Origin of the sequence: Chitinophaga barathri, from assembly GCF_003807585.1 — a bacterium.
In the GTDB taxonomy this organism is placed as follows: Bacteria; Bacteroidota; Bacteroidia; order Chitinophagales; family Chitinophagaceae; genus Chitinophaga; species Chitinophaga barathri.
In genome coordinates, this window is sequence record NZ_RMBX01000011.1 from 230,687 (window position 1) to 288,357 (window position 57,671).

At 51.5% G+C, this 57,671-nt stretch carries 38 protein-coding genes (1 of these 38 cut by a window edge); 16 read left to right on the forward strand and 22 right to left on the reverse strand.

All coding sequences use genetic code 11. The features are described from left to right. From EG028_RS20095 to EG028_RS20115, 5 genes are all read left to right on the forward strand, one after another. Positions 1–1,310: the end of a T9SS type B sorting domain-containing protein gene (locus EG028_RS20095; protein ID WP_120518116.1), read on the forward strand. It extends 10,627 nt beyond the left edge of the window; only the last 1,310 of its 11,937 coding nucleotides appear in the window; the start codon falls outside the window, past its left edge; the stop codon is at positions 1,308–1,310. Between the two features lie 84 nt (positions 1,311–1,394). Continuing rightward, complete coding sequence (locus tag EG028_RS20100) at positions 1,395–2,375, forward strand: PorP/SprF family type IX secretion system membrane protein (RefSeq protein ID WP_120518117.1); 981 nt, start codon at positions 1,395–1,397, stop codon at positions 2,373–2,375. A gap of 54 nt (positions 2,376–2,429) precedes the next feature. Beyond that, a complete protein-coding gene (locus EG028_RS20105) occupies positions 2,430–4,394 on the forward strand; it encodes an OmpA family protein (RefSeq protein WP_162946583.1) in 1,965 nt (654 codons plus the stop codon). A gap of 774 nt (positions 4,395–5,168) precedes the next feature. After that, on the forward strand, positions 5,169–8,435 hold the full coding sequence (locus EG028_RS20110; RefSeq protein WP_120518119.1) for a SusC/RagA family TonB-linked outer membrane protein: 3,267 nt from the start codon (positions 5,169–5,171) through the stop codon (positions 8,433–8,435). 3 nt (positions 8,436–8,438) lie between these two features. Beyond that, a complete protein-coding gene (locus EG028_RS20115; RefSeq protein ID WP_120518120.1) occupies positions 8,439–10,211 on the forward strand; it encodes a RagB/SusD family nutrient uptake outer membrane protein in 1,773 nt (590 codons plus the stop codon). Between the two features lie 98 nt (positions 10,212–10,309). On the opposite strand, the gene EG028_RS20120 is transcribed toward EG028_RS20115, so the two are convergent. Continuing rightward, entirely contained in the window at positions 10,310–10,876 is a 567-nt protein-coding gene (locus tag EG028_RS20120) for a hypothetical protein (RefSeq protein ID WP_123864731.1), read from the reverse strand. A gap of 44 nt (positions 10,877–10,920) precedes the next feature. After that, positions 10,921–11,679, reverse strand: a complete 759-nt coding sequence (locus EG028_RS20125) for a helix-turn-helix transcriptional regulator (RefSeq protein WP_120518122.1) — start codon at positions 11,677–11,679, stop codon at positions 10,921–10,923. A gap of 88 nt (positions 11,680–11,767) precedes the next feature. On the opposite strand from EG028_RS20125, the gene EG028_RS20130 reads away from it, so the two are divergent. Together EG028_RS20130 and EG028_RS20135 are read left to right on the forward strand one after the other, a co-directional pair. After that, complete coding sequence (locus EG028_RS20130; RefSeq protein WP_120518123.1) at positions 11,768–11,998, forward strand: hypothetical protein; 231 nt, start codon at positions 11,768–11,770, stop codon at positions 11,996–11,998. Then, positions 11,995–12,711, forward strand: a complete 717-nt coding sequence (locus EG028_RS20135) for a DUF3667 domain-containing protein (protein ID WP_120518124.1) — start codon at positions 11,995–11,997, stop codon at positions 12,709–12,711. The genes EG028_RS20130 and EG028_RS20135 overlap by 4 nt, the downstream gene beginning before the upstream one ends. Before the next feature lie 22 nt (positions 12,712–12,733). Here the strand turns inward: EG028_RS20135 and EG028_RS20140 are convergent, their stop codons facing one another. The 5 genes from EG028_RS20140 to EG028_RS20160 form a co-directional block, all read right to left on the reverse strand. Further along, positions 12,734–13,030, reverse strand: coding sequence for a hypothetical protein (locus tag EG028_RS20140; RefSeq protein ID WP_120518125.1), 297 nt, complete (start codon positions 13,028–13,030; stop codon positions 12,734–12,736). A gap of 10 nt (positions 13,031–13,040) precedes the next feature. Next, positions 13,041–13,310, reverse strand: coding sequence for a hypothetical protein (locus tag EG028_RS20145; protein ID WP_120518126.1), 270 nt, complete (start codon positions 13,308–13,310; stop codon positions 13,041–13,043). A gap of 306 nt (positions 13,311–13,616) precedes the next feature. Further along, a complete protein-coding gene (locus tag EG028_RS20150; protein WP_123864732.1) occupies positions 13,617–14,516 on the reverse strand; it encodes a hypothetical protein in 900 nt (299 codons plus the stop codon). Between the two features lie 5 nt (positions 14,517–14,521). After that, positions 14,522–15,502 (reverse strand): hypothetical protein, encoded by a 981-nt coding sequence (locus tag EG028_RS20155; RefSeq protein ID WP_120518128.1) that lies wholly within the window; start codon positions 15,500–15,502, stop codon positions 14,522–14,524. Beyond that, entirely contained in the window at positions 15,499–16,272 is a 774-nt protein-coding gene (locus tag EG028_RS20160) for an HmuY family protein (RefSeq protein WP_120518129.1), read from the reverse strand. Before EG028_RS20160 ends, EG028_RS20155 begins: the two co-directional genes overlap by 4 nt. A 179-nt stretch (positions 16,273–16,451) precedes the next feature. On the opposite strand from EG028_RS20160, the gene EG028_RS20165 reads away from it, so the two are divergent. Further along, complete coding sequence (locus tag EG028_RS20165; RefSeq protein ID WP_120518130.1) at positions 16,452–16,967, forward strand: SRPBCC family protein; 516 nt, start codon at positions 16,452–16,454, stop codon at positions 16,965–16,967. A gap of 74 nt (positions 16,968–17,041) precedes the next feature. Here the strand turns inward: EG028_RS20165 and EG028_RS20170 are convergent, their stop codons facing one another. Further along, the gene (locus EG028_RS20170) at positions 17,042–20,437 is read right to left on the reverse strand and encodes an RHS repeat domain-containing protein (protein WP_120518131.1); all 3,396 of its coding nucleotides are present in this window, start codon (positions 20,435–20,437) and stop codon (positions 17,042–17,044) included. A gap of 411 nt (positions 20,438–20,848) precedes the next feature. On the opposite strand from EG028_RS20170, the gene EG028_RS20175 reads away from it, so the two are divergent. The 5 genes from EG028_RS20175 (at position 20,849) to EG028_RS20195 (ending at position 31,127) form a co-directional block, all read left to right on the forward strand. Next, positions 20,849–25,285, forward strand: coding sequence for a DUF6443 domain-containing protein (locus EG028_RS20175; protein WP_123864733.1), 4,437 nt, complete (start codon positions 20,849–20,851; stop codon positions 25,283–25,285). Next, the gene (locus EG028_RS20180; protein WP_120518134.1) at positions 25,282–25,872 is read left to right on the forward strand and encodes a hypothetical protein; all 591 of its coding nucleotides are present in this window, start codon (positions 25,282–25,284) and stop codon (positions 25,870–25,872) included. Before EG028_RS20175 ends, EG028_RS20180 begins: the two co-directional genes overlap by 4 nt. Before the next feature lie 45 nt (positions 25,873–25,917). Beyond that, the gene (locus EG028_RS20185) at positions 25,918–26,529 is read left to right on the forward strand and encodes a hypothetical protein (protein WP_123864734.1); all 612 of its coding nucleotides are present in this window, start codon (positions 25,918–25,920) and stop codon (positions 26,527–26,529) included. A gap of 109 nt (positions 26,530–26,638) precedes the next feature. After that, on the forward strand, positions 26,639–27,136 hold the full coding sequence (locus EG028_RS20190) for an SRPBCC family protein (RefSeq protein ID WP_241559179.1): 498 nt from the start codon (positions 26,639–26,641) through the stop codon (positions 27,134–27,136). 352 nt (positions 27,137–27,488) lie between these two features. Further along, entirely contained in the window at positions 27,489–31,127 is a 3,639-nt protein-coding gene (locus EG028_RS20195; RefSeq protein WP_120518137.1) for a metallophosphoesterase, read from the forward strand. A gap of 22 nt (positions 31,128–31,149) precedes the next feature. Here EG028_RS20195 and msrA read toward each other — a convergent pair whose 3' ends face one another. From msrA to EG028_RS20245, 10 genes are all read right to left on the reverse strand, one after another. Next, entirely contained in the window at positions 31,150–31,641 is a 492-nt protein-coding gene (msrA, locus tag EG028_RS20200; RefSeq protein WP_120518138.1) for a peptide-methionine (S)-S-oxide reductase MsrA, read from the reverse strand. 186 nt (positions 31,642–31,827) lie between these two features. Beyond that, positions 31,828–34,101, reverse strand: coding sequence for a catalase/peroxidase HPI (gene katG / locus EG028_RS20205; protein ID WP_120518139.1), 2,274 nt, complete (start codon positions 34,099–34,101; stop codon positions 31,828–31,830). 873 nt (positions 34,102–34,974) lie between these two features. Next, positions 34,975–35,997: a terpene synthase family protein gene (locus EG028_RS20210; protein ID WP_120518141.1), complete on the reverse strand. Its 1,023-nt coding sequence runs from the start codon at positions 35,995–35,997 to the stop codon at positions 34,975–34,977. A gap of 187 nt (positions 35,998–36,184) precedes the next feature. Further along, positions 36,185–37,957, reverse strand: a complete 1,773-nt coding sequence (locus tag EG028_RS20215) for an ATP-binding response regulator (protein WP_162946584.1) — start codon at positions 37,955–37,957, stop codon at positions 36,185–36,187. 284 nt (positions 37,958–38,241) lie between these two features. Then, on the reverse strand, positions 38,242–38,823 hold the full coding sequence (locus tag EG028_RS20220) for a hypothetical protein (RefSeq protein WP_120518143.1): 582 nt from the start codon (positions 38,821–38,823) through the stop codon (positions 38,242–38,244). 122 nt (positions 38,824–38,945) lie between these two features. After that, entirely contained in the window at positions 38,946–39,800 is an 855-nt protein-coding gene (locus tag EG028_RS20225) for a helix-turn-helix domain-containing protein (RefSeq protein WP_241559180.1), read from the reverse strand. 158 nt (positions 39,801–39,958) lie between these two features. Beyond that, entirely contained in the window at positions 39,959–40,954 is a 996-nt protein-coding gene (locus EG028_RS20230; protein ID WP_120518145.1) for an SDR family NAD(P)-dependent oxidoreductase, read from the reverse strand. Between the two features lie 103 nt (positions 40,955–41,057). Further along, positions 41,058–41,405, reverse strand: coding sequence for a hypothetical protein (locus EG028_RS20235; RefSeq protein WP_123864735.1), 348 nt, complete (start codon positions 41,403–41,405; stop codon positions 41,058–41,060). Positions 41,406–41,545: 140 nt separating this feature from the next. Further along, positions 41,546–43,309, reverse strand: a complete 1,764-nt coding sequence (locus tag EG028_RS20240; RefSeq protein WP_120518190.1) for a RagB/SusD family nutrient uptake outer membrane protein — start codon at positions 43,307–43,309, stop codon at positions 41,546–41,548. A gap of 11 nt (positions 43,310–43,320) precedes the next feature. Then, entirely contained in the window at positions 43,321–46,599 is a 3,279-nt protein-coding gene (locus EG028_RS20245; RefSeq protein WP_120518147.1) for a SusC/RagA family TonB-linked outer membrane protein, read from the reverse strand. 629 nt (positions 46,600–47,228) lie between these two features. Between EG028_RS20245 and EG028_RS20250 the strand changes: the two genes are divergently transcribed. After that, on the forward strand, positions 47,229–48,032 hold the full coding sequence (locus EG028_RS20250) for a helix-turn-helix domain-containing protein (protein ID WP_120518148.1): 804 nt from the start codon (positions 47,229–47,231) through the stop codon (positions 48,030–48,032). Between the two features lie 59 nt (positions 48,033–48,091). Then, a complete protein-coding gene (locus tag EG028_RS20255) occupies positions 48,092–49,057 on the forward strand; it encodes a S41 family peptidase (protein ID WP_120518149.1) in 966 nt (321 codons plus the stop codon). Positions 49,058–49,125: 68 nt separating this feature from the next. Here the strand turns inward: EG028_RS20255 and EG028_RS20260 are convergent, their stop codons facing one another. From EG028_RS20260 to EG028_RS20275, 4 genes are all read right to left on the reverse strand, one after another. Beyond that, on the reverse strand, positions 49,126–50,772 hold the full coding sequence (locus tag EG028_RS20260) for a sialidase family protein (RefSeq protein WP_120518150.1): 1,647 nt from the start codon (positions 50,770–50,772) through the stop codon (positions 49,126–49,128). Between the two features lies 1 nt (position 50,773). Further along, positions 50,774–52,609, reverse strand: a complete 1,836-nt coding sequence (locus tag EG028_RS20265; protein ID WP_120518151.1) for a RagB/SusD family nutrient uptake outer membrane protein — start codon at positions 52,607–52,609, stop codon at positions 50,774–50,776. Positions 52,610–52,627: 18 nt separating this feature from the next. Continuing rightward, positions 52,628–55,750: a SusC/RagA family TonB-linked outer membrane protein gene (locus tag EG028_RS20270; RefSeq protein ID WP_120518152.1), complete on the reverse strand. Its 3,123-nt coding sequence runs from the start codon at positions 55,748–55,750 to the stop codon at positions 52,628–52,630. Between the two features lie 412 nt (positions 55,751–56,162). Further along, complete coding sequence (locus tag EG028_RS20275) at positions 56,163–56,798, reverse strand: hypothetical protein (protein ID WP_120518153.1); 636 nt, start codon at positions 56,796–56,798, stop codon at positions 56,163–56,165. A 106-nt stretch (positions 56,799–56,904) separates the two neighbouring features. Here EG028_RS20275 and EG028_RS20280 point away from each other — a divergent pair, with 106 nt between their 5' ends. Continuing rightward, entirely contained in the window at positions 56,905–57,540 is a 636-nt protein-coding gene (locus tag EG028_RS20280; protein ID WP_120518154.1) for a histidine phosphatase family protein, read from the forward strand. Positions 57,541–57,671: the final 131 nt, after the last annotated feature.

Consider the following 57,671-nt stretch of genomic DNA (forward strand, 5'->3'; position numbering starts at 1 on the left):
TCACGGCGGGAACTTATACTGCTACCATCACGGATGCCAATGGCTGCGATACCCTGGCAACGATCACGCTCACCGAAACCGCCCCCATCCTGATCACCACCACGCAAACCAATGCGGATTGCAGCGGCAGTAACACCGGTTCAGCATCTGTAGCAGTGAGCGGAGGTACGGCGCCTTATACCTATTTGTGGAGTAATGGAGCAACCACATCTGCTATAAGCAATCTGTCTGCGGGCACCTATTCAGTCAGGGTAACCGATGCAACTGGTTGCAGTGCTGAAGCCAGCGTAGTGATATTGTTCGGTAGTTTCGATGCGACCATGACGGTGGCCGATGAAAATGGCAATGGCGCTGCTGAAGAAAATGAACTGCTGACGTATACCATCCGCGTGAGAAATACGGGCACAGCCCCGATTGCCAATGTGATCGTCACGGATCCTGTACCGGTGAATACCGCCTTTGTGAATTCAACGAATGGCTCTGTGAATAATAATGTGGTCAGCTTCACAGATACTAACCTGGGCGCGGGGGAAACAAGGGATTATACTTTCACCGTAAGGGCAAACTCAAACCTCCAGGGAGTAAGCGGGATCGATAATACCGCTACGGTGAAAACGGGCGCCGATGCTCCGGCGGGTTGTACCAGGAACCCGGATGTATCCATACCGGTACAGGACCGGAGGGTAGACCTCAGCATCCTGAAACAGACAGATACCAAACCGATCACGGTACCGGACCGGTATGAATATACCATCACCGTAACCAATGTGGGCGCGACAGCTTACCCTGTAACCATAACGGATGTTTTACCGGCCCAGATCAGCTACCTCAGCAATACCGCCAGCAGGGGCGTGGCAGAATATGATGTAAATACCCGGACGCTTACCTGGAGACTGGATTCATTGCACGACGGCGAAAACGAAACGCTTACGCTGCGCGTACAGGCAGAAGCCATGGGCACTGTTGTGAACACGGCCAGGGTATCCAGCCCGCAGGTGGATATAGATGCGGCTAACAACACATCTACCGTTGAAAGGGAAGTGATACCGTTCAAGATCCCGAATGTATTTACACCCAATGGCAACGGGCGGAATGATAAGTTCGTGATCAGGGGGCTTGAACTGTATGTCGAAAACGAATTGCTGGTATTCAACCGGTGGAATGCGAATGTGTACCACAAGAAAAATTACCAGAACGACTGGGATGGCAGTGGCCTGAACGAAGGCACGTACTTCTATATATTGAAGGTGAAAGACAGCGATAACGTATGGCATACCTATAAAGGGAATGTATTGATATTAAGGCACTGATGACGGCAGGCTTGTGGCGTGTGCAGGATGAAAGGATGTAATGACGGTGTTGTACTATTTGTTGACAATGAATAAATACAAGCTATGACAAAGAAATTGATGACGCTGTTGGTTTGTTTTACAGCCTTTACATCTGCGAGGGCCCAGCAGGATGCGCAATTTAGCCAGTATATTTTCAGTGGCCTGTATATCAACCCGGCTTATGCCGGCTACAGGGAAGTGTGGAACATCAATGCATTCTACCGAAACCAATGGGCGGGGTTTCCCGGTGCGCCAAAATCCATATCGCTTGCGGTAGATGGAGTGGCAAGGGAAAAACGTTATGGCCTCGGACTCAATATCGCAAACGATGAAATCGGCTTGCAGGGCACTTCCTCGATGTATGCGAGTTATGCTTTCCGTATTCCCATACAGGATGCGGAAAGCGGCAAAACGTTCGCTATCGGCGTCAGCGCAGGCGTCATTCAGAACAGGATAAAAGTAAGTGACTATGATCCTACCGAACCTGTGAGTGACGACGATCTCCTGTATAATTCGCTGAGGACAAAATTTACCCCCGACGCAAGGATAGGCGTGTATTACAGTACGAACACATTCTTTGCCGGGCTTTCCGCCGATAACCTTATCGCATCGGCATATACCGGGGGCAAAGACCCGGAGAATATTTTTACGGAACGGAAAATACACCTGTATGCCACGGTAGGCGCATTGATCCCGCTTTCTGAAGCCATACAGCTGAAGCCCACGCTCCTGGTAAAGGAAGATTTCGCAGGCCCGACCAGTCTTGATATCAATGCTTTTGTACTGATAAATAAGATAATATGGGTGGGTGGCGGTTATAGAACGGCCGTATTGAATAAACCGCTGATACAGGACGATCTGAGGAAAGCGGGCGCTTTTGTAGGGATGGCCGAGGTTTTTATAGGGCAGAAGTTACGGATCGGGTATGCGTATGAGTACACCACCAATGTGGTCGGAATGAGCGGATACCCGACCAATGAACTGTCCATCAGTTATTTCTTTATCAATCCAAAAGCCAAAATGTTGTCACCAAGATACTTTTAACGCAAACAGCAGACAAAAAAACAGATGTGTCATTATTCTAAAATACGGTGCATAATGGTAAGGCCAAAGCATATTTTTATCGCCGGAATGATCTTTATTTTCCCGCTATTGTTTCTTGGCGCCCGTGCCCAGTATGCACTGGGAGAAGCGAAAGAGCAAAGCAACCTGTACAATTATGCCAAAGCTATTCCCTTATACGAAAGGGCATACAAAAAAAAGAAAACAGCGGAAGCGGCGAGAGGATTGGCGGAGGCTCACTATAAACAGCTGGATTTTGCCGCCGCTGAAACCTGGTATGCCACACTCGTTACCCTGCCGGACCATACCGCGCAGGATGAATTTAATTATGCGGAGGTGCTGGTCAGAAACGCAAAATATGCGGAGGCAAAGTCATGGCTTGTAAAATTGGATACTGCTAAGATAACATCCAATACGGCGCTGGTTTCTACTTTGATCAGCAGCTGCGATTCCGCAGCGAATTGGATAAACCGTCCCCGGCGGGGCGATCTGGGGAATCTTTACCAGCTCAATTCGGCAAACGCCGATTGGGCGCCTGTGAAACAATCGGATCAGATTATTTTTACTTCAAACAGGCCTACGGCTTTAAAACAAAGGCAACCCTTTTTCCGCAATTCGAATATCCGGTCGGCCACTTACGGTTGGACAGGCGCCGGTTACCAGCATCTTTATTCCTCCCGGAACACAGACAGCACCAGCATTGCTATGCTGGATACAGCCCTGGTACATGGGTATTATCATACAGCGGGTGCGAGTTTTACAGCAGACGGAAAGGAGATGTTTTTTTGTGGTACAAGGTATATAAAAAAGAAAGCGAAGTTTCTTGGCAAGGAGCCTGATTATGAAATCAACATCGAAATGTTCCACGCCAGGTGGGATGCTGAAAAGAACAAATGGGGCCAGCCTGTAAGGTTCCCTTATAATGATATACTTAATAATTCTGTAGGAGACCCCTTTATCTCACCGGACGGTCAGACGCTTTATTTGATATCAGACGCTCCTGCAAACGGTTTGGGCGGAACGGATATCTATTACTGCAAAAGGTTGAACGATACCGGGTGGTCGCAGCCGGTAAATATGGGCGGCGATATTAATACACCGGGTAATGAACGCACCCCGCACATGGACGGCCAGGGAAACCTGTATTTTGCCAGTGACGGCCGCGTGGGTTTGGGAGGGCTGGATATTTATAAAGCATTTCCCCAGGCGGACGGCCGCTGGGAAGTCATTAATGTGGGGGCACCGATTAATAGCTCACAGGACGATTTTTCACCCTTTTTTAATAAAGGATATCATGGGTACTTTGCATCCAACCGGCCGTCGGGAAAGGGGAGCGATGACCTGTACCAGTTCAACGCAATATTGATACTGGAAGGAGAGGTGCTTCATGTAAAAACCGGGGCGCCGGTGAACAGCGCGGCAGTTACATTAAATAATAATACTAAAAGCACGCCTGTGGCCGTTACCACCGGGGCGGACGGGAAATTTACCTTTATCCTTGATACAGCTGCTGATTATAGCCTGAATGCAATTAAAACAGGCCTTATAGGTTCAGGTACGGAGAATTTTTCAACGTTGTACATGGAGGACTCTACTATTATTCACAGGACATTGTACCTTGACGATATCCCCCTGGTTCCGGTAATTCCGGTTGCCATAGAGAATATTTATTACAACTTTGACCGGTCGAACATCCGGAAGGACGCCATTAATCCACTGGACCACATTGTGGTTTTAATGAAGGAAAATCCTACATGGCATCTCGATATTACTTCCCATACGGATTCCAGGGGTTCGGACAGGTATAATATGAGGCTGTCTGACCGCCGTGCAAGGGCAGCGATGCAATATCTTACATCGCATGGTATTGATGCCAGCCGCTTAAGTGCGACAGGATATGGGGAAACCAGGCTGGTGAACAAGTGCAGCAATGGTGTACGGTGCTCCGCAGCGGCGCATCAGTTGAACAGGAGGAGTGAATTTAAGATTATCAATGAATGACCATCTTCCGTTTGAAACTGTATGAATAAAGAGCTTCACGAGGGTGAGGCTTTTTTATTTAGTGAACACTGTGCGTGAAACGCGTAAGAAAGACTGCGGGAACACTTCAGCAGATAGTATTAATATGCTTTATGGAAACTCAAGCTGGCGGTGACTTTATTTAGGGCGTCGTAGTAAAACGGTCGTCATTGCGAGGAGCAGCGGGGATTTGTGCAGGAGCCGCGACGAAGCAATCTCCAGATCCTGGCGTACATCCATCCGATGCAGGAGATTGCTTCGTCGCCCCACCCACTTTAGCGCTGCTGCTCCTCGCAATGACGGGATTGCCCCACCCACTTTAGCGCTGCTGTTCCTCGCAATGACGGGTTTTTGCGCCAGCGGTGCCCAGGCAGACTACGACTATTTGTATGAATAAGAATCGCAAATAAGAGCACTTTTTTAATGCTGTTTCTTTGAAAAGATCTAAATCGGAAAAGAAGAAGTATGATAATGCCTAAAGCTCGCCATTAGTGTTCCACTTTTCTGTACCGCACATTCCATATATGCCGGTTCTTGACAAGATTATGAATTTGTTAATTGCTTCTCTCATGAATGAACTTTTAATTGAATTTGACCAATTTTGCCCCGCTGACATGAGGTAGCAATTCAGGTAACATCATTATAATCGCTGGCAGCAAGGCTTCCGGCGAATGGCTTTTCTATGTAAACTCTTTCCATCATCTACCAGTATAACTGTTCTCGTCACATATTCTGCTCATCATCTAAATCTATTCTATGCATCTCAGAAAAATAACATTGGCCTGCATGGCATTGCTCCTTTTGGGGAGCGGAACAGGCCGGGCGAATGCTGCGTTTAAGCTGCCGCCCGCGACTGCCACGGTATCATCAGCCGATCAGCGGGTGACCGGCAGGGTGACCAATGGCGCTACCGGTGAAGGTTTACCGGGTGTAAGCGTCGTGATAAAAGGCACCCAGACCGGCACGCTCACAGATGCCACCGGGAATTTCGCCATGAACATACCCGATGAAAGCACCGTACTGGTGTTTTCCTACATCGGTTTCCTCAGCCAGGAGATCAAACCCGGTAAAACAGCCACACTCAACGTGCAGCTGGTAACCGATGCCAAATCGCTCAACCAGATAGTGGTGGTAGGTTACGGTACACAAAAGAAAGTAAACCTTACCGGTGCGGTGGACCAGGTAGGCCCGGAAGTATTTAAGAACCGGCCTATCACCAACACGGCGCAAGGCCTTGTAGGCGTGGTGCCCAACCTGAACCTGAAGATGCTGGATGGCAAGCCTACGCAATCGCCTTCGTTTAACATCCGAGGTACTACTTCCATCGGGCAGGGTGGCAGCGCACTGGTGCTGATAGACGGTGTGGAAGGCGATCCCCGGATGCTTAACCCAAACGACATCGAGAGCATTTCTGTGTTGAAAGACGCCGCATCGGCATCGATCTACGGCGCCCGCGCGGCGTTTGGCGTAGTGCTTATCACGACGAAGGTAGCCAGGGCGGGAAAAACAAACATTTCCTATTCAGCTAACTACGCTATCAAGTCACCCACTGAAGTACCGGACAACATTACCGATTCCTACCCATGGGCAAAGGCATTCAGCGACGCCTGGTCCAGGTGGAACGACAACGGCAGCACACCCACGGCCATCAACAAGACCATTACCTTTACTCCCGCTTACCTCGCGGAGATCAAAAGAAGATGGGAAGATCCTTCGCTGCCCAGGGTGGAAGTGACCCCCGGTGGTGAATATCAATACTTCTACAGCACCGACTGGTACGATGAGTTGTATAAAAAGAATTTCGGCGCGCAGGACCATAACCTGTCCGTGTCCGGTGGCAGCGACAAAGCTACTTTTTACCTGAGCGGCCGGTACAATGGCCAGGATGGTTTGTTCCGCTACAACAGCGACACCTATAACATGTACAATCTTCGCGCGAAAGGAAGTATACAGGTAACGCCCTGGCTCACGATTGACAACAACACAGAATACTCCATCCAAAAATATCACCAGCCGCTGAACGTAGGCGAAGGCAGCGGGATATACCGGAACATTGCCGATGAAGGCCATCCGCTGGCGCCGTTATTGAACCCGGACGGCACGCTGTCGTTTTCCGCTGCCTATACGGTAGGCGATTACTACATCGGCCGGAATGGTGTGGACAACACCCAGCGTTTTCTTAAAAACAAGATCAGCGCCAGGTCGCAGTTTTTCGATAATAAACTGACCGTGCGCGCGGACCTGACCTTCCAGAGCAATGACATCGGTTCGCAGCAGAACCGTGTGCAGGTGCCCTACAGCCGCGCCAAAGGCGTAATGGGTGCTACCGGCACGAATACAAATGATCTGCAGGAGAGAAAAAGGACCACGAATTACCTTGCTACGAACGTTTACGCGGATTATGTAAAATCTTTTAACGGTGGTCATAACTTTACCTTCCTGGCTGGTTTTAACTACGAACAGTCTGCTTACAGCAACCTGACCACGCAGCGGAACGGTATTGTGTATGCTGACGCGGATGATATCAACCTGGCCCTGGGCCAGAGCATTACCACCACCGGCGGTAACCAGAAATGGGCGATCGCGGGCGGTTTTGGCCGTATCAACTACAACTTCCGCGAACGTTACCTGCTGGAAGTGAACGGGCGTTACGACGGTTCTTCCAAGTTCCCGACCAGCCAGCAATGGGCGTTTTTCCCCTCGGTATCCGCAGGGTGGAGGGTGTCTGAAGAATCGTTTTGGACGATGAGCCCCAAAGTATTGTCCAATGTAAAACTGAGGGCTTCATATGGTTCGCTGGGCAATGGTAACATCGATCCGTATTCCTTTTATGAAAGATTCGATATTGTGCAGTCCGGCCGTGTTATCAACGGCATCCGGCCGCAAACCACCAAACAGCCTACCGTGCTGCCTGACGGGCTCACCTGGGAAACTTCCACCACGGCGAACGTGGGCCTGGACTTCTCCAGCCTGAACAACCGCCTGACATTTGTAGGCGACGTGTACCGCCGCTGGACGAAAGACATGTTCACCAAAGGCCCCACCGTACCGGAAGTATTTGGTACCAAAGTACCTTTTGGCAACTATGCGGACCTGGAAACCACCGGCTGGGAACTGTCTGTGAACTGGTCCGACCAGTTCTCCATGGCGTCCAAACCCTTCCACTATGGCGTACGGTTCACCTTAGCCGATTCAAGGGCGATCATCACCAAATACAACAACCCGGACAAAGACCTGACCGACTTCTACGAAGGCCAGCGTGTAGGTGAGATCTGGGGATACAGGGTAGAAGGCCTGTTCAGATCAGCCGATGAAATTGCCAAATCGCCTTCACAGTCCAATGTTCCCAACACGAACACCCGTAAGAACTATGTGGGCGATCTCAAGTTCAGGAACCTGGATGGTGACAACGTGATCTTCCACGGCCTGAACCGCGTGGGCAACTCCGGCGACAAAACCATTATCGGCAATTCCGAGCCGCGTTATACTTACGGGCTGAACCTTTCCGGCGACTGGAACGGGATCTTCCTGTCTACATTCTTCCAGGGTGTAATGAAACAGGATTGGTACCCTTCATCCGAAGCACGTTTCTGGGGGATGTATAACCGCCCGTACAACGCATACCCGCGTTGGCAGGAGGATAATATGTTCCGCGAGGAGCTGGGCAATTTTGACGCCTACCTGCCCCGCCTGGTGGGTTATGTAGCCCAGGGCGCCGGCCGTGCGTTACAGGTGGCCAATGACCGTTACCTGCAGAATGCGGCCTATATCAGGCTGAGAAATATACAGATAGGGTATACGCTTCCGCAGCGCCTCGTATCCAAAATACATGCCCGCGATATGAAAGTTTATATCTCCGGTGAGAACCTCTGGACCTGGTCGCCCATGTACAAGTACACGCGCGATACGGACGTGACCAACATTTATGGCTCCGACAGGGACCTGAGCGGTGGCACCAGCGGGGACGGTTATAACTATCCTATGCTGAAAGCGGTATCAATTGGTTTGACCCTCAATTTTTAAATCATGAACAAAGGAAAAATATTCAATTACACACTGGCGCTGGCGCTGCTGCTCTCCGCCAGCTCCTGCAGCCTGGATGAGGCGCCGGTAGATACTGCTACCAACGAAGCTGTATTCGGGTCCGAAAGCGGCCTGGAACTATATTCGAACTCATTCTACGACCTCCTTCCGAACCCGGACGTAGGCGTATTCCAGGATGACGATAACTCCGACCTGGTGGCGCGCAACGGGGTGGACAACTACCTGGCGCCGAACGCCCTTTCACCCATCACCAGCACCGGCTGGGTATGGACGGACCTCCGGAACATCAACTACTTTATTGAAAACGCAGAGAAGAGCACCGTAGCGACCAAAGGGCATTACCTGGGTTTAGCACACTTCTTCCGCGCCCTGTTTTATTTTGAAAAAGTAAAGCGGTTTGGTGACGTGCCCTGGATCGAAAAAACGATCGATATAACCGATGACGCCACGCTGTATGCGGCGCGCAACGACCGGTTTGAAGTGATGGACAAAGTGCTGGCGGACCTGAACTATGCGATCGAGAACATCACGCTGACCAATGACCCGAGCTGCACGCGCATCACCAAAAACGTTGCCCGCGCTTACAAAACAAGGATCTGCCTGTTTGAAGCCTCGTTCCGTAAATATCATACGGACTACGAAAAGCAGGCTACCGCTGCTGCCTGGTACGATGAAGTGATCGCGGAAGCGAACAATATAAAAGGTTATGTACTGCACAGGGGCGCCGCGCCTGACAGGGGATACCGGGAACTGTTCATTGCAAAATCCGCCTTCACGGATGAGACGATCCTTTCCGTGGCCCTGAGCAGCAACCTCCAGGTGTTCAGCTCGGCGAACCGCAGGTTCATCAGTCCCACCTACGGCAACCGCCCCAGCCTGACGCGCCGCTTTGTCAATACTTATCTCAACCTGGACGGTACGCCTTTTACCAGCAATGCCGGGTACCAGACCACACCGTTCGTGGACGAGGTAAAGAACCGTGACCTCCGCCTTAAACAGACGATCCGCCTGGGCGATTACCGCAGGACAGAAAACGGCCTCCCCGTTGTTGCACCGCCGAATTTCAGCCAGACTTACACCGGGTACCAGCCCATCAAATGGTGTTATGACGAGCGGTTCCCCTTCGATGATGAAAGCCGCAACGACAATGCCCATATCATCATGCGCTGGGCGGAAGTGCTGCTGAACAAAGCGGAAGCCCTTGCTGAGCAGAACAAAATGACCCCCGCGGACTGGACCGCTACCATCGGCGCGCTGCGCGAGAGAGCCGGCATCACAGGCCCCACGCTTACGACCCTGCCTACCGTGGCAGATCCTTATATGATCAATTTCTTTGCCGGTAAATTCACCAATGCCGTATTGCTGGAAGTGCTTCGTGAAAGAGGTGTGGAGCTGATCTTTGAAGGCCTCCGCCCGGACGATCTGAGGCGCTGGAAGCTCGGCGGCCTGTTCCAGACCGCTCCTATGAACGGGATGTATGTACCCGCGCTGGGCGAGTATGACCTGAATGAGGACGGCATCAAGGATGTATGTTTCTACCAGGGCGCCAAACCGCCTTCCACCACACCCACTATCGCTTTTGTGGATGTAAGCCCTTCCACCGCGGTGGGACGCATACAGCTGTCAAACGGCACGTCAGGTGAAGTGATGTGGAACGCCGGGGCACGCCAGTGGATCGATGCCAAATACCTGTATCCTATTCCTGAGGCTGTAAAGACCAGGAACCCCGCACTGGGGCAGAACCCGGGTTGGTAAGAGACGAGTGGATTACGATTGTTTCAGCATAAACAGGAGAGGCGTATCATTTGTATTGATACGCCTCTCCTGTTTATATTGAGCTACTGCTTTTTGTGTTATACCACACTTTCGCGGTCCATACCGGAAGTTAAGGCGCCGCCCTGAGCTTTGTAATGCCCGGCCAGCTGCAATCTTCCTTCCATGCCGTTTTCCAGGCAAAAGACCAGTTCTTCCGGGCGCATCAGTTTTACATTCAATGCTTTCCCGTTTGGCAGAAGAGCGCTTACGGAACTATCGTCCGGGGTCAGGAATAACCCGATATTACCATCTTCATGCGGTAACGACCATTCGTCCGGAGCGCCATCCATATGCACCTGGAGGGTGAGGAATTTATTTTCCTCCAGCCGCTCTTTAAGGCCGGGAACATTCGGAATGATCCGGCCGGTCTCATATATGAGATTGGCCTGCCAGCTGCTGCCGAAATCATCCGGTTCAATTTCATCTGCAGAATCCAGGAACAATTCGTATGGATATTCATTCCCGTCGGACAAGCCGCTGGTAAGTACCGTCCAGGATGCGCCGGACCTGTAAAGATGCAGCCAGGGCCCGCCTCCCGGCCATGCGGGATACCCGTGATGCAACGGAGACAATCCTTCGATCTCGAATTTGCTTAATAATTCCATGTTATTTGATTTTAAATGACCGCTGCAAGCAGCTCATATTATCCTTAAATAAGTTTACTGTTCACCGCGTGAGACAACGCATCCATGATATTGTTTACCTCCAGCCGCTCGAATATCCGCCGCCGGTAATATTTAACGGTGTCGGGCGCAACAAAGATCTTTTCCGCGATCTGTTGAATGGAGAACCCTTGTGCGTGCAGGCGCAGGACTTCTATTTCCCTTTCGGTGAGTACGGGTTTTGCTGACTTATGCCATGTTCTTTTCCCGGGGGGCAGCTCCCATATTTCGCCGGAGCCCTGTTTGTAGATACGGGCATTGCCGGCTGCCTGGTGGTGGGAGAGGGATACGATACACATGGATTTCCACATCCTGCCGTCCCGGGTGAGGAAAAGCGGTGTCAGTTTGTGATTGATAAGGAGTTGTTTACCGTCTTTGTCGGCCAGGTGGAAGTCGTAGGTGATGCTGTACAGTTTTTTTTCTTCTTCAGGCAGATTGGCATAAAAATCAAACCCTGCTTCGTTGATGAGCGCCAGCAGCTCCAGGTCCTGTTCCGGAACGTGCCGGAGGTAAAAATCATAGCCCATTTGCAGTACTGCTTCAGCGGAATGGCCGCACAGGAACAGCGGGTTTTCCGAGACGTACTCAAAAGACATATTCGTATAATCGATCAGGTAGACGCTTTCGTAGGTCAGCCGGGCAAATGCCTTTACTACTTCCAGGTAATGCTGGTCTTGCCGGTCTGTCTCCGGGATTTCTCCTAATTTGTTCTTTGTGAGCAGGCCTGAAAGGGATTCTTTTTTCATTGTAGCATGTAAGGGGATATAAATTTACACCCGGGTGTAGGGTTTTACAAATAATTTGTTCTAATTTTTGTGGAAATACCTTTTATCTATGGATCTGTCAAAAGAAAGCACCGAAAAGCTGGGCAAAGACCAGGCAAAATTTCAAAATGTGTTAATAGCCTTTGTTGTAGTGGGATTAATACTGGCCGGCGTGCTGATCATGCTGAAGGCGAAGTTTATCCATTTTGTACCGCTCCTGGTATTACCCGCCACCTTTTTACCCCTGGTGGCGAAGCTGAAGGCTATAAAAACTGAGTTAAAATCCCGCGCCAAGGTATGAATTGCAGGAATTGCCAGCAGGCCGCAGGTGGAAATTATTGTGTCCATTGCGGCACGCCGGCTGTTTTGAAAAGGGTGGACGGGCATTATATCGTCCATGAGATCCAGCATATCCTGCACTTTGAAAAGGGTATCCTGTATACGGTCAGGGCGCTGTTGCTGCGGCCGGGGCAGAATATCCGGGCATTTCTCACGGAAAACAGGAGCAGGCTGGTGAAGCCGGTCATTTTTCTCATTATCACATCTTTGCTGTATACGGCCGTCGCTCATTTTTTTCATACCGGCGCAGGCCATGCCGCCGCTGGCGGGCAGGGGCATTCCGCTACGCTGGCCATTAAGTCCTGGATGGCGGGCCATTATGGTTATGCGAACATCATTATGGGGATCTTTATCGCCCTTTGGCTGAGATTATTCGGCTGGAAAAGCGGGTACAATTTCTTTGAGATACTGATCATGCTGTGTTTCGTGATGGGGACGGGTATGCTCATCTTCGCCGTGTTCACCCTGGTGGAGGGGCTGACGGGGATGCACCTGTCGGGTGTGACCGCGGCCGTTTCGCTTATTTATTGCGTATGGGCTATCGGCCAGTTTTTAGGGGGAAGGAAGTGGATGAGTTATTTGATTGCCGGTGTGGCGTATTTGCTGGGGATGGGGACGTTTATGGCGGGGGTTAATCTCGCGGGGTTTTTGGTGGATGTGGTTAAGCGTGCTTAGATAGGGTTTGTGGGTATATCAGTCATCCCTGTTGATTCGAGTCGGGAACAGGCAGTTTAATAATTGCTTCTGGTTCGCTGAGAGGTACATTTTCAATAACTTTTATCCGGATCTTATCGCCCGCTTTTAGTTTCTGTTCAAGCCATCTTAAGTTTTCAGTTCCATTATAGAGCTGTCCGCCAACATTGATGCCTACGGATTCGCCCATCACCGGATGATTGAGGGCGGTCACCACCATTGATACACCGTGAAATCCTTCCAGGAACCCTGCAACAATAGGTTTTTCTTCATTGATTGATATTTCTAACAGGAATGACATCTGGAATAATTTAAAGTTTTTTTATCTCCTTTGGTTCGCTGATTAACCCATCCTTTAATACTTTTATCTGAATTTCATCACCAATCTTAAGATTTTCTGAAAGCCACTTTAATCTTTCGGAAGCGTCCCGGCGCTTCCCGCTGACATTGATAGCGACCGATTCGCCTACTGCCGGGCCGTTCATAACGTCTATCATTGCGGTTAAGACATGGAACCCTTCCTGGAAACCTGCTAAAGTGGTTTTTTCTTCGTTAATGGATACTTCTAACAAAAATGGCATTGGGTAGAGGGTTTAAATTTTACATAGTTAATATAGATTACACATCGCATTGGACCAAACTTTTATAGTAAATATTCAAAAGTTTTCATCGGCTTTGCTGGATCGTTGGCACTATCAGGATAGGATGCAGGATTAGGTTATTTTAAAGAAAATATTCTAATTAGAGTAATTCGAGGCGGGAACGAAGATGTGTTGCCTGAAGTATCCGACATTGAGAAATACCCTATTCACCATTTTATGCTAAAGGATAAAAAAAACAGGAGCAACCGCCCCTGTTTTTTGTTTAATGATATTACGAAAACCCCATCAATCCGCAATCCTCACAAAAACATAAGAAGTACTGGTTCCCGTTGCCGCGCTTTGGTATTGTATATACATAAAATACGGCGCCTGGGGGAAGTCCGCCGGGATCTTCAGCGTGATCTCATCTATCTTGTGCGATATTACTTCCAGCGCATGGAAAGGCCCTTCAATCGCCGTACTGCCCAGCCCGACGCCGGTAATGTTCCGCAGGCCCGTGCCTTTCAGGGTTACCGTTTCACCGCGTTTGTAGGTCGTGCCGGTGCTCCAGGTGATCACCGGCAGGGGATACATCACTTTCACGGAAGCGGAATAGGCCGTTTTGATGCCGCTGATCATTTTGATGTAATAACTGCCGGTATCCACGGTAGCAGGGATGGTTACGGATACGGACTGGAACGTCAGCGCGGTGACGGGCAGCCGGATGGTGTCCGCGCCGTTTTTATCCACGAGGAAGAGGCTGGTCTGTGCCAGGTCTTCCACAAAATTATTCCCGCTGATGGTGAACACGCTGCCCGTACGCACGACGGTACCGGGCTGGATGGTCATGACGGGCTCGGCCTGCCGGATGTCCAGCTTCAGTTTCCAGGTTTGTTTAGTGCCGTCCGCCGCGGTGATGGTGTAGATAAAACCTTCCTTCAGCGGCACTTTTGTACCTGATGCAGGTGTTATGACGGCGCCTTCGGGCAATACGATCTCCGGCGTGACGGAATCCGGCAGCGGCCATGCGTGCAGCCAGCTGATGGAGATGCGGCCGCTGTCCGTCAGGGCTTTTACGGGACTGCCGTTCACGTCCGCGATGGTAAACGATATGATGTGCGTATGATGGTATTGTTCGTATTCTTTTTTACATGCGGTGAAAGCAACAAATAGTGCCGCTGTCAGCATGATGGTCAGTCTTTGCATGTTCATTATTTAGCAGTGACGGTGATCTGGAAGCCGCCGGCGCCGTAAAACTCCGGGCCTTTTTCTTCAAAAACAATATAATGCCAGAGGCTGGCCGTGGCGGATTGGGGATAAGCGCCCGGCGGGCAGTCTTCCGGTATCCGGAGTATCGCTTCTTCGTCCGTATAGGAAACGATCTCCAGGTCCTTATAACCTGCGAGGTTAAAAATGCCGCCGGTAGTGGCGATCCTGATGGCGAAACGTTGCAGCCCGCGGATGTCCCGGCCCGGCAGCCTGATCGTGCCGCCCTGGCTGGCGGTTACTTTGTATTCGCCTACGTTAAAGACCGGCAGGGCGTATTTCAGCCGCACAGGATAGGTGAGCACCACCGATTCTTTCAGGGAGGTGATCTTCACTTTATACAATCCCGTATCCAATGTTTTATCGTTCGGCACCAGCCCGTCCATTTTGGTGGTGCTGAGCTGTGGCGTGCCCCGTGGCAGGCGGTGTTCCTTCCCGTTTTTATCGATCAGGGAAATATACGCCAGCGTCGTATCCGCCAGGAAATTCTGACCGGTGATGGTGATGCCGCTACCGAGGCGGGTGGTGAAGGTGTCTGTAACGGATGACAGTTCATCCGCCGCATGGGGCACCTGCATAACATGCACTTTCAGCCGGTACACGGCCTTTGCACCGTCTTTTGCGCTCACGGTATACGCCACCGTACTGTCCCGCAGGTTCACCAGTTCCCCGCTCAAAGGCTGCACGGTAGCGCCACCGGATAAGGTAATGCTCGTAGCGGCCATTTTCAGCTGGTAGAGATAATAGGGGAGGTAAATATTGATCGTTTTATCACTTTCATCGATCACGGCCCGCAGGTCGCCGTCTGAGGTGGATATCTTGTATTCCAGCACGCGGTTTGCCGGTTCCGCCGGTAAACTGACGGTTTTGGTACAGGCCGCCAGCGCCGTTGCAAGGGCGAAGCAGCCGATCAGTCGTTGTATCATGGTTCCTGTATATCGAGTTGTTTGCTGCCATCCATCTGGATAGCGTATTTAAAGGAAATGTAACCGGTTTTATGGCTCCTGTCCGGGTCTGCGGGGGCATCTTTGTAGAAGCTGTAGATGACCAGTTTGGCATAACGTCCTTTTGCCGTTCTTACGATGACGGTGCGGGGCAATGTGTACACCACATGCGCTTTTTCATCGGCGGGCCTGTCCGGGAACATGGTGCCGTAGAAGTCATAGAATCCCCAGCCGTCCTGTCCGCCTAAGAAGTGGTCGAGGCCGATGGCGGCGTTTCCGGCAATGTTGTTATCGGCAACGGGCACCTGTTTCATTTCACGGAAAGCCCGGTCTGTCAGTGCTCTGCCGGGGATGAACTTCGGTTTGAGCTGGCTGGCGTCGTAATATTCGCTTTCGACGCCGCTGTTCAGGGCAAGGTACAACCCGCCTTTCCCCGGGCCGCCGAACCCCGGGCTGTTGGACGCAGTGCCATTGTTCGCCACGATGGTGCTGTTGTAAATGCTTACGAAGGCAATGTCCCAGTCGGCCGTCTGCGCGCGGGATTTAGGGATGGTTTTATTTTGCTCCAGGCTGAAATACAGGGTATCGCCATTGCCGGCTGAGGTGGCACTCGTATCAGCCACGAGGTTGGCAACGGCATACACCCCGGTTTTCACGAGCCCGGTTTCTTCCGGTTTGGGCTGATCGTCCTTGTCTTTCGAGCAGGCGGCCAGCAGGAGTGCAAGGGCCGCTAATGGCAGGTGTTTCTTCATGTCTGGTATTTGAGGCTGCAAAACTACAGCCGGCGGCCAACCAGTAAAGGAAATGAAGTTACCCGTGAGGGAATAGTTGCGGGTATGTTTTGACGATGCAACGCGATGCGGCTGTTATTTACGGCAAGGGTTTTGCGGCTTGATTCAAAACCATTTAACCGGAATAAAACCACTACATCATGCCAGACATTCATCACCAGTTACTCATAGCAGCCCCGGCTGAAAAAATTTACCATGCCATCACCAGCCGGGAAGGATTGGCCGCCTGGTGGACTCCCGCCGCCATTGCCACGCCGGAAGTGAACAGCATAGCGCATTTCCCTTTTGGCCCGGATTATTACAAGGATATGAGGGTGACAACATTAAAACCTTTTGAAGAAGTGGGATGGACCTGCATCAAAGGCGCCCTGGAATGGATCGGCACCAGCCTTTCCTTCAGGATCGGGCCCTTTGACCGGGGGACGCTATTGAACGCACATGATGAAATGGGAGGGCAGCTGGAACAGTTAAATAATAGTGATAGCGGTTCCCTCCTGATCTTTCATCACGATGACTGGAAAGCATACACGCCGATGTTCGCGGAATGCAATTATACCAGGGGGCAATTCCTGAGAAGCCTAAAACTGCTCTGCGAAACCGGGAAAGGCATGCCTTGGCCGAATCAGCATACTGTTTTACCGGAATCCATCCGGTGAAATGGGCATCAGTGTAGAAAAAAACGCCACCGGTACTCATACCGGCGGCGTTTCGTTTGTCAGGAAGATTATAATCACGGCGTCACTTTATACTGGTAGTCGAACTGTTTGAGTATTTGTCCGTCGTGGTTCCGGACCAACTTCAGTCTTCCAAAGGGATCGTATTCGTAGAATACTGTCTTGCCTGAAGGGTCAGTTTCGCTCATCATGCCGTCTACCAGCGAATGTGTGTAGGTGTACACGAGGGCGAGGGTACCGGCGAGACCGATGCGGATCTTATTCAGTTCGGTACGCATGGCGGCGTCTGTGGTGGCCGGATTGTCCAGGATGGCCTGGCTGATGAAATTTTTCACTGTGTTCTGGTCGCTGCCCAGTATCCTGGCTACGGGGAGTTTGGAGCCATATCCCCACAGGTACACTTCTTTTACGTCGCTGGTTTTCTGCTGTTCGAGGATGTTGCCGTTGGCATCATATGCATTGAACAGATAGCGGCTCCGGTACCGGCTGTCTTTTGTTACAGCGCCGGCAGCAACGGCGGAGAGCGTGAAATCTGTGAGCGGAACGGAAGATTCTGTCAAGTATATGGCGGCAGGATAAGGTTTATCCGTCCGGTAGGATATAAATTTAGACGACACCAGTTGTTGTACGGATGCGGGCGTGATATCGAAATTGCTTTCTTCTACGGGTAGCCCTATGGCGAACTGTTGCTGTAGCAGCAGGACGCCGTCATTGGCCGAGGTTACATTCGTATAGTCGCCGGCATATTTGTAGACCTGTACCGTTTGATGGCCATTGGACAAGGTGGTGGTAACGCTGGAGGGTTTCTGCACGGCGGTACTGTATACATAATCCGTTTGTTGCGTGAGCGTACCTGCAGGCGTAATGTCTTCCACAACAACCCTGCTCACGGGCATGTACCCGCTGTAGTGCGAATAGGAATGATAGTTGATCTTGTCGAATTGCGGCAGGAAAACGGAGTAGGGTGCGCAAGTGGTACCGATCGTAAAAACGGACGCGAAGTGATAACTGGTGTTCATGCCCTGGAGGGTATCGGTGTAAACGGTATTATATTGATAGGTTTCCCGGCGAATGCTGTTATAGACGCCGTTTTGATTCGCGAAGATTTCCTTCTTCCATAATTTGTTCCGCTGCCAGGAACGGTTGTCGATGCTGAAGATCGGGGGTGCAAAACCCTGTTCACCAAATACCGGGAGGTTATTATAATTACGCGTGTTAAAAAACAGGCTCAGTACGTCTGTGTAGTTAAAATAGGTGTAGGCGGTTTTGCCCAGGTCGTTGCCGTTATCATCGGATACAGATTCCATTACCTGGTCATAACAGATGCTGCCGAGCGGGTAAACGGGCTCGGATGTGAGGATGTAACGCACTTCTATGTTTTCGCTGTTGGGCCAGCCGGGATTGTTCGGGTCCCAGGCTATTCCTTTTGAAACATTGTAAGTATAACCTGTTTTGAATTCTGCGCAGGTATGCTTCCCGGAGGATTTGAGTGTGCCATTGTCCAACCAGTTATAGTCATATTTTTTGATGATGGATTTACCGGTAACTGGATCGTACAAACGGCTGCTTTTCACGCGCAGGCCGCCTGCGGGATTGAAATATGAAACGGGAGCGTCTTCATACCAGGTGAGTACTTTAATATAATAGCTGCACGGGACACCACCCATGTTAGCGGAGTAGATCTTGTAATCCCCGTTGGTGAAAGACAGGGTGTACCTCCGGTAGGCCGGAGCGGTGCCATTGCCGTTCTCGAAAGGAAGTGCCGATATCTGTGTTTCCGTGTAAACCGGGTTGCCGTTCGCATCTTTGACGGCAAAAGGCAGGTTCATGACAAGCGGGCCGTTTATGCAGGTCTGTACGTCAAACTGGATCTGAATGGTCTTGTCGGGGGTATTGTGGATACTGAGGTTTCCCAGGAAGGTACCGCTCGCACCGGTTACAGAGTAGGCAACGGGTGGGTGTGTAATAAAGGGAACAACGGCGGTGACATTGCCGGTCGTGGTGTTCTGCTCATACTCAAGTTCCAGGTGCCCCCCGGTGGGATAGGTCACTTTTTTTAATACGCCCGTTTTGGTCCGTGCCAGGTCAGGTGCGCGGTGCGTGGTGATATATTCCGGGGACATTTTCAGCAAGGCGGGATCCTGGAAGATGCCTTCCAGCATGGAGTTGTATGGGTTTGCATTGTAATATCCCCACCAGTCGCGTTTGGCTGAAAAACGGTCAGGCATCGGGCCGATCCCTGGTTCGTATTCAATGGTATAATTGTGGGCAGGTAGATTGGTGGTGGTATTATACTCATCCAGCCCGTAGAGAAAGAGCCGTTTATCCTTGTATGGGTCATTGTCCAGCGCCGAAGTCGTGTTTTGACCGAAATATGGATGATCGTTTGGATTAAAGGTGAGTTCACTCACTTCCTTGACGCCGTTGACAGTGTGGTATTTATAACTAAAGCGGAATTCTCTTTTTTTCACGTTGTTGGCATCGTATACGATCACTTTATCCAGCAGTTTGTCTCCATAAAGATCGCAACGGTTCGGCCCGGGAACGAATTCGACCTTTCCTTTCGGGAAGGTGATGGTCTTCAGTTGTTTATCTAGGGTGAGGATGCACTGGTAGTTGTTGATGATGCTGCTGTCGATCCCGTTTTTGACGTCTGAAATACGGGCTACGTCTTTCAAGCTGTAGCTGTCGTACTGAAAATTGATCTCTTCGCCGTTTGGCTGGATGATCTTTGTCAGGTAAAACGTACGCTGAGTTTTGATCGGGTAGTTCGTTTCTATTTCCCAGTTCAGAACATACCAGTAACTGATGGAGATGGTCCTTACTTCCGTGGTGCCATATTCGTTGAACTGGTATCTGATCCCCTGGTCATCGGTTACCTGCCAACTGACCAGTGAAAATCCCCCGGGCTGGACGCCGGGCAGGGGCTCTATTTTCAGTTTGCTATCCGAAGTGAGCGCGATGCGCCCGTCGTTGCGGAAAGAGAATTGCCCGCTTTTACCGCAGAAATTAAAACTCATGACGTCGGGTTCTGCATCGTATTTCTGGGACATGAGATTTTTCAGATCACAGATGGAGGGATTGGTATAATTGGTAAAAGGCGCGGTTATCCATCCCTGAGCGCCGCTGTATCCGGAAAAATCATTCATTCCTTTGATGCTCTGCGTAATGATGCCTCCGGGCATCAGCGACCACCCCATCCCGGTCCTGCCCGCCACATCCGTTATTTTCACGCCCGCGGAGTGATAGGAGAGGGTCACGGGCAATTGAATATAATCGGTGGCGATCGTGTACAGGGGAATGTTAACTTCCGGCAGGCCGGTAGAAACGGAAACGGGATGATCTGTGAACCGCATGAGACTGGATACTTCCGGGCTTTTGGGAATCGGTTTCCGGAGCAGCGAGACATCCTGTGCAACAAGAGAAGCCGGGGCCGTCAGCAGAATAGTCAAAAAAAGTATCAGTCGTTTTATGCGGTTTGTATGGCTGAACAAACGATGTATTTGCATATCGAAGTAATTTATAGATAAGGGATCAGTCCTGGAAAACAGTGCCTGCGCCGTTCCTGACGAGCTGGTCGTGGGGATGAAGCTGAGCCAGGAGGTATAGGCGGGGGTGTTCCATTTGATGATAGGTTTATGAGACGTTTTTTTGAAAAATGCAACGGGCTAATGTAAGGGTTTTTTTTATTTTTTTATTCAGCGCGGCCTTGGAGGAGATTGTCTGGAATAATTTGGAATCTACCGGGGATTCCGATACTTTTATAATGCATTGATCCCGGTACCTGTGATATAATGTGCTGTTCACTTGGCCCCTCAACGGGATCTGTGCCATTCAAATGATAGTCTATAAAATATAAGATATTGTTCTGCGTTGCCCTGATCTCCCTGACGATCCACTTGCGTGCTCAGCAACCCGATGGCAGCCTGCCGGCCGCCAAAACGGCTCGTACTTTGCCAGCGGCTTATCCGGCGGGAATAAAGGTGAACTATATCCGCACCTGGACGCCAAACAGCCCACAGAGCCTTCCCTCCGCCGTGACGGCCGCCACCGATGTGGCAGCCGTATTACAGTCCACCATTTATTATGACGGCCTTGGGAGGCCCTTGCAAACAGTGATTAAAGGAGCGACCTCCGCTACTAAAAAAGATATGGTCACGCCGGTCGTTTATGATGAATTTGGCCGTGAAGCCTTTAAATACCTGCCCTATATTGCCGGTAGCGGCGACGGTAATTTTAAACCCGATCCTTACGCCGGTCAGAAGACGTTTTACGATGGGTTTCTGACCACGGCAAAAGGCAATAAAGAAGATATATATTATGGGGAGCACCGCTTTGAAGCCTCTCCGCTGAACCGCGTCATCAAATCACTGGAGGCTGGAAATAACTGGCAGGGCTCCGATAAAGGCGTGACGCAGCAGTACCTGGTGAATACAACAGGCGATGAGGTGCGGGTCTGGAGCATAGCTGCAGTGGCGGGGTCGCTGCCTGTAAGCAGCGCGGCATATGGCGCAGGTGAGTTATATAAAGGCGTAACAACGGACGAGGATAACAAACAGGTGGTGGAATACAAAGACAAAGCAGGCCGGGTGGTGATGAAAAAAGTGCAGCATACCGCTACTCCTTCCACCAATCATGTGGGCTGGTTATGCACTTATTATGGGTACGACGACCTCGGAAACCTGCGTTATGTGCTTCCCCCCAAAGTGGTGGAGTACCTGACGACTGGTGGCGGCAACTGGACGCTGACAGCCGCCGTTGCGGCTTCCCTGTGTTTCTCCTACGAATACGACGAACGGAACCGGGTGATCGTCAAAAAAGTGCCGGGAGCCGAGGCGGTGGAGCTGGTGTATGATCAGCGGGATCGCCAGGTGCTGTCCCGTGACGGCAACCTGCGCGCAGTCGGCAACAAATGGCTGGCTACTATATATGACAATCTCAACCGGCCTGTTATGACGGGTATCTATACCACTTCGCAAACGCATGCCCAGTTGCGGACGGCCATGGGGACATCAGCGGGGAATACAGCTGTTACCATGACCACGCCCGCCCCGGCTGAATTGTTTGTTTCCCGCCACGAATCCGGCCGCACGGAGTACAAGGCGCGCCTGAACGTGGAGCTGCTGGAAGGTTTTGAGACGTCAGCCGGCGCCTCGGTAGAGATATTCACGGATGCGGGCATGGCCGGCACCACGGAAACGGTCACTAGCAGCCTGCCGTTGCCCGGCCTCACGGCTGCAAATCTTGATGCGCTTACCTACACCTATTACGACAATTATAACTACCCTGGGGCCAAAGCGGCGAATACCGCGGACCTGACTAAGACCGAACACGGCGGTTACGCATATTACGAAACGCCCTCAACTTCCAACACGACCCAAAACCTCGTGACCGGTAGCAAAGTGCGGATCCTGGATACGGACCAATGGTTGATCACTACCACGCGCTACGATCCCAAAGGCAGGGTCATTCAATTGTTAAGTGATAATGTCAACGGGGGAACGGATGTGATTTCCCACATGTACGACTTTACCGGCAAAACATTGTCCACCTATTACAGCCACAGTAACCCCAAAGCCGGGGCCACGCCTGTAACCACAGTGCTGACCAATTACCAGAACGATCATTCCGGGCGTATTTTAAAAACGACCAAAAAGATTAACAATGGCCCGGCATATGACATTGCCACAAACACTTACGACGACCTGGGGCAAATGGTGGTCAAACAATTAAAGGACGGTGCGGGCAATGAGCTGGAAAGCCTTAACTATACCTACAACATCAGGGGCTGGATGAAGGGTATCAACCGCGATTACCTGAAAGCGGCTGGTCCCGAAGCCCATTATTTTGCACAGGAATTGTTTTACGATGCAGGTTTCACCGGCAAACCGCTCAATGGAAACATCGGCGGGGTTACCTGGAAAGGAACCAATACACCGGACGTTTTTGCTTACGGGTATAGCTACGACCTGGAGGACCGGCTGATGAAGGCGAACTTCACGATGCGGAGCGGCAGCAGCTGGGTGAAAACCAAAGACTTTGATGTATTGATGGGTGACGGCGCCGACATTAACAGCGCCTACGATGCCAATGGTAATATCAAACGGATGGTGCAAAAGGGAACCCGTGCCGGCGCCAATGCCGTCATCGACGATCTGACCTATACCTACAACGATTCAACGGCCAGTGCCTGGACGAACAAACTACGAAAGGTAGTGGACGCCCAGAACGTGGCAACCACCGCACTGGGTGACTTCAACGACCATAATACGTCCACTGCCATCGATTATGCTTACGATAAAAACGGGAACCTGACGGTGGATGAAAACAGGAAGATCAGCCGCATTCACTATAACCTGCTGAACCTGCCTAGGACCATTACCGTCATGGGAAAAGGCACTGTGAGTTATCTATACGACGCCCTTGGCCGCAAACATGCCAAAATAGTGCTGGACCAGACGCAGTCTCCGAACAAAACCACGCGTACCGATTATATGGGTGTATGCCTTTACGAGAACGACGTTCTTACGCAGGTGAGTCACGAGGAAGGGCGTGCCCGACATACAGGCAGCGGCGTATTTATTTACGACTATTTCCTGAAAGACCATCTGGGCAACGTGCGGATCGTACTGGCGGAATCAGTTCCGGAACAACTATATCTTGCCAGTATGGAACCTGAAAATGCGGCGGCGGAAAATGCACTTTTTTCCAATATCGACGCCAGCCGGGCAAACAAACCGGTGGGTTACCCACAGGACCCGCAGACGTCCCAAAATACCTCGGTGGCCAAACTCAACGGCAACGATCCCGACCGCCGCATAGGCCCCAGCCTGGTGTTGAAGGTGTCTGCCGGGGATACGGTACGCATCGGGGCTAGGGCGTTCTATAAATCACAAGGCCCGCAAAAACAGCAGAAAACCATCGCACCGGCCGCCGATATGGCTGCCGCGTTGATGCGCGCCTTTGGAAACCCCGGCGAAATGGCCGCAGCGGACCACGAAGCGGTGGCCGGCGCCAATGTTACGCCATTCAATAACGACTTTGTGAACGACGGCTGGCAACGGATGAAGGAAAAAGAACCGAAATCCGCCGACGCTTTACGTCCCCGCGCATACCTTAACTTTGTACTGTTCGACGATGAATTTAACCTGGTGGAATCTTCCAGCGGAGTGAAACAAGTGGCCGCCCTGCCAGATGAACTGCAGACGCTGGCGCAGGATAACCTGGTGATGGAGCGCGGCGGATTCCTGTATGTGTATACCAGCAACGAAACGCCGCAGGACGTATTTTTTGATAACCTGAGCGTATTGACCAATCCCAGCCTGGTACTGGAAGAAAACCACTATTATCCCTTCGGGCTGAAGATGGACGGTATCAGCACTTCGGCCTGGGATGACAAGCTGGACAATTCTTTCAGGTACAACGGGAAGGAATTGCAGCAGAAGGAGTTCAGTACCGGCCCTGGTCTGGAGTGGTATGATTTTGGCGCAAGGATGTATGATCCGCAGATCGGGAAATGGCAGGGAATGGACAGGTACGCGGACGTATATCGTGGGGTTTCGCCATATGCGTATTCTTTGAATAACCCGCTCAGATATATTGACAAGGATGGTGATTTTATTGTAGACAAGGACGGGAAGATCATCGCAACACCCACCGGGCGTACAGAAAGACAGGAGGTTGAGCTTAGAGACGGTTCTATTGCAGTAGCGGAGTATGAAGTTTATACGATATATACCAATGCCGGAACCCCGGTGGAGGCGTGGAAAATAAAATCGCAAGAGCACAAAGACAGCAAAGGGAATATTCTGCCGGAATCACAATTGGACCTGTCCTTTAATTGTTATGGGTATGCGCTGACCTCGGGGCTCTTTTATTTACCGATTTATGAGAAGTACAACAAGAAAGCGGATGCATTTTTGGAGCAGATACTGAAGGAAGAAGGGATTGAAGTGCAGTGGGCGGCAGGGAAAACCAACGAGGCGAATGCTGGAGGGTTTATCGTAACAACGAAAGGCAGGAAGCAGTTTCAGCATATAGGGGTGAAAAATAATGGAAAGAGAGGATGGAATGCGAAACATGGAAATACAAGGGATGTTGTAAAAGATGGCACATTGATTCAGGCTGCAACCCTTCATGAGGATCTTGATCCAAATATGGAATTGAAGTTTTTTGAAGACAACAGGCCGACAAAAGAATATTCAGGTATTTCAATCGATGTTTCGACGATCAGGAATAACACCAGTAGTAATGAGGAGTTCTTCAGAAAATTAATATCAATAATAAATAGCTTGTTATGATAAAAAATGCTGCCGTGTTTGCCTGTATTCTAGTATTTGGTACCATTTCGGCCGCAGCGCAGTTTTCGGTTGAGGTGAAAAAAGTGCCATTCCCTGAAGACAGAGGACGATATGTTTTAGATATTCAAGTGATAAGGAACGGGAAGATGCTGGATTCGATGTACCGGCGGTACTACAGCTACGACGAGATGTATCGGCTGGGCGATTCCCTCAGGCTGATCATTGTTGGGGAGTTGATGACATTCCTTTCCGATACATCGTGGTGCGGCAAGCCGGTTAGAGCATATGGCAACGACGAATATCCCGGCTGTTATATAGTAAAGCCCCATTCCGACCGGTTCACTATTGGTATGGAAGCGATGTTCATTATTAACAGGATCATGTATTCTCCGTTTACTTTCCGGTTGGGATGTTACCCTGTATTGTATGACGAGGTCACCGGGAAGGAAATCAATGATGACCAAGGGCAGATACAGACCATGGAGGCACGTTATCAAAAATGGTATAAAGAGTTCAAGTCCCGCAAAAAGGCGCCGGATTACGAATGGCTGAATAGGGGAAGGATAAGATGGTGGGGCGCCATTTGACTTATCGACACAGCGAAGGGAAATATCAATAATAAATGCCTTATTATGATAAGAAAATCTGCCATATTGGGCTGTATTCTGGTATTTGCCGTCCTTCCGGTTGTGGCGCAGTTTTCGGTGGAGGTGAAAAAGATGCCGTTACCGGAAAAGGAAGGAAGATATTATTTGGATGTGCGGGTGACAAAGAACGGCAAAATGCTGGATTCAATCTACCGGCAGTACTACAGTTATGATGAGATGTACCAGCAAGGCGATTCCCTCGGGCTGATAATTGCCGGCAAACTGGTGAAGTTCCTTTCCGATACATCATTGTGTGGCAAACCGGTTAAAGCCTACGGGAACGACGACTATCCGGGGTGTTATAACGTAAAACCTCATTCCGAACGGTTCACTATTGGTATGGAAGCGATGTTCATCATCAACAGGGTAGTGTATTCTCCGCTTACCTTCCGGTTGGGATGTTATCCCGTGTTGTTTGATGAGGTGACTGGTAAGGAACTCAATGACAATCACAGACAGATACAATCCGTGGCAGAACGTTATAAGCAATGGTATAAAGAGTTTAAATCCCGCAAAAAGGCACCAGATTACGAGATGTTAAAAAAAGGGCAAATAAAATGGTGGGGCACGGGACGAATTGCTCCAGCCCCCCTGTAAATTAACAAAATGCTGCTATTTTTAGCCTGCAGGATCAATTTGAAAATTGTAACCTCCTTTCCATGACCTGTCCTGGCTATGCACAACCCAGAATCAAAACCATATCGATATGCCAGACATTCATCACCAGTTACTCATAGCAGCCCCGGCTGAAAAAATTTACCATGCCATCACCAGCCGGGAAGGATTGGCCGCGTGGTGGACTCCCGCCGCCATTGCCACGCCGGAAGTGAACAGCATAGCGCATTTTCCTTTTGGTCCGGATTATTACAAGGATATGAGGGTGACAACATTAAAACCTTTTGAAGAAGTGGGATGGACCTGCATCAAAGGCGCCCTGGAATGGATCGGCACCAGCCTTTCCTTCAGGATCCAGCCCTTTGACCGGGGGACGCTATTGAACGCACATGATGAAATGGGAGGGCAGCTGGAACAGTTAAGTAATAGTGATAGCGGTTCCCTCCTGATCTTTCATCATGATGACTGGAAAGCATACACGCCGATGTTCGCGGAATGCAATTATACCTGGGGGCAATTCCTGAGAAGCCTGAAACTGCTCTGCGAAACCGGGAAAGGCCGGCCATGGCCGCATCAGCATACTGTTTAGCGAAAAATAGAATATGAAAATCCCGCAACGGCTGCCACAGGAAGTGCCGGAGGCTTTTACTGCGGCTATATTGCAGGTGGAGAGCCGGGTGAGGTACTGCGTGTAGCCGTCAAAAAAAAGGAGAGGATGGAAATATTCCTGATATTTTTCTTTATCTTGGAGCAACACCATTGAATAATCATCCCCGCGGGGGATATTGAAGTATAAAACTCAGAGCCGAATAGATCACAGGATTTATTCGGCTTTCTTTGTTTTCAAACCTGTTTGAGTGTTTCAGGGATTCATATAGGGTTTCCCCATTTTGAAGAATTGTTTTGTAGCATAACATCGATCACGCATAATCGTCCACCGAATGAAATTGAAGATACTCCATTTATCCGATCTGCACTTTAAATCCACCGGGCTGGCACAGGATGTTGTGGTCAGCTCTCTCCTGACAGCGATACAGGAACTTTGCGAAAAAGAAGACAAGCCGGACCTGTTGTTGCTTACCGGGGATGTTGCTTTCGGGGGTAAGCCGGAGGAGTATAAAAAAGCGAAGGAATTTATAGACGGGGTGGCGGATTGCTGCGGGATCGGCAAAGGGCGGATCTTTATCATACCCGGCAATCATGATGTGGAAAGGAGCCGGATAAAACCGGGATATGTAAAATGGTGGTACTCCTTCAAGAATGAGCAGGAGCTGCATGAGGTGTTGTCGTCGGAAGATGCTTTTCCCAAAGTAATGGCTACTACAACGGCATACTTTGAATTTATAAAGTCATACATGGATAATCTGGCATTCGGCCGTTATGGTGAGTACGTGGCGGAAATGCCTTTGGGTAATGATGGGCTGAAGCTGAAGATCGTGGGACTGAACAGTGCGTTTTTTTGCGGTTACGACGGAGATGATAATAAGCAGCTTGCCCTGGGCCTGCCACAGGTGGCATGTTACGGGCAAACCAATATCAGGAAGGAGGTAGTGCTTTCCATGGTGCATCATCCGGAAATGTGTTTCCACTATTGCGACAATGCGGCCTGGAATACGGTAAAAAGAAAATCCGATCTTGTTCTTTCCGGGCACATTCACGATGCGGGCAATTCATTCAGGAGAGACGGTAACGCGGGCGAAACCGTATTTATTGCCGCGGGTGCGGGGTATGAGTCTCGCAGTTCGCAAAACGGGTTCAATATTATTGAAATAGATCCGGATGACCTGAAGATTAAGGGCATGCATTATAAATACCTGCCGGAGAGGCATACTTGGGTTGTCAATAAGGATATCAATGTAGAGACCGATGGTGTTTTTGAGTTTTCGTTACAAAAGGCGGGGCATGTATGCAAAAGGCCCGAACCTATATTCCAAAAATCCACCGGGTCTCAGCCTGCATTACTCAGTTCCGGCACGCCGGCGTCCGCGGTGAACGGGTTCCGGTATTCGCCGGTACCGCCCCAGCCATATTACAAGCCCAGCTACCTGGTGAACCGGAATTTTGTAGGCCGGCAGGCGGAACTGAATGCGCTGGACGACTGGGCAAGCGCGGCCAATCCATATACGGTGCTGCTGTTTGAAGCAATGGGCGGTACCGGCAAGAGTATGCTCACCTGGGAGTGGACGATCAATCAGGCCAAAAAAGCACGTAGCGACTGGAAAGGGATCTTCTGGTATTCCTTTTATGAAAAGGGCGCGATAATGACGGATTTTTGCCGGCATGCGCTGGCTTATATCACCGGGCAAAACGTTAAAGATTTTGAGGAGATGAAAACCCCGGCATTGGCGGACATGCTGATCCCGCTTCTTAGCAGCGGTGCATGGCTGGTCATCCTTGACGGACTGGAGCGGGTACTGGAGAATTACAATAACACCCGTTTTGCCGAAGACTTCCTGATTAAAACACCGGAAGAAGTGGAGAACATCAGCAAAAAACATCCCTGCGCATGTATAAACGATGAGGATGACGACCTGCTGCAAAGACTGGCCACCTGTACGCCTTCCAAGATACTGGCCAGCTCAAGGCTGGTACCCCGGGCTTTGCTGAATGTTTCAGATCAGCCTATTCCCGGAGTGCTGCGTTACCTGTTACAGGGGCTTCGCCCCACTGACGCGGAAGCCATGTTCCGCGATGCGAATATCAGCGGTGATTCAGCGGCTATCCAGAATTACCTGACAACAAACTGCGGCTGTCATCCACTCACGATCGGGGTGCTGGTAGGCCTTATCAGGCACTATATGCCAGGCCGGGGGAATTTTGATAAATGGGTGAACGATCCGGCGGGCGGAGGAAAGCTGAACCTCGCAAGCCTCGACCTAGTAGCCAGGCAAAACCATATACTTTCGGTAGCTATGAATATGCTTCCGTCCAAAAGCTGGCAATTGCTCTCTACTTTGACGCTGATTTATGAGGCGGTGGATTACAGTACACTTCTGGCACTAAATCCTCATTTGCCGCCGGAACCGGAGGAAGTAACAGAGCCTCAGAACCCGGAAATAAGCAGGTGGGCATGGAAAGATCTGACCGATAAAGAAAAAGAAATACGGAAAAAAAATTACGTTGCAGCGCAAAAAAGATGGAAAAACTACCTTGAAGCGATGGAAAACTGGCGTAATTCGGACGAGTTTCGTGCCGCCGACATAGAACTGGGAAAAACGGTGCAGGATCTTGAAGTAAGGGGACTGGTGCAGTATGAAGCGCAAACGGATCGTTATGAACTGCACCCGGTAGTGCGTGCGGTAGCATCGGGAAGAATGGCGCCCGACGAAACCCGGGAGTTCGGTCAGTTGGTAGTGGATCATTTTTCCTCCAGAACGCATGTTCCGCACCAGTATGCAAAAACGTTGGAAGATGTGAGCGACGGGCTGAATATCGTAAGAATATTGCTGCGAATGGGGCGATACGAAAAGGCATTCCTTGCGCTCCGGCCCGACCTGAGCAATACATTGGCGTTTCGTCTTGAAGCACATAATCTCTTGTTAACATTGCTCCGGCAATTTTTTCCGAACGGATGGCTGACCAGTGCCCCGGAACTAAATGACGAGAGAGCGGGTGCGTTACTGACATTAGCCACCATCGCAATGTCTTCCCTTGGAGATTGGGACAAAACGTTTGCAATTCACGAGTACCTGCTGTCGGAGTTTAATGAAAACGATCTGCCGGACCTGACAACCAGCTTACGGAATGTAGCCTTCTATTTTGACTGTCAGGGTGACTATGCCACAGAAAACAGGATTTTGGACCTTGCCCTCAAAGTTTCTGAATTCAGTGATAACCAGCAATCGATTTTCATGTGCCGCTTTTTTAAATATTCGAGTTTAGTAAGTTTAGGCTGGTTGGAAGAAGCAGAAAAAATGTGGCCGCTGCTGGATAAAATGGGGAGGAAATGGAACTATAATTCGTATCGCCAGGGCAGTTTAGAAAATACCTATGCATATTTCCAATGGCAGAAGGGGAATTTGCAAAAGAAACATATCACCGATGCGCTGAATTTGGCAGAGCCAGACACAAACCGTTCAACAGTGCGGTCACTCCATTGGTTAACCGGGATTTGGCATATCGAGAAGGAGGAGTGGCGGGAGGCACTGGAAAGTCTGAGCATTGCGGTTAGCATGGCCAGGGTGGCTTCAATAGCGGATAATGGGGCAGAGACGCTGCTGGCGCTTGCAAAATTTAAGCTGGGGCAGCTGCCTCAACCAGTGCAGGAAGCAGAACGTCTTGCCAATCTCAGGAAGCCGGCTTATTACGCACTTGCGGAACTCTGGCTGGCTATCGGCGATATGGAACAGGTAAAGAAACACGCACTTTCGGCGTATAAAAAAGCATCGGGCAACGGAGAGCCATATGTGTACCGTTATTGGTTGAATAAAGCTGCCGCACTATTGCGGAAAGCAGGAGCGGAGATACCTGTCCTGCCGCCATATGACCCGGCTGCCGCCAAAATATACCCCTGGGAAGCAAAAATCATTGCGCTCGTTGAGCGGCTCGAGCGGGAGCAAAAAGAAAAACAACCGGGCTAAGATAAACCCGGCTGCGATATCCTTACTTTAATTGCCAGTCGGGCCTTATAAAGTGACAGGTATACCCATTCGGATGTTTTTGCAAATAATCCTGGTGTTCTTCTTCCGCATCCCAGAAGTCCGAAGCAGGCACTACTTCCGTGACGATCGTGCCGGGCCATTTGCCGGAGGCGGTCATTTCCGCTATAAGGGCCGTGGCAGTTTCCTTTTGGGATTCATCCAGGTAAAAGACCGCGGAACGGTAGGAAGCGCCTATATCGTTGCCCTGGCGATTCCGCGTGGTGGGGTCGTGGATCTGGAAGAAAAATTCGAGCAGCGCCCTGTAGGAGAGGCGTTCGGGATCGAAGGTGACCGCAATACCCTCCGCATGTGTGCCGTGATGGCGGTAAGTGGCATTGGGTACATCGCCGCCGGTATATCCCACCACCGTGGAAATTACACCCGGCAGGGCGCGGATCAGCTCTTCCACTCCCCAAAAACAACCGCCCGCCAGTATCGCTTTTTCTGTGCTCATAGTCTGTATTTATTTGTCCGGCAAAGATAAGACTATGATGCGGGAGTATGACTACAAATGAAGGATACGGCGTGGTATAAACAGCGGCAGTTTATCGTTGGTTGATGGGCACAGGGCCTATAATTACAACAGCCCCCGGGGTCCCGGAGGCTGTTTATCATTTTTCATTTTGTTAATTCCTTCAGGCTATATATCAAACCTGTCCAGGTTCATCACTTTATTCCAGGCTGCTACAAAGTCTTTCACAAATTTGCCCTGTGCATCCGCACTGCCGTATACTTCCGCAATCGCCCTCAGCTCTGCGTTGGAGCCGATGACAAGGTCCGCGCGGGTGCCTTCCCATTTGATCTTACCGGTAGCGCGGTCGCTGCCTTCGTACAGTTCCTTGTCGCCGGATACCGCTTTCCATGCAGTGTTCATGTCCAGCAGGTTTACAAAGAAGTCGTTGGTAAGCTGGCCCGGGCGTGCGGTGAAAACGCCATGGCTGGAACCGTCAAAATTGGTGTTCAGCACGCGCATGCCGCCAAGCAATACGGTGAGCTCAGGCGCGGTGAGGGTGAGCAGTTGCGCCTTATCTATCAGCAGCGCCTCGGTAGGCACATGCGATTTTGATTTGCGGTAGTTCCGGAAACCATCAGCGGCGGGCTCCAGGTAACCTACAGATTCCACATCGGTTTGTTCCTGCGAAGCATCCATGCGGCCGGGCGTAAAGGGCACGGTAACCGTCTGGCCCGCGTCTTTCGCTGCTTTTTCCACACCGGCATTGCCTGCCAGCACGATCAGGTCCGCCAGGGACACTTTTTTGCCGCCGGACTGTGCGCCGTTGAATTCTTTCTGAATGCCTTCCAGTACATCCAGTACTTTTTGCAGCTGCGGCGGATTGTTCACCTGCCAGTATTTCTGGGGAGCCAGGCGGATGCGTGCGCCATTGGCGCCGCCACGTTTGTCCGAACCGCGGAAAGTGGAGGCGGAAGCCCATGCGGTGGAAACAAGTTCTGATACGCTCAGGCCCGATCCCAATATTTTTGTTTTCAGGGCAGCGGCGTCTTTGTCGTCTATGAGCGTATGATCCACTTCGGGGATGGGGTCCTGCCAGATCAGCTCTTCGGCCGGTACGTCCGGGCCGAGATAACGTGCGCGGGGGCCCATATCGCGGTGAGTGAGTTTAAACCATGCCCGGGCAAAAGCATCTGCAAATGCGTCGGGGTTTTCCAGGAAACGCCTGGATATTTTTTCATACACCGGGTCGAACCGCAAGGAGAGGTCCGTGGTGAGCATGGTGGGGCGGTGTTTTTTAGAACCGTCAAATGCATCGGGAATAATATCCCCCGCATCTTTTGCCACCCACTGGTGCGCGCCGGCGGGGCTTTTGCCAAGCTGCCATTCGAAACCGAAAAGGTTTTCGAAGAAGTTATTGCTCCATTGGGTGGGCGTTTTGGTCCAGATTACTTCCAGGCCGCTGGTGATGGCATCCGCGCCTTTGCCGGAACCGTAGCTGTTGCTCCAGCCAAGGCCCTGCAGTTCCAGTCCGGCGGCTTCAGGTTCTTTGCCTACATGGGAAGAAGGGGCGGCGCCGTGGGTTTTACCAAAGCTGTGCCCGCCTGCTATCAGGGCTACGGTTTCTTCATCGTTCATAGCCATGCGGCCGAAAGTATCACGAATATCTTTTGCCGCGGCAATCGGGTCAGGATTACCGTCGGGTCCTTCGGGGTTCACGTAGATGAGGCCCATCTGCACGGCGGCCAGCGGTTTTTCCAGGTTGCGGGAGTGGATATCGCCATCCGCTTTATCATCAGAGGATACTACGCCGTGTTCCTTGGGCACGCCTTCGGAACCATGAGCGTAACGTATGTCTCCACCCAGCCAGGTGGTTTCAGCGCCCCAATACACATCTTCATCCGGTTCCCAAACATCGGCGCGTCCGCCGGCAAAGCCGAAGGTTTTAAAACCCATGGATTCCAGCGCGATATTGCCGGTAAGGATCAGGAGGTCCGCCCAGGAAAGTTTGTTGCCATATTTCTGTTTGATGGGCCAGAGCAGCCTGCGGGCTTTATCGAGGCTCACGTTGTCCGGCCAGCTGTTCAGCGGGGCAAAACGTTGCTGGCCCGCGCCTGCGCCGCCACGGCCGTCAAACGTACGATAGGTGCCTGCGCTGTGCCATGCCATGCGGATGAACAGGGGGCCGTAATGCCCGAAGTCCGCCGGCCACCAGTCCTGTGAGTCGGTCATGAGGGCATGAAGGTCTTTTTTCACTGCTTCCAGGTCGAGGCTTTTAAAGGCTTCGGCATAGTTAAAATCCTGGCCCATGGGGTCTGATTTTGACGAATGCTGGCGCAGGATGTTCAGCTTTAGCTGGTTTGGCCACCAATCGCGGTTCCTGGTGCCGCCACCACCTACGTTGTGTTTCATGCTCCCATTATGAAACGGGCATTTGCTGATGTCGTTTGATTCTTGTCCCATTTTTTCAGGTTTGTGGTATTGAATGAAGATTTGCCTGTAATTGTGCAGGATGGTAAAGATAGGAATATCATGAAATAAACAAAATCAATTAATTATTATGATTCGATAGTTTAAATCTATTTAGTTCCGTTCGTTCTTTTGGTGATTTAACAACGGCGGTCATTGCTTTGTTCGGGGAGGGGAGTGTTGACGCATAGCTGTTTCATATAACTATGTGGGTGGGATGGAGCCTTGTCTGGCTACGGATGGATTAAAACCGGAGGAATTGTTTCAGGTAATAGAAGGATATTAAAACGCAACGATCAACACGGATAATAGCAGGGTTCGTTTTGTTTTTAACTGAAAAGCGACGAAAAAAGAAAGTATTGTGGCGAACAGTATCATCACAATAGAGTTGTATAGATAAAAGTAAATGTCTTCACCTGTTGTTTCAGCACTCATGACTATTGATATCATGAAAACCTTGAAGATGACATCAGCTATAAAATACACGTAAGTCCCGAGCAGTGTCAGGGTAAGTATTCCCCGTTCCGGCTTCGCCTTTAATAATCCTTTCTGAAAAAAGATCAGGATGGTAATAATCCAGGCGAGCTTTGATAAGCCATAAACTTTAATGGGCGTCGCGGGTATGTTTTCCGGAATGGACAGAGATGAAAAATTAAATATCCACCAATGGAGCAGAAATCCGGCTAACAGGATCAGGCTATACTTTAGAATGTGTGATGTCATTAGCTTTTAAGATCAGGCTAAAATAGGTGAATGGTTTCTGCCAGTCCTCACATGTTAGTTTGATAATGACGGATGCCAAAAAAAGAGATCACCTCCCTTACCGCGCCACCGGTAAAAGAAGTGATCCCTATACAGCGTACGCCGTTAGTGCGCAACCGCTTCCGCACGTACCCTGCGGGGCATCGCCGGCACCTGGTCCGCATACAGGAACCTGTACCGGCTGGTTTCATGGTTGCTCCAGTCGATGTTCGCGCGCATGATGGCTTTTAAACCTTCCACATACCGGATGATCTCCGTCGTAATTTTTTCCTCGAACACCGGCAGCGATGCGGTGAGGCGGATGAAGCGCCGCACCTGGATGTCGTGAATGGAAATGGCGCGGGAAACGGCCCTGTTCAGCGACATGTGTTTTTCATGGGAGAGGATCGTCACCAGGTTGTGATATTCCCCTTTCTCGCGTTCTTTGGACAGGGAAAACAGGTCGTTCGCCCAGCACACGGTGTTCCTGCAAAGCTCGGTGAGCTCTACCAGCACCGGGTGGTTCCAGGCTTCTTCCGGCAGCGAGATGCCGTCGATCATTTCGATGCAGTCCGTAGCCACGTTCGCCGCGCCGATGTACTGGCGGCGGCTCATGTAATCTTCCAGGGACGGCCAGATGCCCGCTTCGATGTTTTTGTGCTGCCAGAGCGCTGCATGAAAGATCCGCCACAAACTGTTTTTGTACTTACTGATCCAGCCTGGTGTGCCCAGGCGGCAAATTCTTTCCCATAGGTCGGCAAGGGCTGCAAATACAGGCTCTGAGCTGCCGTGACCCACGGCCGGGTTGTCCAGGATGGCCACAAAAACCTTGCTGAACTTTTCAACTGATCCGCTGTCGTGGCCGCCGGATACCATTTCATCTTTCTGGTCCAGGAAATCGTCCACGATGAACAACAACGTGTTCAGATCGGAATAAGCGCATAAAGTCTCCAGGTCCGCTTCAGGGAACATACGGGCCACCATATAGGCGTAACCCTCTTTCCTGTACTGCAGGATCTGCTCTTCCGAATGCAGGAGCCTGAACCTTCTGATCCAGCGTACGGTATGCTCGTCCGCTGCAATCACATTACTGTTAATACGGGATGGAAACGGGCAGTAGAGCCGTTTCTGCAGGATAATGGATTCCATAATTTTGTCATTTAATAGTTACAGTTATAAAATAATAATAGAATATATGTAACGGCTTTGACAAATAGCAGGAGGCCAAGGGGATACGGGGAATATAACAAAGTAGCCTGCGGTATTGCCGCAGGCTACTTGGAGGGAAATCAACTAATTATGTATTAAGTATGAGGATCAAAAATATCTGTGGGAGTTATTGCTCAGGGGCGTATTTGCTGAGTATCCGGTTGATAGCGTCTACCTGCACGGGTTTCAGCAGGTATTCCTCGGCGCCCAGGCGCATGGCGGTTTCCTGGTCTTCGGCCAGCTGGCTGCCGGTGAAGAATACAATCGGTATGTTCGAGAGGTCCGGATGGCGTTTGAATTCCTGTAATAATTCTTTGCCGTTTTTGTCCGGCAGGGACATGTCCATGATCACGATATCAGGCCGGTGCAGCTCCGCGGCGCGGAGACCGAACTCACCCGTATAAGCGACGGACACAACGCATCCCATTTTGCCCAGTATCTTGCTGTAATAATGCGTGCCCATAAAATCATCGTCGATGATCAGGACCTTCGCGGGATGGATCAGTGAAGAAGGATCGTCGGCCGGGGACAGGGCGGGGGACTCTTCCATGTTCAGCCGGAAAGATGCGGTGAACCGGCTGCCTTTGCCCCATTCGCTTTCCGCTACCAGGCTTCCGCCCAGGCGTTCGGTGATCTTTTTGGCAATATGCATGCCCAGCCCGGTGCCGGTAGGATTATTGCTGCCGCTCGTGAAGAACGGGACGAATATTTTTTCCAGCGTCACCTTGTTCATACCGATGCCATTGTCTTTCACGGAAAGGAACCAGGTATCCCCTTTACACCCGGCGGACACCTGTATGAGGCTGCCGTCCGTCGTAAATTTGATGGCATTGCTGAGAAGGTTATTCAGCACCTGCGTTACCTGCACCCTGGGGAAATTGATCTCCGAAGGAAGGTCATCTTCAAACCGGAGTTCGATATTAACCTTTTTATAAGCCGCCTGGTAGGTAAATACCCGCGTGATATCTTCCAGCCAGTTGCGGATCACCATCCGTTCTATTTTCAGCGGCACCGTTTTACCGGATTCTATCTTGGCAAGTTCCAGCACATTGTTGATGATCTCCAGGGCATGACTGATGGAATAACCCATGCTCTTGTGCATTTTCTGAAGATCTTCCCCCGTTATACTATCGTCATCCAGCAGCTGGCTGATGGCATACAGGGCGTTGAGCGGCGCGCGCAGCTCATGCGTCGTTTCATTGACATACACGGTCTTGTATGCACTGGCCTTGGCTAATTTTTTGTTGACTTTATTGAGCTTGGCATTGGCCTGTTTGAGTTTCCCGATCAATAAATTATTCTGCTGGAGGTAAAACAGGATCACGACCACATTCAGCAGGATCACGGTGAGCCATGTGGCTACCCGGAATACCGGATACAGCGTGGTGGATACATCCAGCGGCTGGAAAAAATGCAGGTTATTGTTCAGCTCTATACCTACCAGCGCCAGTATGGAACAGGTCACGCAGGCGGCGAGCAGTTTGGTTTCTTTTTGTTTGAAGATCAGCAGCGGCGCCCCGATAAGGTAACCGGCCATATGTGTGGCATCTATCACGGTGCTGAGCATGATCCCGAAGATCAGGGTAGCGGTGCAAAAGGTCATATGCCACAGCAGGGCGGAGTAAAAGTATTTTCTTTTATAATTGAGCCAGATGGCACCTGTGAACATTAAAGTTTCCGGTACCGCCGGGTAAAGGATGGCCAGGGACCCTGAGAAGATGGTTAATCCCCCTCCGAAAAAAAATACAAGTGATGCGGCGATCAGGCTGGAGATATTGATGACCCTGGTGCGTTTATTCTTTGGAGTATTGCCGGAATCTGCACCCGCGTTTATAATGGCGCTGATTTGACGGCGCCAGAATAAAAGGAATTTATTTTTTGTCAAAGCGGGATGGGTCATACCAGTTGCATGGTTGTTTCGGCCAAATGTAAAATACTGCATTTAGCACGAAGATTCCCATCCATTTGTTAATCGTTGGTAAATAATCGGCCCCTCCCTGTCGCGGGTTTACATATATCCGGTTGAAAGTTTTTATAAATGAATGGATGTCAATATTGTATAGTAATTTGCTAGATATGTACCGGTAAATTACCTTCTAAGCGGATGTTAATAAAAAAAGGAAAAGCCGGCTCTGGGAGAGGCTGTTTTCAGCCATCCGCCCGGGCCGGCTTTGTGTATTTGGATTATGGGTTCATACTCAGTCCTTCGCCGGGTCTGGATATCAGTTTCAGCGTTTTCAGGTCGTAGAGTAATATTTCGTGTTTGTCGGTTTTATCGTGTTTGCCGTTTTTATTGCTATCGTAATACCCGGTGACCACCACGGATCCTGTTTCGCTGGAGATCAGCCATGTACCAGTATAGAAGTTGTCAGGGGTAAGCTGTGTTTTTTCCTGTCCGTCCGTAGAGAGCACAAAGATCTGGCTGGGGTCTCCCCAGTCAATGGTTTTGCTATTGTCCAGGTTAATGGTTTTCGCCGTCACGACAACTTTGTTGATCTGGAAGCTGTCGAGTTTTATCTGCTCCACGCTGTTGATGTAAGCGTCTTTCGGGAAATCGATCTGTTTGGTTTGCCCGGTTCTGCCGTTGATGAATAAAAGGAATTCTCCATGGCTGGAAAACGCTTTTCCCGCGTTTTCTATGGTGGCGATCACATATTCGGTCCCTTGCAGGGCGGTCAGTTTGTTAAACTGGATGTAATTGTATTTGTCTTGTCCGTATACTGAAAGCGTCAGCATCGTGAAAATCAGCATAATAACATGTTTCATGGTACGTCTGTTTTGATGAGTGGATGGAATAGGGGCCCTGCTGCATCACAGCGGGCTATGAAGTAAGACGACCGGCAGCGGGAAAGGTTTCAGTTTTTAAATATCTGCGGGAAGCGGAGATGTTAGTTCCGGGCGGATAATTCCGTGGGAGCGTACCCGAATTGTTTCTTAAAAGCAAAGGAAAAGTGAGAGAGGTTTTCGAAACCTGTTTCATAACACACATCCACGGGTTTCTTTTTCTTTTCAGCCAGGTGATAATGCGCCAGCTCCAGCCGCTTTTGGGTGAGCCATCTTTGCGGCGTGGTGTTAAAAGCCTTTTTGAAGTCGCGTTTGAAAGTGGTAAGACTTCTGCCGGTGAGGTAGCCGAACCTTTCCATGGGCATGTTGAACATAAAATTCTTTTCCATGTAGGTCACCAGGTCTATTTTACCGGGCTCTTCAAAATTGGTCAGCACACCGTCTATATCCGGATCGATGGCCCGGAGGATGCTGATGGCTTCCTGTATTTTCAGGGAGGCGATGTTCTCCGGGATGTCCTGCATGTCGAAGTACGGGATCAGCGAGGCCAGGCAGCTTTCCAGCAGGGGATGATGTTTGTACCGGTGGATCTTCTGCGATACCGGTGTTTGGGCTTTTACGTCCGCTTTGGCGTAAAAGTCCCGCAGCCGGGCTTCGGTGAGGTGCATCACCACGGTCTTATGCGGCAGCCCGTCTTTGGGATAGTTGATGATGGTAGCCAGCTGGTTCCGGGGGATGAGGAAGATATCTCCTTCCTGGAATACATAGGTGGCTTCCGCCTGCACGATCTTGGTTTCCCCGGAGATGAACCATACGAGCATGTGCTGGTCGAACATAATATCGGATTTGAAGAACTTGTCCTCGTAGCAGGACAGTTTGATGTCTTCCGTGATATATTTTGCCTGGTATTCCATATGGCTGCGTTTGTCCTTTACAAAAATAGAGCGTATCCCTGACATGCGCTTTGTTTAAAAGGCCGGATTTACGTTGTTTAGCGGTTCATGGTACTATTTTCAGCATTCTTCTCCTATAGCGATCCTATAGCGATCTTATACCGATCCTATACCGATCGTATATCCTGCCAGGATCGTGAATTCAATACCGGTAAAAAACAAGATCAGCTGACGGGGAACCTGATGCCGGTCATTTCTTCGCTGAGCGCCCACAGGCGTTTGGCGCTGGTTTCATCGAGGGAATAAACCTGTACGCCGTGAGTTCCGGTATGGCCGTTGGTCAGCTCAGCTACTTCAACGTCTTCACAGTATACGCCGCCGAGATGGTCCAGCAGGGGGCTGGTAGCGCACCAAACGGTGGTGGCGGCGCCCTGCGGGATGGTTTTTAAGGACGCCAGTACTTCCGGCAGGATGTTGCCTTCCGCGTCGCAGTAGCCCAGTTGCTGAAACAGTTCCAGCGGGGCTTCGCGGGCCAGTTCTGTGCCGCCGATAGCACCGGGGTGCAGCGAATAGGCGTGTACGTTGTATGCGCGGCCGCGGTGGTCCAGCTCGAGGGCAAACAGGTTGCTGGCGGTTTTGGATTGGCCGTAGGCCTGTAAGGTGTCATAATCGCGGTGCAGGAAGTTTGGGTCTTCGAAATCAAATCCGCCGAACTGGTGGCCACCGGAAGACACGTTGATCACCCTTGCGCCGTTCGCTTTTTTGAGAGCGGGCCAGAGCATTGCCGTGAGGTGGAATTGCCCGAGGTAATTGGTGGCCAGTTGTGATTCAATGCCGCGGCTGTCCCTGCGGAGGGGCACCCACATAATGCCGGCATTGTTGATGAGGAGGTGCAGCGGTCTGCCGGACGCGAGGAACCTTTCAGCAAATGCGTCGATGGAGGCGGGGTCCATGGCGTCGAGGGTGTCCAGCTCTACGCGGGCAACGCCTTCGAGGTTTTTCTTTGCTTTTTCCGTGTCCCTGGCGGGAACGATCACGGTAGCGCCGGCGGCGGCAAGTGTTTTGACGGTCTCCAGCCCGATGCCGGCATTACCGCCGGTTACGATCACGATCTTCCCTGTCAGGTCGATGCCTTTGATGACGTCCTGTGCAGTAGAGGTGGCGCTGAATCCTGAATGAACCGGCGTTTGCAATGCTCCCTGGTAATTGTTCTGTTTCATTTCAATGTGTTTTTGTTGAAACAAAAGTAGAACGGGTTGCAGACTCCGGCTTTGTTCAAAGGGCCGAATTTGCTTTGTTTAAAAGGCCGGGCTTAAGGGGAGATTAATGTTTCTTCCCGGGCTTTGCATTTCCTTCCACATCCTCGTCATAATACGCCTGATCCCAGGTGAAAACCGCGTTGGTGTTCATATCCCGGTCGAAGTGTATTTCAATGCCATTAAAACGTTCATCTGTGTTCAGGGCTTCGTTGTAGAGCTCAAAAAATGCGAGGGTATCAGGATAACTCATCAGGTAATTGAGGTTGGGCGTATGGTCATGGCTGTTGATGATGCCGCCCTGCATGAAGTTATGCGCGATCTGCATTTTGTAATAAATGACTGAATAATCTTCAAGGGGTAGTTCTTCCTGTATGGATCTTTTGAGAAGGGATGTCATTTTGGTTCTTAACATAACGGGTGTTTTTATATTGACAGGTATAGCATCAGTAATTTACATCGTTTAGGTCAACAATCAACCGTACACGAGGTATTCAAAGCAGGAAAGACCGCCAACGACGGTCTTTCCTGCTGATTTAAGATATCAGACAGCTATCAATCCAGCGCCGGGTTAAAATTCCCGCCCCAGTCCTTGTTCTGTTGCAGGCTCGGGTTCCGGTCCAGCACATCTTTATGGATCGGGAAGAAATAATACGTCGCGGGCACGGTATTCACCTTCACGCCGGAGCGCGGCACCTGGTGCAGCACGTAGCGGAAGTTCGTTTCCGTCAGCTCGTTCGCGTTGGCTTTGGTCCTTGCAACGTCCAGCGACATATTGCTGCCGTCCGGGTTGATGGGGATAGCTTCCACGCCGAATTTGGTGCTATTGTCCAGCCGGTCCAGCATACGCAGGCGGCGCAGGTCCCAGAAGCGGTGGCCTTCAAAACACAGCTCGATATTCCTTTCCATGAGGATGGCTTCACGCATGGTTACGCGATCCGGGGCTACGATGCCAAAATTACCGTCCGCGCCGGGCTCTATGCCTGCGCGCAGGCGGAGCTGTTTCAGTATATCCAGGGCTTCGGCGGGTTTGCCGGTCTCATTGGCGGTCTCGGCATAGTTCAGCATCACTTCCGCAAAACGCATATACACAAAATCCACGTCGTATTGCAGTACCTGTGCCTGGGTGAGGCGCAGGAGGCTGTTTTTGAGCATAAAGAAGCCCGAATAACGGTCCAGGTTGGTGGAGTTGGTCCTGGCGTCCGGATTGGTGCCGAAGTCATCTCCCGGGTCGGAAATGCCCAAAGAAGTGTAGAGGCGTTTACCGGTCTTGCCGCTTACGGGGTAGGGTTTGCCGCTCCATACTACGGACTTGTTAAAACGAGGGTCGCGGTTTTCCCAGTAGCTCTGAAGAAACTGCGCGTCGGTTTTGTAATAAGGGCTGGTGGCGTCGTTGTAACGTTTGCCGTCTTTCATGGGGAACATCTTCACCATTTCCCAGGTGGGCACGGCGGAAGCGGGCCCACGGCTTTCAGAGGCGGGGCGCACGCCGTTGTCCCAGTTGGTCACTTTGCTCGGGTACTGATTAATTACCGGGAACACCGTCTCGGGGCCTTTTTCCACGAGGGCGATATTGCTGTAATCTTCCACGAGGCTGAAGCCGAGGGCTTTCAGGTCGTCGTATGCTTTTTTATTGGCAGTGTAGGCAGTGGCCCAGTCCGCGTTATCCCATGGGTTGGAAGGGTGGAACTGCGGGGAGGCTTTGTACAGCAGCACTTTTGCTTTAAAGGCCAGGGCAAACGCGGCGTCTATGCGGCCGTATTCCGGCGCTGAAGGCGATATACGCGCGGGCAGCAGGGCGATGGCATCGTCCAGGTCTTTGAGGATAAACTCAAAACACTCGGCCGTGCTGTTGCGGGGTACGTAGAGGTCGTCCGTGTCTTTGTCCTGCGGCACTTTTACGTAGGGTACGCCGCCATGATGCCTTACCATGTTAAAGTAAAGGAAAGCGCGGAGGAACAATGCCTGGCCGGAGATTCCTTTGCGTGCATTGTCGCTCAGTTTGCCTGTGCCTACGTTCACCAGCGCCTGGTTGATGAGGCGGATGCGGGTGTAGTCCCATACCTTGAAACTGGCATTGGAGATGGTCACAAAATCCCTGGGCAGCGCAATACCGATCACCTGCTCGGAGAAGCGGTCCTCGGAAGGGCTCCAGTTCCCGAAAAGCGAATACAGGTTGGCGATGTAGGCGTTGGCCAGGTTTTCATCGTTCCATACCTGTTCAGGATCGTAAGTGTTGATGTCTTCTATGTCGAGCACGCTTTTGCAGGAAACAAACATGCCTGCGAATAGCGTGATGGTTATGATAATCTTTTTCATGATCATGCTTTTTAGAACTTAATATCGGCGCCGAATGTGAACGCTTTCATGACAGGATATGAATCGTAATTTTTCTGTTCCGGGTCATGAAACTCTTTCATGCCGGAGAATGCGAACAGGTTCGTCCCGTTGAAGTACAGCTGTGCGCTGGAGAGGCCTATCCTGCGGGTCCAGTTTTGGGGCAGGTTGTAGGCGAGGTTCAGCATTTTCATGCGGAAATAAGCGCCGTTCCTGATCCAGAAGGACGAAGCGGCGGCGCCTGCTTCAGCCCAGCCGCTCTGGCCCACGGGGCGGGGATATTTGCCGTCCGGGGTTTCGGGCGTGTATACGTCGCCTGCCCAGATCGGGTAATACGGGCGCACGTTCCCGCCATGCTGGCGCATACCGGCGCCTTCCTGGTTGCTGATGATGCGGTCGTAGGAAGTAACGCCCTGGAAGAAGGTCTGTAAGGCCCAGTTTTTCCAGGATACATTGATGCCCATCCCGAAGTTGATGCGGGGAGTGGCGTTGGTGGACAGCAGTTGCATATCGTTCGCGTCGATCTTGCCGTCCGCGCCGGGAGCGTAGGCGTCGCCGCGCACATCCTCATACAGCAGCGCGCCCAGGTAGGGTTTGCGGCCGAACTGGGTGAAGTTTTTGGAGAGCAGCGCGTCCAGCTCCTGCTGCGTACGGATGATGCCGAGGGATTTGTAACCCACGATGCGGTTTTCCGGGCGGCCGATGCGTGATTCGAAATTGCGGTTGCCGGCGGGGCCGAAGATGGCGGTTTCATCGTAGATGTCCCATTGGTCTTTGGCATAACCGAGGTTGCCGGTCACGGAGTAGTTGATCTTGTTGCCGGCCGCGCGGTCACGCCATTCAAGGGTAAGCTCCCCGCCTCTGAAGGAACGGGCGGCGTAGTTCTCCGGCGCAAGATCAATGCCGTAATTGTCCGGCAGTTTCACTTCGCGCGATCCGAGGATGTCGGTCTCTTTGCGGAGGAATACGTCTATCGTACCGTTCAGCCTGCTTTTCAGGATGGAGAAGTCCAGGCCGGCGTTGTATGACGTAGAGGTGGCCCAGGTGAGGTCCGGGTTGGGTATCGGGCCCGGGCGGACGGTGGTATACAGGCGGTCGCCAAACATGTAGGAGCCCGCGTTCACGAAATAGTTGCGGTAAGAGAAGGGGGCGATCCGCTGATTGGCCACGTTCAGGTCATTACCAGTGGTACCGTACGAAGCACGGATCTTCAGTTCATCAAAGAAGCTGGTGGTGTTGCGGAAGAAATTCTCTTCGGAGATGCGCCATGCGGCGGATACGGACGGGAAAAAGCCCCAGCGTTTGTGCGCGGGGAACAGCGTGTTGCCGTCGTAGCGGAATGAGAATTCAGCGATGTATTTGCCGTCGTAGTTATAGTTCGCACGGCCGATCCATGACTGGCGGGCGCCTACTTCTTCCCAGGCGCTGGCGTCGCGGAACTGGCGGTCGCCGGAATAAGCGAAGGCCTGGTCGATATTTTCCAGGGGGATGGGGTTTTCAGCGCGCGATACAGCGCCGTAGCCGCCATTCTCCGCCTGTTCAAACACCACCAAAGCGTCTATCCCGTGTTTATTGAAAGTCCGATTGTAGTTCAGGAACCAGTTCAGCTGGTAGCTCCATAAAGTGGAGAGACGGTAATCCGTAAATGGCTGGTTCTGGCTGAAGTTAAAGATCACGACTTTGTTTTCGTCCGGCGGGCCGGGGATAAAGCGGTTGCCGTTCGGCTGAGCGGGTACGAATGAGTATGCTTTCTGGTAGGTCATGAACCGCTTGCGCATATAGTCATCCGCCACATAGTTGCCCACCACTTTGGAGGTGAGGCCTTTTACAAATTTCTCCAGGCTGATATCAATTCCCAGGATGGCGTTCATCTGGCGTTTGCGCAGGTTGATGTAACGGTTGCCCACCACCTGGTCTATCACGTTCCAGGCCTGGAAGCTACCCATCACCGGCTGTACGGGATAGGGCGTTATATAATCCGCCGGCTGCCCGTCCGCAGTGAGGAAAAAGGGAAAGGTTTTAGGCCAGTTGAAGGTCACGCGGTAGATGTCAGATACATCGTACTCATCATCGTTCTCGGCGCTGCCAAACGGCCAGAAAAAGCGGTCCTGGTTCTCCTGGAAAGCGGAGATGTTCAGGTTCACCTTGATGGCGTCCGATACTTTGGCGGTTACGTTGGAGCGGAGGTTCACCTTTTTATGTTCCAGGCTTTTGTAAGAGCCTTCTTCCGCGCGGTAGCTGAGCATGGAATAATACGTGATGCGGTCGCTGCCGCCGGATACGCTGAGGGAATGGCGCATGCTCCAGGGGTTCTGCCAGATGAAGTCGTTTACGTTGTATTTTTTGTCTTTGAAGTAATCGAACTCGGCCTGCCCGTTCGGCAGGGCGGTGCCCTGGAAGGCGGCTACACGGTTCTGGTAGATGAGCTCGTCCGTTGAGGTGGTCTTGTCGGAATGCAGCGTCATCGTGGGGCGGTTGGTGGTATAGTTCGTCTGGAAGTTGAACACCGGTTTCTGGCTCGTTCCTTTTTTGGTGGTCACGAGCACAACGCCGTTGCCCGCGCGGGAACCGTAGATGGAGGCTGTGGCCGCGTCTTTGAGGAAACTCATCTGGTCCACTTCTGCCGCTTCCAGCGCGTCGAATGCTTCTTTGTCGCGCACTACGCCGTCTATTACAAACAGCGGATCGCCGAAGCTGCCACGGATGCGGATGCTGGAAGATGCGCCCGCCAGGCCGGAGGTGTTGGTCACGTTCACGCCGGGAGCACGTCCCGCCAGTGCGTTGGAAAGGTTGGAAGGAGCGAGGTTCACCAGTTCGCCTGCATTCACGGCTGTTACAGCGCCGGTGAGGTTTACTTTCTTTTGCGTGCCATACCCTACCACTACCAGCTCATTGAGGCCTTTGGCGGAGGTGGTCATTACCACGTCCACACGGGGCTGAGCGCCCACGGCTATTTCCTGGACGTTGTACCCCACGAAGCGGAATATAAGCACGGCGCCGGTATCCGGTACGCTGATGGTATACTCCCCGTTGGGATTGGTGACGGTGCCGGTGCTGGTGCCTTTCAGGGCAATGCTTACACCGGGCAGGCCGGTGCCGGTGCCATCGGTTACCTTACCGGATATCTTTTTGTCATAAGCCGTTGAATGCGGGCCTGCAAAGGCGGTAATCCCCGCGAGCAGCAGCAGCAGGGTGAGCAGGCCACGCCATGTCTGGCAGGCAAGCCGCAAGCGGCCTGAAGGCAGCTTCTTTTTTGAATGCATGAGTAGCATAAGATTTGGTTTGTGTTAGGAAAATGAGAGGCCGGTTGGATACACGCAACAGCGTATTCAACAAATACTTTTGATTGATTTATTTGCCTGGATTAAAACGACAACGCGCACGCTACAATGAGCAAATATGATTCACTGTTGTTTCAGGAAACGGTTCACATGGTTTTACAATAATTGAATGAATCAGGTTTTATAAGCTCGCAAGGCTTTACAATGTCAGCATAATACGTTTACCGGGGAGTTGCAGCAGGGTGGATCAACACGTCGGAGGGACTCTACATCTTCTCCTTAATTCAGGCCAGTTGGCACTTTCCTCTAATTTAGATTTCAAAAACGCCTTGTCATACAAACTCCGTTCATAAAAATAGTATTCTTATCCGTAAATCCAAAGCAAGCATACACTGTTTCGGAGAATTAATATTAAAACCAAATTAATAGCCAGCCCGGCCTTTTCCAGCCTGTATCGTGTCAAACCGACACAATGCCGTGGAACGAAAACGTATTCGTAAGGAACATTCACGTTTATTGCCTTTCCCGTGCCGGGGCATCCGCCTTTCATACCTGTTATAGCCCAGCTATGGACTCCGGCCTTTTATTGCCGGTTATTTACAGTAAATTGATATAGTTTAATGCACAAGCCTATGCTTCACCTGAAAAGCGGAGAATACCTGGGATCGGTCAACAGCAACTGGCATGCGGACGGATTGCTGATCAGCGTGGCGGCTTATCCCGTCCCGGTCTTTGAGGGCTGGCATTGCCACGAAAACCATCATATCAGTTTTATCATACAGGGTGGCAATAACGAACAGCGCAAAGGCCGTGAGAAAGAAATACTCCCCGGGGAAGTGGTGAGCTACCGTAGCGGGGAACTGCACCGGAACTGTAATACCCAAACTCATTCCCGGAATATCAACCTTGAAATAAAAAGCGGCTTCTTCAGCCGGTACGGACTCGATGCGGATGTATTCAGCACCGGCGCTTTCCAGGGCGATGCAAAGTTCACCATCCTGAAGATCTACAAAGAATGCCAGGCCGGGGATGACCGGTTTTCATCAGCGGTGCATAGTTTGCTGCTGAGCCTGCTAAGGCCCGGAGATCCGGCGCCAGCCTGTATCCCCCGGTGGGTAACGATGTTGCGGGAGGTCCTGAACGACCGCTGGGATGATAATATACCGTTGCAGGAACTCGCCCGGCTGGTGCAGGTGCACCCCGTAACCATCTCAAAATATTTTCCGCGGTATTTCCACTGTACCCTGGGAGAATATATCCGTAAACTGCGCATCGAAAAGGCCCTCAGCCTGATGCGGACCGCGAAGCTACCACTCACCGCCATTGCCCATCAATGCGGCTTTTTTGATCAAAGCCATTTCATCAGGACATTCAAAGACATGACCGGCTTTTTGCCCGGCGGGTATAAAAAGATAGGAGGCTAACCTGGTACAATTCCCGGTGGTAAACCCCGCGTAATTTTGTTGTAAATCCAACATCCGCCATGAAGATCGTCCTTTCATTTATCTGCCTCATTTTCTCCTGCGCTGTCTGCGCCCAGAGCGCCGGTCCCAAAGAGATACGGGAAGCGGTGAACGCTATTGCCCGGCACATCGGAGACAATTATGTATATCCTGAAAAAGGAAAACGGATCGCCGCTTATCTGCAACAGGAATATAAAAAGGGAACCTTTGCCAGCTGCAATAGCTGGAACATGTTCGATTCCCTGGCTACGCATCACCTTCGTGAATTCAGCCACGACGGCCACCTGTATGTCAGGAACGACCCGGAAACAGTACAGGGCCTGAGAGAAGCGGAACGTAAAGGAAAGGACACCACGAAGGCTTTTAGTTATGATGCATTTTATTACGGGCAGAAGGCGGTTGAAAACAATTTTGGTTTCAGGGAAGTGAGTATCACCGGTGAAAACATCGGTTATATCAAAGTCTCGGAGATCAATATCTCTTCCAAAAGCCTTCCCGTGCTGTTTGCCGCGATGCGTTTCGTGGCGCATACTAAAGCGCTGATCATCGATCTGCGGGACAATGGCGGGGGCGGCAGCGATGTGGGCGCGGTGTTTGAAAGTTTTTTCCTTCCAAAAGATGTGCCCCTGCTGGAATTCAGAAGCAGGCATGGCCCGCCTGTATTGGAAAAGACGGTGAACTGGCTCACCGAACCTAAGTATGAACAGCCTTTGTATATCCTGGTGAACAACCGGACGGCCTCCGCGGCCGAGGCATTTGCCTATTCGTTACAGGCTTTGAAGAGAGCAAAGATTGTCGGGCAGCCTTCGGCGGGAGGGGCGCATATGAATACCTGGTACGTGGTGAATGATCAGCTGATCGTCTCGGTATCCACCGCGGCGCCTGCAAGGCCCGGTACGGAAGAGTCCTGGGAGCGGAAAGGCGTGCAGCCGGATCACCTGGCAGAAAAGGGAAAGGAGCGGGAGTATGTGCTTCAGATGAAATAGAAGTCTTCCATACAAAAAGAAAAGGCTCCCGGCATAAACACCCGGGAGCCTTTTTTCGCTGCTTTGCATTACAGTAATTCTTCCAGCGGTATTGCCTGGAACACCAGGTCCGCCTGGCTGCTTTCGTATAGGATTCCTATCGTATCGTTGTCTATACTGGTGAGGCAGGAATAGCCGCGGCTTTTCTCTTCATCCAGTAATATCTTTTTGCTGGCGGGCCATGTTTTGCCGTCGTCAAAACTGATTTTAATGGTCATGTTTTTACGGGCTGTTTTAAAATCCGGGTTGGAGAATAACAGCACGGATCTTTTCTGCCCGTTCTTCACATAATCGTGGCGGATGATGCTGGCCATGCAGGTTGGTTCCGGCAGGGCGTTGCGGGAAGTGGGATGCCTGGCCCAGGTCTGTCCCAGGTTTTGCGTCACGGCTATCACCCTTCCGTTGGTAGCACCGGTGTCCCTGCTGTTTGCGCCGGAGCGCATGTTCAGCATGATGGAGCCGTCGCTGAGCTCTACCGCCATGTTTTCCGTGGTGGATTCAGGCGCGGCTCTTTCGCCGGTGTGCCAGGTGTTGCCGCCGTCTTTGCTGTAACTGATGGTGGAGAAGGCCCTTCCTTTGTTATCCCTGCCTTGTGTGGGGAACACGAGTGTACCGTCTTTCAGCGTGATACCGGAGCCCGGTGCGGGCGCCCACAGCCACCAGTCTTCTTTTTTACCCATACGCGTCACGTTCACCGGTTTGCTCCAGGTGGCGCCGTTGTCCGTGCTTTTGACGATGAGGAACTGGCAGGTTTGTTTTTCACCAAAGCCCGGTTGCGAGCCTTTGGTCTTCCATTGATGGTTCCAGATGGTACTGGTATCTGTGAGGCCTTCCACCCATTTGCCCGTAGTGTCTATCACGCCGTACATCCAGAGGCCGGCGATATAGATCGTACCGGTGTTTTTGTCCACGAGTATATTCGCGTCGGACACGCCGTTGAACTTCTCCGGCAGGCCGCCCCATGCGCCCATGTCTATCACGGTCTGCATCGGCTGCCAGGTTTTTCCCTTGTCGAAGCTGCGGGACAGGCCGATGTCTATATTGCCCTGTAAGTCCCTGCCGCTTTCCCTGCGCGCGTCGTATATGGCGAGCAGCGTGCCGTCTTTGGCGGTGGCCAGCCCGGGGATGCGGTGGGTGTGTACATTGTCCTGGTTGTGCTGCCGCAAGGCAACGCCGGTGCGGTGTGTATAGTTGCCGGCAGCTATTTTCAGGGGCTTGCCGTTTACCCGTACGGCGGCGGCGTCGATATGCAGGCGCGCGTTTAATGGTATGCCGGCGGAGGGGGACACGCTCACCCAGAGGTAGTTCGCGCCGCGTTGTAAGGGCAGGTTTCCTTTCAGTACGATCTTTTCCGCCGCAGGGGAGGGCGCTTCGGCGAATAATGTTTTACCCGCCGGTTTATCGCCTTTCCATACCGCGCTGTCTGCACCGGCCGCATATATGCGGACGTTTTGCAGGTAACGGGGCAGGGCGGCGCCTTTCAGCTGTATGTCCACCTGCTGCAATGTTTCATGATCTTCTTTTACATCTACCCTGATGCGGATAACGGGATTGATGTCTTTCCCCGTGAGCACCGGTACTTTGTATTTCTGTTGTGCTGCCTCCTGCGCCGACAATACGGCGGGGAGAAGGCAGCACAGCATTGCGCCTGTGATTGTTCTGAAAGTTTGCTGCATATTAGTAACCCATTGTTTGTACCATCTTGAAATTTTTATTCACCTCGCTTTGCGGCAGCGGTAAAAGGTTGTAACGGTCGTACCAGATGCGTGTGCTGGTCCTGGTGCGTTCGTAGTACGCGGGATCGCCAAGGCTGGTGCCGGTGAATACGTTCATGCCATGAAACTCGCCCGCCTGCCTGCCTTCCGGTTGGTTGACGATCTTCCACCTGCGTACATCAAAGAAGCGGTGGCCTTCGTATGCCAGCTCAATGCAGCGTTCTCTTTGTATCAGTTTGCGGATGGCGGCCTGGTCCGGTCCCGCATTTACTACGGGGATGCCCGCGCGGGTGCGTACGGCGTTCAGGTATTTCAGCACGTCCGCGTTGCCGGGATCTGATTCGTTTAATGCTTCGGCATAGTTGAGGTACAGTTCCGCGAGGCGGATATACATCGCTGGGCGCACCACGTTGCCGGCATTGCTCTGGAGGTTCCTGCCCACATTGGTGTTTTTGCGCACGAGGTAACCTGTTTTGGGATACATGGTCTGGCTGCCGTTTGCATTGCCGGAGTTGCCGGTGGGCCAGAATTCTACCCTGGTTATGCCGGTTTTGGGCACAAACGGAACGGTGGAGCCGTTGAAAGTGATGTTCGCGTAAAATCTCGGCTCCCGTTTCATGTACATGTTGGAAGTGCCGGCCACATAAAAACCTGTTTTGGCGGTAGCCGTAAACCCGTCCTCCTCATATTCGCTGTCATCTTCTTCGATGTTTTTACCATTGTACATCCTGTACCGGTCCACCATTTCCTGGGGCACGGACAATACCGCAACGGTCTTGGTCCCATTGGCGGCGCGGGGAGCGGAATGTTCTTCCCAAACGGAATACCCCGTCACGGTCCTGATCCAGATGCCTTCGTCGCTCCACCCTGTCAGGAAGAGGCCACGCACGGAATTCACGGCTGCAAGGAAAGGATCGTTGTTGGTGACCTTGTATAGTTTTTTGCCCATGTCTTCAGCATGGTCGATGGCTGCCTTAGCGGCCTGCGCTGCTTCGGCCCATTTGGCGGGGTTTGCGGTGAGGTTCATCAGCGCGCCGCCGTCTGTATTCCTGAAACTGGTAAAATCGCTGTTGCCGTTAAAAAGCGGGCTGGCGTCGTACAGGCGCACCTGGCTCTGTACGGCTTCTATGATCAGTTTGGTAATGCGGCCCGTCTGCGAAAGATCATCCTCACCGGAAGAAGGCACCACATGTTTTTCAGGTACCAACGCTTTAGCGGCCTCCATTTCAGCGAGGATGTAGTTAATACACTCGCTCCAGGTGTTCCGGGGCAGCTGGAAGTTGTCATCCACACCGGCCACCCTGTCGCCCACGAGCACCACGGGGCCATACAGTTTGATCAGCATCCAGTAATAGTTCGCCCGCAGGAAACGCGCTTCGCCGGTATACTGGCGGATCAGCTCTTCGCCGTTCGGTTCTTTCAGCAGATTGGTCTTGCTGTTGTCGATATTGGCCATGAAGATATTGGCCAGGCGGATGGCCTGGTAATAGCTGGTATAAACGTTGATGCCGCTCTGGCTGCTAAGATTGCCCGCCCCGATGATGGAAGGAGCGTTCAGCTCCAGTTCATCGCTCAGTTCGGCCAGGCCTCTGCCGGTAACGCTGCCATCCGCCCATACATCGGGCAGGCGGTTGTATACGCCGGACAGCCAGTTTTCCGCTTCCAGTTTGTTCTGAAAAACCATCTCGATGGTTTGCAGGTCTTTGGGCGCATTGTCAAAAAAACCTTTTTCGCAGCCTGTCAGCAGGAGGGCTGCCATGACGATGAACGCTGTATAATGGGTGATATGTTTTTTCATGGTAGTATGCTTATGCTGTTAAAAAGTAACCCTTACGCCAAAGTTGTAAGCCTTGATATTCGGATAGGATTCACCACGGGTGTAGTTGGTGGAGCTGGTGCCGGTATCGTTCAGCTCAGGATCCCAGTATTTCCATTTTGAAATGGTGAACAGGTTCGTGCCATTGATGAACATCCGCAGGTTTTTGATGCCCCAGCGTTTCACCAGCGACTGGCTAAGGGTATACCCGATCTCGGCGCTTTTCAGGCGGATGAAGTCGGAGGGTTTGAGCCACCAGGTGCTGTTCAGGTAATTGGAGTTCGGGTCCTGCTCGGTGTTCAGGCGGGGATAAAAGGCGTTGGGATTGGGATTGTCTTCCGTCCAGCGGTCCGCTACCATGCTCATCAGCGCGCTGCTGATGGGGCCGGAGTTAAAAGGCCTGGTGCCATCGCCCATGCCGTAGCTGAGGTATACCTTGCCCGTGCCCTGCACAAATGCGCCGATGTCAAAACCTTTGTACCCGAATGACAGGTTGAGGCCGTACATCATTTTAGGGGTACCGGACACGTCTATACGCGCAATGTCGTTCGCGTCGATGATGCCGTCTTCGTTCAGGTCTTTGTATTTGATATCGCCTATACGGGTATCGCCGGATTGTACGGCATGCCGGTCGATCTCAGCCTGGTTTTGAAACAGGCCTTCCGCGATGTACAATGTTTTTGCATCTACTTCTTTTCCTTTCCATTCCATCCAGGGGTAACGCTGCGGGGGCAGGCCGTCTTCCAGGTTCGTGTTCCTGTTGTAGGTGAATGTACCGGTCACGTTCACCCATTTTTCTTCAGATAGGGTTCTGCGGTAAGTGAGCGTTACGTCCACGCCTTTATTTAGTACAATACCAATGTTCCGCGTGGGATTTACGCCGCCGAAACCGGAAATGCCGGGAATGGTCTGGTCCGCTCTCAGGATGCCTTTGCGCATTTCGCGGAAAAGCTCGGTGACGATCTTCAGGTCGTTGTTAAAGAAGCCCATTTCCACGCCAAGGTTGTGGCGGTAGGAAGTTTCCCAGGTGGGGTCCGTGGCAATCTGCGATTCAGCATAACCGCTGTAGGCAGGTGAAAGGGAAGAAGGTATGCCGAACTGGTAACCGGTAGCCGCTGTTTTGCTGAGCTGTGTGAGGTAAAGGAAACGGGTGCTGAAGCCGCCGTTGCCCGTAAGCCCGTAGCTGTAGCGCAGCTTGAAGTATGGCATGATGTCCTTGAGGACAGCATAGAATTTTTCGTTGGATACCACATACCCTACACCGGCAGAGGGGAAGAAACCGAAGCGGTTGTCGGGGCTGAAGTTTTCAGAACCGGTGTAACCGAAGTTCGCCTCCACGTAATAACGGTTGTCATAACCGTAGGTGGCTCTCCCGGTAAGGCCGCGGTTGCGGAAAGGCACGGCCGATGTGAAGTTGGCCGCGTTGCCGTCCACGTATTCGGACTGGTTGAAGAGGACGAGGCCGCCTACTTCGTGTTTACCAAAAGTGCGCCCGTAGTTCAGCGAAGCTTCGGAATACATTCTCCTGGTGGAGCTTCTGGCGGAAAAGAAACCTAAAGTGCCGGGAGCGTCGCGGGTGATCTGGGTGATCAGGTTGCCGTCCGCATCCCTGCCGGTGGCGTATTCCGCGGCGGAGTTTTTGGTGGTGGCGGTGGTGCCGTCCGTATAAATATCAAACGCAAACAGGCCGGAGATGGACAGGCCTTTGGTGAACATGTCCAGGTCCTGTTTCAGCCGGAGGTTCGGGCGGATGGTGGCGGAGTAATCGTTACCGGAGCCCACGTCGTACGCGATCCTGCTGGGGCTGCTGAAGCCGCCGGGGTACATGGCATAAGCGCCGTTGGAATACCTGCCGGGAATGATATGTGGTGGTACGCGCAGCACCTGCGCGAAGAGGTTGTTGGAAGCATTGCTGCCATCGCCGTTCCAGGGGCCGTTCCTGCGGTCTATGATCGAAGAGATGTTCAGGTCTACCTTGGTGGTATTGGTCACGTTCACGCCAATGTTCGCCGTGAAATTATAACGCCTGTAATAAGATTTGGAATCATAACCGGTCTGCTCCGGGTCGTTTTTGATAAGGCCCGTTTCATTGTAATAACCGGCGGAGATGTAATAAGTAGCTTTGTCGGAACCGCCGCTGATATTGATGTTCGCCCGCTGCGTCATGCCGGATTTGCGGAAGATCTCGTCGTACCAGTTTACGTTGGGGTAGAGGTCTTTGTCCGCGCCGGTCCTGTGCAGGTCGATGCGTTCGTCTGTATACAAGGCCTGCCTGCCCCTGGTGGTGAGTGCTTCGTTGTACAGCGTCATCCAGGTGGGGGCGTCCAGTATCTCGGGCACCTGTACGAACTGGGTAACGCCCTGGTTCAGTTCCACTTTCACGCTGGGTTTGCCGGCCACGCCTTTTTTGGTGTTGATGATGATGACGCCGTTTGCGCCCCTGGTGCCGTATACGGCAGTGGAAACCGCGTCTTTTAACACAGTGAAGGTTTGGATGTCTTCAGGGTCCACATCATTCAGCGAGCGGTCCGGAACGCCGTCGATAATGATCAGCGGGGTACGTACGCTGGTTCCGAAGGTGGATACGCCTCGTACGAGGAATCCTGAGTTGTCCTGCCCCGGCCCGCCGCCACGGGAAGTGGTGATCATACCGGCGATGCGGCCGCCCAGTGTGCTGGCAATGTCCCTTACGGGGAGTTTAAGCTCTTCTGCGTTCAGGGTGGATTGCGCGCCGATCACGCTGATCTTTTTCTGTTGGCCGTAACCGATCACGCTGACCTCGTTCAGGCCGCCGGCGGCGGCTTCCAGCTTCACGTTCAGGTCCACCCGGTTTTTTACGGCAAAACGCATGGTTTTGTAACCTACGTAGGAAAATTCGAGGGTGTCCGCCGGGTTTACTGAAATGGAGTATTTCCCGTTTTCATCGGTAAGGGCGCCCAGCTGGGTACCCGCGATGCGTACGCTGGCGCCGGGTACGGGGGCGTCCAGGTCATCCGTCACTTTGCCGGAAACGGTCAGGATCCTGGCCTGCCCGGATACGTCCGGGGAAAAAAGCATGGTCAAAATAAACAGGCAGAATATACCGGGGATATAGCCGGCACTGCGGAGTAGATTTTTTTTCATAACAGGGAGTATATTGGATTTTGGCGATTAGTACTTATGTAGTACATATCAAATATGCGGCGGATTTTTTATTAATCCAAACTTCTTTTTGTTAACAGGTGCGGATGGGGTGGAAGATAACAAGCGTATGGTGTCCTGGCTACACGTAAGGGAATATTATTTTAGCGTGTACGAGTGATTTTTAAGCAGTTCCGGGTCTAAAATAATATCAAATCGGCAGATGTAAACATAATATGTAGGACATATAGATGGAGGGCGTACTGTAAAGATTTTTTTGGCTGAATAAGTTGGGTTAATAAAAACGGGGGTGCAGCGTAGCCGTTATTTAAAACGATGCACTTTAGTGGAAGGGCTTTAGTCATGCGGGAAAATCTACCACGGAACTGGCCTTGTTTGGGGCGTCGTTGTGAATTTATTTATTCCGCCATTCCCGCAGGCTCATGTCCGTGTCACCCGCGGGGTCATAAAACCTGATCTCGTATTTTGGGTAGACGTATACGCGGAACATAAACAGCCGGGAGAAATGATCCTCCTCGCGGGTGCCTGTTTCGATAAGATACCAGGTCTTATCCCCGGCGGGCCTTTCCGCAATACTTACCTGGTCTGCGTTGCCTTTCACTTCAGGGAGGTTTTTAATATCGTCGATCACCTGTTGTTCTGAAACCGGCGGTACAAAAGGCGCTCCGTCAATCACCCTGAATGCAGTCATACGGTTGGCGGCGTATTGGCTGTTATTGTCCCCGGCTTCCTCAAGCGTGTCGGTAAACCACTTTACTTCGAAGAGATTGTTTTTCAGGTTGTCGTCCGGCACGCTGTCCGTCACCAGGTGGATGGTGTCTTTTGCGGCATTGAGGAATATGGCGTACCAGTAGTCATAGTTCCCTTCAAAATGGATGAACTGGAGAGTATCTGTATGTGACAGGGCGGTGGGCTGCCCCGGCTGTACCGCCGCTGAATCTTCGGGGGAATGCCCGGCGCCGGGCTGCTGTGTATTCTGACAGGCAGCCAGCAGGCATATGGCGGCGGATAACATGATAACGATCCTCATAGGGGCTGTATAATGAAAGCTCAAGATAATAGTAAATGGTAAAAAAACTCCTTTTGTATCTTTGCATCCGTTTTACATCATCAAAAAAGCCAACTAACTGTCAGTCATGGAGAAAGAGATATACATCATCAGGCACGGGGAAACCGACTTCAACAAAATGGGCATCGCACAGGGCAGGGGAGTGAATGCCAGTCTGAACGCACTGGGGATGGCGCAGGGCGCGGCATTTTACCAGCATTACAAACATCTTCGTTTCGATAAAGTATATACTTCCACTTTACAAAGAACGCACCAGACGGTGCAGGGTTTCCTCCAGGATGAGCTGCCCTGGCAACAGCTGGCGGGCCTGGATGAATTGTCGTTTGGCATCTGGGAGGGCCACGCGGACACGGATGAACGCAAACAGGTTTTTAACCGCATCCTGCAATGCTGGAACGAAGGCAATTGCGATCTTGCTTTTGAGAACGGGGAAAGTCCGAACCAGGTGGCACAGCGTTTAAAAGAGGCGCTGGAGGTGATCATCTCCGCGGATGGTGAAAAAAGGGTGCTGGTGTGTATGCACGGGCGTTCATTGCTGATCCTCTTATGCCTGCTGAGCAAAATGCCGGTGAGCAGGATGACGGATTTTAAACACCAGAACACCGGGCTGTACCGTCTTCAGTACAAAAACGGGGAATTTAGCATCCTGGAAATGAATGATGTAAAACACCTGGAGGCGCTGGCCAGCCTGACCGCCGGTTAAAACAGCCGCTTTACAGCTTTTCCGAACGCCTGCCCGGTTTCCTGGTAGCGGATTAACCATTTTGACTCCGGATCAAGTCCACCTCATCTCCACCTCAAGTCCGCTTTACCTACAGCTTTCCTATATCTTCC

What these genes read in the sequence shown, in the direction of transcription:
- EG028_RS20100 (WP_120518117.1), top strand. Translation starts at nt 1,395, where the DNA reads ATGACAAAGAAATTGATGACGCTGTTGGTTTGTTTTACAGCCTTTACA.
- EG028_RS20105 (WP_162946583.1), top strand. Translation starts at nt 2,430, where the DNA reads ATGGTAAGGCCAAAGCATATTTTTATCGCCGGAATGATCTTTATTTTC.
- EG028_RS20110 (WP_120518119.1), top strand. Translation starts at nt 5,169, where the DNA reads ATGCATCTCAGAAAAATAACATTGGCCTGCATGGCATTGCTCCTTTTG.
- EG028_RS20115 (WP_120518120.1), top strand. Translation starts at nt 8,439, where the DNA reads ATGAACAAAGGAAAAATATTCAATTACACACTGGCGCTGGCGCTGCTG.
- EG028_RS20120 (WP_123864731.1), bottom strand. Translation starts at nt 10,876, where the DNA reads ATGGAATTATTAAGCAAATTCGAGATCGAAGGATTGTCTCCGTTGCAT.
- EG028_RS20125 (WP_120518122.1), bottom strand. Translation starts at nt 11,679, where the DNA reads ATGAAAAAAGAATCCCTTTCAGGCCTGCTCACAAAGAACAAATTAGGA.
- EG028_RS20130 (WP_120518123.1), top strand. Translation starts at nt 11,768, where the DNA reads ATGGATCTGTCAAAAGAAAGCACCGAAAAGCTGGGCAAAGACCAGGCA.
- EG028_RS20135 (WP_120518124.1), top strand. Translation starts at nt 11,995, where the DNA reads ATGAATTGCAGGAATTGCCAGCAGGCCGCAGGTGGAAATTATTGTGTC.
- EG028_RS20140 (WP_120518125.1), bottom strand. Translation starts at nt 13,030, where the DNA reads ATGTCATTCCTGTTAGAAATATCAATCAATGAAGAAAAACCTATTGTT.
- EG028_RS20145 (WP_120518126.1), bottom strand. Translation starts at nt 13,310, where the DNA reads ATGCCATTTTTGTTAGAAGTATCCATTAACGAAGAAAAAACCACTTTA.
- EG028_RS20150 (WP_123864732.1), bottom strand. Translation starts at nt 14,516, where the DNA reads ATGCAAAGACTGACCATCATGCTGACAGCGGCACTATTTGTTGCTTTC.
- EG028_RS20155 (WP_120518128.1), bottom strand. Translation starts at nt 15,502, where the DNA reads ATGATACAACGACTGATCGGCTGCTTCGCCCTTGCAACGGCGCTGGCG.
- EG028_RS20160 (WP_120518129.1), bottom strand. Translation starts at nt 16,272, where the DNA reads ATGAAGAAACACCTGCCATTAGCGGCCCTTGCACTCCTGCTGGCCGCC.
- EG028_RS20165 (WP_120518130.1), top strand. Translation starts at nt 16,452, where the DNA reads ATGCCAGACATTCATCACCAGTTACTCATAGCAGCCCCGGCTGAAAAA.
- EG028_RS20180 (WP_120518134.1), top strand. Translation starts at nt 25,282, where the DNA reads ATGATAAAAAATGCTGCCGTGTTTGCCTGTATTCTAGTATTTGGTACC.
- EG028_RS20185 (WP_123864734.1), top strand. Translation starts at nt 25,918, where the DNA reads ATGATAAGAAAATCTGCCATATTGGGCTGTATTCTGGTATTTGCCGTC.
- EG028_RS20190 (WP_241559179.1), top strand. Translation starts at nt 26,639, where the DNA reads ATGCCAGACATTCATCACCAGTTACTCATAGCAGCCCCGGCTGAAAAA.
- EG028_RS20195 (WP_120518137.1), top strand. Translation starts at nt 27,489, where the DNA reads ATGAAATTGAAGATACTCCATTTATCCGATCTGCACTTTAAATCCACC.
- msrA (WP_120518138.1), bottom strand. Translation starts at nt 31,641, where the DNA reads ATGAGCACAGAAAAAGCGATACTGGCGGGCGGTTGTTTTTGGGGAGTG.
- katG (WP_120518139.1), bottom strand. Translation starts at nt 34,101, where the DNA reads ATGGGACAAGAATCAAACGACATCAGCAAATGCCCGTTTCATAATGGG.
- EG028_RS20210 (WP_120518141.1), bottom strand. Translation starts at nt 35,997, where the DNA reads ATGGAATCCATTATCCTGCAGAAACGGCTCTACTGCCCGTTTCCATCC.
- EG028_RS20215 (WP_162946584.1), bottom strand. Translation starts at nt 37,957, where the DNA reads ATGACCCATCCCGCTTTGACAAAAAATAAATTCCTTTTATTCTGGCGC.
- EG028_RS20220 (WP_120518143.1), bottom strand. Translation starts at nt 38,823, where the DNA reads ATGAAACATGTTATTATGCTGATTTTCACGATGCTGACGCTTTCAGTA.
- EG028_RS20225 (WP_241559180.1), bottom strand. Translation starts at nt 39,800, where the DNA reads ATGTCAGGGATACGCTCTATTTTTGTAAAGGACAAACGCAGCCATATG.
- EG028_RS20230 (WP_120518145.1), bottom strand. Translation starts at nt 40,954, where the DNA reads ATGAAACAGAACAATTACCAGGGAGCATTGCAAACGCCGGTTCATTCA.
- EG028_RS20235 (WP_123864735.1), bottom strand. Translation starts at nt 41,405, where the DNA reads ATGTTAAGAACCAAAATGACATCCCTTCTCAAAAGATCCATACAGGAA.
- EG028_RS20240 (WP_120518190.1), bottom strand. Translation starts at nt 43,309, where the DNA reads ATGAAAAAGATTATCATAACCATCACGCTATTCGCAGGCATGTTTGTT.
- EG028_RS20245 (WP_120518147.1), bottom strand. Translation starts at nt 46,599, where the DNA reads ATGCTACTCATGCATTCAAAAAAGAAGCTGCCTTCAGGCCGCTTGCGG.
- EG028_RS20250 (WP_120518148.1), top strand. Translation starts at nt 47,229, where the DNA reads ATGCACAAGCCTATGCTTCACCTGAAAAGCGGAGAATACCTGGGATCG.
- EG028_RS20255 (WP_120518149.1), top strand. Translation starts at nt 48,092, where the DNA reads ATGAAGATCGTCCTTTCATTTATCTGCCTCATTTTCTCCTGCGCTGTC.
- EG028_RS20260 (WP_120518150.1), bottom strand. Translation starts at nt 50,772, where the DNA reads ATGCAGCAAACTTTCAGAACAATCACAGGCGCAATGCTGTGCTGCCTT.
- EG028_RS20265 (WP_120518151.1), bottom strand. Translation starts at nt 52,609, where the DNA reads ATGAAAAAACATATCACCCATTATACAGCGTTCATCGTCATGGCAGCC.
- EG028_RS20270 (WP_120518152.1), bottom strand. Translation starts at nt 55,750, where the DNA reads ATGAAAAAAAATCTACTCCGCAGTGCCGGCTATATCCCCGGTATATTC.
- EG028_RS20275 (WP_120518153.1), bottom strand. Translation starts at nt 56,798, where the DNA reads ATGAGGATCGTTATCATGTTATCCGCCGCCATATGCCTGCTGGCTGCC.
- EG028_RS20280 (WP_120518154.1), top strand. Translation starts at nt 56,905, where the DNA reads ATGGAGAAAGAGATATACATCATCAGGCACGGGGAAACCGACTTCAAC.